This window comes from Streptomyces sp. NPDC053069 (assembly GCF_044546895.1).
Classification (GTDB): domain Bacteria; phylum Actinomycetota; class Actinomycetes; order Streptomycetales; family Streptomycetaceae; genus Streptomyces.
This window is the reverse complement of sequence record NZ_JBITZN010000010.1, coordinates 111,167-167,491: the sequence shown is the minus strand read 5'-3', so window position 1 is coordinate 167,491 and position 56,325 is coordinate 111,167. Positions and strand designations below refer to the sequence as shown.

Annotated in this window: 48 protein-coding genes, 7 tRNA genes and 2 pseudogenes (2 of these 57 only partly in view); 13 read left to right on the top strand and 44 right to left on the bottom strand. The window is 71.9% G+C overall.

The annotated features are described in order from the left end of the window. The 18 genes from ACIGXP_RS24030 to pgsA form a co-directional block, all read right to left on the bottom strand. Positions 1–53, bottom strand: partial view of a caspase family protein gene (locus tag ACIGXP_RS24030; RefSeq protein WP_363216434.1) — the start only. The gene continues 1,084 nt to the left of window position 1, outside the view; 53 of the gene's 1,137 nt are visible here — the first part of the coding sequence; the start codon lies at positions 51–53; its stop codon lies beyond the left edge, outside the window. Further along, complete coding sequence (locus ACIGXP_RS24025) at positions 37–477, bottom strand: hypothetical protein (protein WP_399771333.1); 441 nt, start codon at positions 475–477, stop codon at positions 37–39. Before ACIGXP_RS24025 ends, ACIGXP_RS24030 begins: the two co-directional genes overlap by 17 nt. Next, positions 470–1,819 carry a protein kinase gene (locus tag ACIGXP_RS24020; protein ID WP_399771330.1) on the bottom strand — a complete coding sequence of 450 codons (1,350 nt, stop codon included), beginning with the start codon at positions 1,817–1,819 and terminating at the stop codon, positions 470–472. The genes ACIGXP_RS24025 and ACIGXP_RS24020 overlap by 8 nt, the downstream gene beginning before the upstream one ends. Before the next feature lie 25 nt (positions 1,820–1,844). After that, positions 1,845–4,382 (bottom strand): bifunctional (p)ppGpp synthetase/guanosine-3',5'-bis(diphosphate) 3'-pyrophosphohydrolase, encoded by a 2,538-nt coding sequence (locus ACIGXP_RS24015; protein ID WP_363216437.1) that lies wholly within the window; start codon positions 4,380–4,382, stop codon positions 1,845–1,847. A 458-nt stretch (positions 4,383–4,840) separates the two neighbouring features. Next, positions 4,841–5,389 carry an adenine phosphoribosyltransferase gene (locus tag ACIGXP_RS24010; RefSeq protein WP_363216438.1) on the bottom strand — a complete coding sequence of 183 codons (549 nt, stop codon included), beginning with the start codon at positions 5,387–5,389 and terminating at the stop codon, positions 4,841–4,843. Then, entirely contained in the window at positions 5,386–6,489 is a 1,104-nt protein-coding gene (secF, locus tag ACIGXP_RS24005) for a protein translocase subunit SecF (RefSeq protein WP_363216439.1), read from the bottom strand. The genes ACIGXP_RS24010 and secF overlap by 4 nt, the downstream gene beginning before the upstream one ends. Before the next feature lie 3 nt (positions 6,490–6,492). Further along, the gene (gene secD, locus ACIGXP_RS24000; RefSeq protein ID WP_399771326.1) at positions 6,493–8,298 is read right to left on the bottom strand and encodes a protein translocase subunit SecD; all 1,806 of its coding nucleotides are present in this window, start codon (positions 8,296–8,298) and stop codon (positions 6,493–6,495) included. Between the two features lie 143 nt (positions 8,299–8,441). Then, positions 8,442–8,945, bottom strand: a complete 504-nt coding sequence (gene yajC / locus ACIGXP_RS23995; protein ID WP_399771323.1) for a preprotein translocase subunit YajC — start codon at positions 8,943–8,945, stop codon at positions 8,442–8,444. 188 nt (positions 8,946–9,133) lie between these two features. Then, entirely contained in the window at positions 9,134–10,204 is a 1,071-nt protein-coding gene (gene ruvB, locus ACIGXP_RS23990; RefSeq protein ID WP_399771320.1) for a Holliday junction branch migration DNA helicase RuvB, read from the bottom strand. A 26-nt stretch (positions 10,205–10,230) separates the two neighbouring features. Beyond that, positions 10,231–10,836, bottom strand: a complete 606-nt coding sequence (ruvA, locus tag ACIGXP_RS23985; protein ID WP_363216443.1) for a Holliday junction branch migration protein RuvA — start codon at positions 10,834–10,836, stop codon at positions 10,231–10,233. After that, complete coding sequence (gene ruvC / locus ACIGXP_RS23980) at positions 10,833–11,417, bottom strand: crossover junction endodeoxyribonuclease RuvC (protein ID WP_399771317.1); 585 nt, start codon at positions 11,415–11,417, stop codon at positions 10,833–10,835. The genes ruvA and ruvC overlap by 4 nt, the downstream gene beginning before the upstream one ends. Before the next feature lie 170 nt (positions 11,418–11,587). After that, positions 11,588–12,340: a YebC/PmpR family DNA-binding transcriptional regulator gene (locus ACIGXP_RS23975; protein ID WP_363216445.1), complete on the bottom strand. Its 753-nt coding sequence runs from the start codon at positions 12,338–12,340 to the stop codon at positions 11,588–11,590. Between the two features lie 76 nt (positions 12,341–12,416). Beyond that, the gene (pdxT, locus tag ACIGXP_RS23970; protein ID WP_363216446.1) at positions 12,417–13,022 is read right to left on the bottom strand and encodes a pyridoxal 5'-phosphate synthase glutaminase subunit PdxT; all 606 of its coding nucleotides are present in this window, start codon (positions 13,020–13,022) and stop codon (positions 12,417–12,419) included. 26 nt (positions 13,023–13,048) lie between these two features. Beyond that, complete coding sequence (gene pdxS, locus ACIGXP_RS23965; RefSeq protein ID WP_363216447.1) at positions 13,049–13,954, bottom strand: pyridoxal 5'-phosphate synthase lyase subunit PdxS; 906 nt, start codon at positions 13,952–13,954, stop codon at positions 13,049–13,051. 125 nt (positions 13,955–14,079) lie between these two features. Beyond that, positions 14,080–14,622: a hypothetical protein gene (locus ACIGXP_RS23960; RefSeq protein WP_363216448.1), complete on the bottom strand. Its 543-nt coding sequence runs from the start codon at positions 14,620–14,622 to the stop codon at positions 14,080–14,082. 306 nt (positions 14,623–14,928) lie between these two features. Further along, positions 14,929–16,092, bottom strand: a complete 1,164-nt coding sequence (locus ACIGXP_RS23955; protein ID WP_363216449.1) for a glycosyltransferase family 4 protein — start codon at positions 16,090–16,092, stop codon at positions 14,929–14,931. Further along, the gene (locus ACIGXP_RS23950; protein ID WP_363216450.1) at positions 16,089–16,997 is read right to left on the bottom strand and encodes a phosphatidylinositol mannoside acyltransferase; all 909 of its coding nucleotides are present in this window, start codon (positions 16,995–16,997) and stop codon (positions 16,089–16,091) included. Before ACIGXP_RS23950 ends, ACIGXP_RS23955 begins: the two co-directional genes overlap by 4 nt. Further along, positions 16,994–17,710 (bottom strand): phosphatidylinositol phosphate synthase, encoded by a 717-nt coding sequence (pgsA, locus tag ACIGXP_RS23945; protein WP_363216459.1) that lies wholly within the window; start codon positions 17,708–17,710, stop codon positions 16,994–16,996. Before pgsA ends, ACIGXP_RS23950 begins: the two co-directional genes overlap by 4 nt. Positions 17,711–17,950: 240 nt before the next feature. On the opposite strand from pgsA, the gene ACIGXP_RS23940 reads away from it, so the two are divergent. Further along, a complete protein-coding gene (locus tag ACIGXP_RS23940; protein WP_399771312.1) occupies positions 17,951–20,152 on the top strand; it encodes an elongation factor G-like protein EF-G2 in 2,202 nt (733 codons plus the stop codon). Between the two features lie 175 nt (positions 20,153–20,327). Beyond that, a complete protein-coding gene (locus ACIGXP_RS23935) occupies positions 20,328–21,974 on the top strand; it encodes a hypothetical protein (RefSeq protein ID WP_363216452.1) in 1,647 nt (548 codons plus the stop codon). A gap of 30 nt (positions 21,975–22,004) precedes the next feature. Here the strand turns inward: ACIGXP_RS23935 and ACIGXP_RS23930 are convergent, their stop codons facing one another. Then, positions 22,005–22,562 (bottom strand): HIT domain-containing protein, encoded by a 558-nt coding sequence (locus ACIGXP_RS23930; protein ID WP_363216453.1) that lies wholly within the window; start codon positions 22,560–22,562, stop codon positions 22,005–22,007. Between the two features lie 67 nt (positions 22,563–22,629). Here ACIGXP_RS23930 and ACIGXP_RS23925 point away from each other — a divergent pair, with 67 nt between their 5' ends. Next, the gene (locus ACIGXP_RS23925) at positions 22,630–23,298 is read left to right on the top strand and encodes a potassium channel family protein (RefSeq protein WP_399771309.1); all 669 of its coding nucleotides are present in this window, start codon (positions 22,630–22,632) and stop codon (positions 23,296–23,298) included. 28 nt (positions 23,299–23,326) lie between these two features. On the opposite strand, the gene thrS is transcribed toward ACIGXP_RS23925, so the two are convergent. The 3 genes from thrS to ACIGXP_RS23910 form a co-directional block, all read right to left on the bottom strand. Next, complete coding sequence (gene thrS / locus ACIGXP_RS23920; protein ID WP_399771306.1) at positions 23,327–25,303, bottom strand: threonine--tRNA ligase; 1,977 nt, start codon at positions 25,301–25,303, stop codon at positions 23,327–23,329. 99 nt (positions 25,304–25,402) lie between these two features. After that, positions 25,403–26,635 (bottom strand): hypothetical protein, encoded by a 1,233-nt coding sequence (locus ACIGXP_RS23915; RefSeq protein ID WP_363216456.1) that lies wholly within the window; start codon positions 26,633–26,635, stop codon positions 25,403–25,405. Next, the gene (locus tag ACIGXP_RS23910) at positions 26,632–27,198 is read right to left on the bottom strand and encodes a DUF4365 domain-containing protein (protein ID WP_399771302.1); all 567 of its coding nucleotides are present in this window, start codon (positions 27,196–27,198) and stop codon (positions 26,632–26,634) included. Before ACIGXP_RS23910 ends, ACIGXP_RS23915 begins: the two co-directional genes overlap by 4 nt. Before the next feature lie 168 nt (positions 27,199–27,366). On the opposite strand from ACIGXP_RS23910, the gene ACIGXP_RS23905 reads away from it, so the two are divergent. Continuing rightward, the gene (locus ACIGXP_RS23905; protein ID WP_360099333.1) at positions 27,367–28,092 is read left to right on the top strand and encodes a 3'-5' exonuclease; all 726 of its coding nucleotides are present in this window, start codon (positions 27,367–27,369) and stop codon (positions 28,090–28,092) included. Positions 28,093–28,270: 178 nt separating this feature from the next. Here the strand turns inward: ACIGXP_RS23905 and ACIGXP_RS23900 are convergent, their stop codons facing one another. The 7 genes and pseudogenes from ACIGXP_RS23900 to ACIGXP_RS23870 form a co-directional block, all read right to left on the bottom strand. Continuing rightward, positions 28,271–30,088, bottom strand: coding sequence for a DUF2207 domain-containing protein (locus ACIGXP_RS23900; protein WP_399771299.1), 1,818 nt, complete (start codon positions 30,086–30,088; stop codon positions 28,271–28,273). 71 nt (positions 30,089–30,159) lie between these two features. Beyond that, positions 30,160–30,231, bottom strand: a tRNA-Val gene (locus ACIGXP_RS23895). Between the two features lie 39 nt (positions 30,232–30,270). Beyond that, entirely contained in the window at positions 30,271–30,717 is a 447-nt protein-coding gene (locus ACIGXP_RS23890) for an SRPBCC family protein (protein WP_363220970.1), read from the bottom strand. Positions 30,718–31,004: 287 nt separating this feature from the next. Further along, positions 31,005–31,319, bottom strand: a pseudogene (locus ACIGXP_RS23885) (ABC transporter substrate-binding protein); the annotation flags it as partial. Next, entirely contained in the window at positions 31,295–32,314 is a 1,020-nt protein-coding gene (locus ACIGXP_RS23880; protein ID WP_399771295.1) for an alpha/beta hydrolase, read from the bottom strand. The pseudogene ACIGXP_RS23885 and the gene ACIGXP_RS23880, both read right to left, overlap by 25 nt. Positions 32,315–32,909: 595 nt before the next feature. Next, positions 32,910–32,981, bottom strand: a tRNA-Val gene (locus ACIGXP_RS23875). Between the two features lie 84 nt (positions 32,982–33,065). Continuing rightward, positions 33,066–33,542, bottom strand: coding sequence for a TIGR02611 family protein (locus ACIGXP_RS23870; RefSeq protein WP_399771291.1), 477 nt, complete (start codon positions 33,540–33,542; stop codon positions 33,066–33,068). 191 nt (positions 33,543–33,733) lie between these two features. Between ACIGXP_RS23870 and ACIGXP_RS23865 the strand changes: the two genes are divergently transcribed. Together ACIGXP_RS23865 and ACIGXP_RS23860 are read left to right on the top strand one after the other, a co-directional pair. Further along, positions 33,734–34,147: an SsgA family sporulation/cell division regulator gene (locus tag ACIGXP_RS23865; RefSeq protein WP_004002642.1), complete on the top strand. Its 414-nt coding sequence runs from the start codon at positions 33,734–33,736 to the stop codon at positions 34,145–34,147. A 275-nt stretch (positions 34,148–34,422) separates the two neighbouring features. Then, complete coding sequence (locus ACIGXP_RS23860) at positions 34,423–34,983, top strand: CGNR zinc finger domain-containing protein (RefSeq protein ID WP_351211679.1); 561 nt, start codon at positions 34,423–34,425, stop codon at positions 34,981–34,983. Positions 34,984–35,144: 161 nt separating this feature from the next. On the opposite strand, the gene ACIGXP_RS23855 is transcribed toward ACIGXP_RS23860, so the two are convergent. Both ACIGXP_RS23855 and ACIGXP_RS23850 read right to left on the bottom strand, forming a co-directional pair. After that, on the bottom strand, positions 35,145–35,294 hold the full coding sequence (locus tag ACIGXP_RS23855; RefSeq protein WP_023552049.1) for a hypothetical protein: 150 nt from the start codon (positions 35,292–35,294) through the stop codon (positions 35,145–35,147). Positions 35,295–35,493: 199 nt separating this feature from the next. Then, positions 35,494–35,937: a hypothetical protein gene (locus ACIGXP_RS23850; RefSeq protein ID WP_399771288.1), complete on the bottom strand. Its 444-nt coding sequence runs from the start codon at positions 35,935–35,937 to the stop codon at positions 35,494–35,496. Between the two features lie 249 nt (positions 35,938–36,186). Here ACIGXP_RS23850 and ACIGXP_RS23845 point away from each other — a divergent pair, with 249 nt between their 5' ends. Next, on the top strand, positions 36,187–36,711 hold the full coding sequence (locus ACIGXP_RS23845) for a DsbA family protein (protein ID WP_363220375.1): 525 nt from the start codon (positions 36,187–36,189) through the stop codon (positions 36,709–36,711). 63 nt (positions 36,712–36,774) lie between these two features. Here the strand turns inward: ACIGXP_RS23845 and ACIGXP_RS23840 are convergent, their stop codons facing one another. From ACIGXP_RS23840 to ACIGXP_RS23830, 3 genes are all read right to left on the bottom strand, one after another. Further along, positions 36,775–37,599 carry a GNAT family N-acetyltransferase gene (locus ACIGXP_RS23840; protein WP_399771285.1) on the bottom strand — a complete coding sequence of 275 codons (825 nt, stop codon included), beginning with the start codon at positions 37,597–37,599 and terminating at the stop codon, positions 36,775–36,777. Between the two features lie 75 nt (positions 37,600–37,674). Continuing rightward, positions 37,675–38,496, bottom strand: coding sequence for an aminotransferase class IV (locus tag ACIGXP_RS23835; RefSeq protein ID WP_399771283.1), 822 nt, complete (start codon positions 38,494–38,496; stop codon positions 37,675–37,677). Beyond that, positions 38,493–39,557 (bottom strand): chorismate-binding protein, encoded by a 1,065-nt coding sequence (locus tag ACIGXP_RS23830; protein ID WP_399771281.1) that lies wholly within the window; start codon positions 39,555–39,557, stop codon positions 38,493–38,495. Before ACIGXP_RS23830 ends, ACIGXP_RS23835 begins: the two co-directional genes overlap by 4 nt. Before the next feature lie 178 nt (positions 39,558–39,735). Between ACIGXP_RS23830 and ACIGXP_RS23825 the strand changes: the two genes are divergently transcribed. From ACIGXP_RS23825 to ACIGXP_RS23805, 5 genes are all read left to right on the top strand, one after another. Further along, positions 39,736–39,808: transfer RNA gene (locus ACIGXP_RS23825), tRNA-Gly, on the top strand. Positions 39,809–39,846: 38 nt separating this feature from the next. Continuing rightward, positions 39,847–39,920 (top strand) — tRNA-Cys (locus ACIGXP_RS23820). Between the two features lies 1 nt (position 39,921). After that, a tRNA-Val gene (locus tag ACIGXP_RS23815) sits at positions 39,922–39,993 on the top strand. Between the two features lie 47 nt (positions 39,994–40,040). Next, positions 40,041–40,112: transfer RNA gene (locus ACIGXP_RS23810), tRNA-Val, on the top strand. A 29-nt stretch (positions 40,113–40,141) separates the two neighbouring features. Next, positions 40,142–40,213: transfer RNA gene (locus ACIGXP_RS23805), tRNA-Val, on the top strand. 56 nt (positions 40,214–40,269) lie between these two features. Here the strand turns inward: ACIGXP_RS23805 and ACIGXP_RS23800 are convergent. Both ACIGXP_RS23800 and ACIGXP_RS23795 read right to left on the bottom strand, forming a co-directional pair. Beyond that, positions 40,270–40,575 carry a zf-TFIIB domain-containing protein gene (locus ACIGXP_RS23800; RefSeq protein WP_363220731.1) on the bottom strand — a complete coding sequence of 102 codons (306 nt, stop codon included), beginning with the start codon at positions 40,573–40,575 and terminating at the stop codon, positions 40,270–40,272. An 80-nt stretch (positions 40,576–40,655) separates the two neighbouring features. Further along, a pseudogene (locus ACIGXP_RS23795) lies at positions 40,656–41,150 on the bottom strand (phosphotransferase family protein); the annotation flags it as partial. A 2,105-nt stretch (positions 41,151–43,255) separates the two neighbouring features. Here ACIGXP_RS23795 and ACIGXP_RS23790 point away from each other — a divergent pair. Further along, positions 43,256–44,668, top strand: a complete 1,413-nt coding sequence (locus ACIGXP_RS23790) for a serine/threonine-protein kinase (RefSeq protein ID WP_399771278.1) — start codon at positions 43,256–43,258, stop codon at positions 44,666–44,668. A gap of 176 nt (positions 44,669–44,844) precedes the next feature. Here the strand turns inward: ACIGXP_RS23790 and ACIGXP_RS23785 are convergent, their stop codons facing one another. The 8 genes from ACIGXP_RS23785 to ACIGXP_RS23750 form a co-directional block, all read right to left on the bottom strand. Further along, positions 44,845–45,663, bottom strand: a complete 819-nt coding sequence (locus ACIGXP_RS23785) for a TrmH family RNA methyltransferase (RefSeq protein ID WP_399771275.1) — start codon at positions 45,661–45,663, stop codon at positions 44,845–44,847. Positions 45,664–45,750: 87 nt separating this feature from the next. Next, entirely contained in the window at positions 45,751–46,983 is a 1,233-nt protein-coding gene (gene cobA / locus ACIGXP_RS23780) for a uroporphyrinogen-III C-methyltransferase (RefSeq protein ID WP_363215930.1), read from the bottom strand. Positions 46,984–47,194: 211 nt separating this feature from the next. Beyond that, positions 47,195–51,685: a nicotinate-nucleotide--dimethylbenzimidazole phosphoribosyltransferase gene (gene cobT / locus ACIGXP_RS23775; RefSeq protein ID WP_399771271.1), complete on the bottom strand. Its 4,491-nt coding sequence runs from the start codon at positions 51,683–51,685 to the stop codon at positions 47,195–47,197. Between the two features lie 392 nt (positions 51,686–52,077). Further along, on the bottom strand, positions 52,078–53,307 hold the full coding sequence (gene cbiE, locus ACIGXP_RS23770) for a precorrin-6y C5,15-methyltransferase (decarboxylating) subunit CbiE (protein ID WP_399771269.1): 1,230 nt from the start codon (positions 53,305–53,307) through the stop codon (positions 52,078–52,080). A gap of 87 nt (positions 53,308–53,394) precedes the next feature. Then, a complete protein-coding gene (locus ACIGXP_RS23765; protein ID WP_363215933.1) occupies positions 53,395–54,012 on the bottom strand; it encodes a GNAT family N-acetyltransferase in 618 nt (205 codons plus the stop codon). Positions 54,013–54,157: 145 nt separating this feature from the next. Further along, on the bottom strand, positions 54,158–54,985 hold the full coding sequence (locus ACIGXP_RS23760; protein WP_363215934.1) for a MetQ/NlpA family ABC transporter substrate-binding protein: 828 nt from the start codon (positions 54,983–54,985) through the stop codon (positions 54,158–54,160). A gap of 76 nt (positions 54,986–55,061) precedes the next feature. Beyond that, a complete protein-coding gene (locus ACIGXP_RS23755) occupies positions 55,062–55,799 on the bottom strand; it encodes a methionine ABC transporter permease (RefSeq protein ID WP_399771265.1) in 738 nt (245 codons plus the stop codon). Further along, on the bottom strand, positions 55,796–56,325 hold the 3' portion of the coding sequence (locus ACIGXP_RS23750; protein ID WP_363215936.1) for an ATP-binding cassette domain-containing protein. 505 nt of this gene lie beyond the right edge of the window; only the last 530 of its 1,035 coding nucleotides appear in the window; its start codon lies off the right edge, out of view; it ends in the stop codon at positions 55,796–55,798. Before ACIGXP_RS23750 ends, ACIGXP_RS23755 begins: the two co-directional genes overlap by 4 nt.

The window sequence follows — 56,325 nt, the reverse complement described above, 5'->3', positions numbered from 1 at the left end:
GCGGTGCCGACCAGAACGGCCCGCGAGCGCGCCGGGTCAGGCAGTCGTGTCATCGCCTCCGGGCTCCTCGGTGCTGCGGTGCGGGAGGCCGCCGTCGGGCGAGATGCCGTCGAGCAGCTCGACGATGCGTCTGAGGGTCTCCTCGTCCCGCGCGGCCCGGGGGGCGAGGACGACCTCCACCTCGCCGCGGCGGAGAGTGACCGCGGGTGCGTGGCGCCGGGCCGCCTGCCACTGGAGGACGGAGACGACGAGCGACCCGGCGGACAGGCCGGTGCCGAGGGCCAGTTGGAGGATGTCGAAGCCGGCACCCATGCCGCCCGGGGCGGGCCGTGCGCTGCTGCCTGCTCGTCCGCGCACGGCGAGTGCCTCGTCCGAGCGCAGCCAGCGCAGCAGGGAGCGCAGGTCGTCCTCGGCGCCGGAGTGCCCGGCCCCCGGGGCCCCGGGCGGTGCCGGGATGGCCACGACGAAGTCAGTCATCGCTTCCGTCCGTTCGGTCTGCTCGTCTGCCGACACGTCTGTTCACCCGGGAGAGCATCTCCAGTGCCTCGTCCCCGGCGTCGAGCCTGGCCCGGCAGACGGCCTGCCAGTACTGGCTGGTGAGGGTGGTGGGGTGGTCGGGGCCCAGCTTGGACAGACAGATCTGGACGACGACCGCCAGCATCTGTGCCGCCTCCCGCACCTGTCCGCGCTGCACCAGGCCGACGGCCTCACGCTGACGTGAGAGCGCGCCCTGGGGAGTCATACTGCCGAGGACGATGCGCCTTGTGGTGTCGCTGAGGGTGGCGGGATGCATGGGGTCCGGGGCGGCCGAGAGCGAGACGGCCTCGGCCCACACGTACTCCGGCTCCTCGCCCAGGGGCGCCGGCAGGGGGCGTGCGGAGACCTCGGTGCTGCGGACGGCGTCCACGGCTTCGGCACGCAGACGCCCGGTCACGAGGCCGGCAAGGTCCTGGGTGCCGCCATACATCAGGGGGACGAGCGTGTCGCGTACGACGGCGGCGTCCGTCAGGCGCAGCAGGGGATCCTGCCGGCACAGTTCGCCGACGAGGTGGGCCAGAGGCAGCGGGATGCCGTCGTCGGCGGTGAGCCGCGGGATGCCCTCGCCCAGTGCACGCAACATGATGGCGCCGACGTCCGCGGTGGGCCCGAAGGGCAGCTCGCCGGTCAGCATGAGGTACAGGCAGGCTCCCAGGCCGTACCAGTCAGCCGCGGCCTCGCGCGGCCCGCCGCTCATGGCTTCGGGCGCCATGAACTGCGGGGTGCCCACCAGGGCGCCGGTACGGGTGATGGCCGTCTCGCCGGCCAGCCGGGCCAGCCCGAAGTCCTGCAGCACAACCCGCCCGTTGCCGGTGACGCCCACGTTGGACGGCTTGACGTCGCGATGGACCACACCCCTGTCGTGCACCGCCTGCAGGGCTTCCGTGATGCCCAGCGCCACCGTGCAGGCGGCGGCGACGGGCAGCGGGCCGGTGGCCACGACCAGGTCGGCCAGGCTCAGGCCGTCGAGGACCTGCATCACGAGGTACGGCACGCCCTCGTGGACTCCGCTGTCGTACAGGGTGACGACACCGGGATGATCGATGCGTGCCAGGGCGCGGACCTCGCGCTGGAAGCGTTCCCAGGCCACGTCCTCTGCGGCGAGGCCCTCGACGGCCGTCAGCATCTTCACGGCGACGCGGCGGCCCAGTTGGACGTCCTCCGCCTCGTGCACGACACCCATGCCGCCCCGCCCGAGCAGCTGTAACAGACGGTAGCGTCCGGCGACGAGCTGGGTCCGGGCGTCCTCGGCGTCGGGCCCGTCGTGGTCCTGCCCGCTCATCCCACTCCCCCCGTTCCGGACACTCCTACGACCGGCTGCGACCGGATGTCACGCGGTACACGTCGTACACGCCCTCCACGCCCCGTACGGCCTTCAGCACGTGGCCCAGGTGCTTGGGGTCGCCCATCTCGAACGTGAACCGGGAGGTGGCCACCCGGTCCCGGGAGGTCTGGACGGCCGCGGAGAGGATGTTGACGTGCTGGTCGGACAGTACGCGGGTGACGTCCGACAGCAGTCGCGAGCGGTCCAGCGCCTCGACCTGGATGGCGACCAGGAAGACCGAGGACTGGGTGGGCGCCCACTCGACGTCGAGGATGCGCTCCGGCTCACGGGACAGCGAGTCGACGTTCAGGCAGTCGCTGCGGTGAACCGATACGCCGCTGCCGCGGGTGACGAAGCCGATGATCGGGTCACCGGGTACGGGCGTGCAGCAGCGGGCCAGCTTGACCCATACGTCGTCCACGCCCTTGACCACGACGCCCGGGTCGGCGCTGGAGCGGCGCTTGCGGCCCCGGCTGCGCGTCGGCGGTACCGCCTCGTCGATCTCCTCGGTGGCGGCCTCCTCCCCGCCGAGGGCCTGGACCAGCTTCTGCACGATGTTCTGTGCGGAGACATGGCCCTCGCCGATCGCCGCGTACAGCGCGGAGATGTCCGAGTAGCGCATCTCGTGCGCGAGCGTGACGAGGGAGTCGCCGGTGAGGATGCGCTGGATCGGCAGGTTCTGCTTGCGCATGGCCCGGACGATCGCGTCCTTGCCCTGCTCGATCGCCTCGTCCCGGCGTTCCTTGGAGAACCAGGCCCGGATCTTGTTGCGGGCGCGCGGTGACTTGACGAAGCCGAGCCAGTCGCGGGACGGCCCGGCGCCGGGTGCCTTGGAGGTGAAGACCTCCACCAGGTCGCCGTTGTCCAGGGTGGATTCGAGCGGGACGAGCCTGCCGTTGACCCGCGCCCCTATGGTGCGGTGGCCGACCTCGGTGTGAACGGCGTACGCGAAGTCCACCGGGGTGGCACCTGCCGGGAGCGCGATGACGTCGCCCTTGGGGGTGAAGACGAAGACCTCGTTGCGGGACAGGTCGAAGCGCAGGGACTCCAGGAACTCGCCGGGGTCCTCGGTCTCCTTCTGCCAGTCCAGCAGCTGCCGCAGCCACGCCATGTCGTTGATGGCGTCCTTGTCCTTCGCCGACGTCTTCGGCGCGTCCGTACGGACCTTGGAAGCGCCGGCGACGGCCTCCTGCTTGTACTTCCAGTGCGCGGCGATGCCGTACTCGGCGCGGCGGTGCATGTCGAAGGTGCGGATCTGCAGCTCGACCGGCTTGCCGTTGGGCCCGATGACCGTCGTGTGCAGCGACTGGTACATGTTGAACTTGGGCATCGCGATGTAGTCCTTGAACCGGCCAGGGACCGGGTTCCATCGCGCGTGCACGGTGCCGAGGGCGGCATAGCAGTCGCGGACGGTGTCGACAAGGACGCGAATACCCACCAGGTCGTAGATCTCGGCGAAGTCGCGGCCCCGCACGATCATCTTCTGGTAGACGCTGTAGTAGTGCTTCGGGCGGCCGGTGACGGTCGCCTTGATCCGAGCGGCCCGCAGATCGGCCTGGACCTCGTCGGTCACTATGGCGAGGTACTCGTCCCGCTTGGGCGCCCGCTCGGCGACGAGCCGGACGATCTCGTCGTACATCTTGGGGTAGAGGATCGCGAACGCGAGGTCCTCCAGCTCCCACTTGATGGTGTTCATGCCCAGCCGGTGGGCGAGCGGCGCGTAGATCTCCAGCGTCTCCCGCGCCTTCTTCTCCTGCTTCTCGCGCTTGAGGTAACGCATGGTGCGCATGTTGTGCAGGCGGTCGGCGAGCTTGATGACCAGGACACGCGGGTCCTTGGCCATCGCCACGACCATCTTGCGCACCGTCTCGGCCTGCGCGGCCTCGCCGAACTTGACCTTGTCCAGCTTGGTGACGCCGTCGACGAGCAGGGCGACGGTGTCGCCGAAGTCGCGGCGCAGCTGGTCGAGGCCGTACTCGGTGTCCTCGACGGTGTCGTGCAGCAGCCCCGCCATGAGGGTGGCCGGGTCCATGCCGAGCTCGGCGAGGATCGTGGTGACGGCCAGCGGGTGTGTGATGTACGGGTCGCCGCTCTTGCGCTTCTGCCCGCGGTGCCACCGCTCTGCGACCTGGTAGGCGCGCTCGATCTGCCGCAGGGTCGAGTTCTCGGTCTTCGGATCGTTGCTGCGCACTATCCGCAGCAGCGGCTCCAGAACCGGGTTGTACGGGTTCGCACGCTGGACGCCGAGGCGGGCCAGGCGGGCGCGGACGCGGTTGGAGGAGCCGGTGCGGGTGGGCTGGGTGGCGGGCTGGCGCACCACCGGCGGCTGCACCGGGCGCTCGGGCGGGACCGGCTTGGGACGCGAGGCCTCGGCAGCCTTTTCGACGGGCGCGGACTGGGCGTGCTCGATCGGCCCGCGGGTGTCGTTCTTCGCGTTGGACGCGTGGGGCGCGGGCTTCGCCGCGGCGGCCGAGGCGGACTCGGGCTTTGCGGCGGTCAGGTGCTGGGCCTCGTCTGGCAAGAGGGCTCCTCGTGCGCGATCCGGGTCCCCCGGTCAGGCTCCGGAGACCCCATGGTAGCGATCCTGCGGCTGGTCATCGCCTTCAGGCGGACGTGAGGACCGTCCACCTGTGGAACACGGGAGGCTTCCGCCGGATTCCTCAAGGTGGAATCGGGGTGGTCGAGGGGCGTGCGCCGGGTGTCCTGCGAGTGGCTTCGGCCACGCCTTCGGCCGGATGTGATTCCCACCGGCACCACCCGTACGGTTTTCGTCGCCGGGCGCGGACGGCCCCGTCGGGCGCCTTCGCCGTCGGCGGGTGCGGGGGCCTCGGCGGACGGCCGGCGACGGGCTCGCGGCCGCCGGCGGCGAGCACCACCCACGGGCGTCACCGCACCAGTCGGCGCATGCCGCACAGGTGGTGCCGGTGGGAAACACAAAGCGGCCCCGGCGAGGCCGGGGCCGCTCGTGCAGCAACCTGCTCAGACCTGGAGCAGCGCCTCCAGCGGCGCCGAGCCGAGCGCCGGCTCCAGCCGGGCGCGACCGCCGAGGAAGCCGAGTTCCATCAGCACCGCCAGGCCCGAGACCTCGGCACCGGCCCGCTGGATGAGGTGGATCGCGGCCTCGGCCGTACCGCCCGTGGCCAGGACGTCGTCCACGATCAGCACTCGGTCACCGGCCGACAGGTCCTCCGCGTGCACCTCGATCTCGGCCGACCCGTACTCCAGGTCGTACGCCTGGCGCAGCGTCGCTCCGGGCAGCTTGCCCGCCTTGCGGACCGGGATGAAGCCGAGACCCGCGCGGACGGCGACCGGGGCGCCGAGGATGAAGCCCCGGGCCTCCAGTCCGACGATCTTGGTCGCGCCGGTGTTCGCCGCGATCTCGGCCAGCGTGTCGGTGAGCGCCGTGAACGCGGCCGGGTCCGCGAGCAGCGGGGTGATGTCCTTGAACATCACGCCCTGCTCGGGGTAGTCGGCGACGTCACGGATGCGGCTGAGCAGCAGCCCTGAGATGTCCGCGAGCTCGGTCATCGGCGCTTCCCGGAGGGTCGGCCGCGGCCCCGGTTGCGGGACGCGGGCTGGTTGCGCGGGCCCACGACGGCGGGGGCGGTGTCGGCGGAGTCGTCGTCGGCACGGTCGCCCGCGACGTTCTCCTCGGCGGCGGCCTGGGCGCGCTTGGCCAGGACCCGCTTGGTGAGGGCCTTCAGCGCCGGCTCCCGCTCCTTGAGGTCGGCGACGAGCGGCGTGGCGATGAAGATCGACGAGTAGGCACCGGCCGCGAGGCCGACGAACAGCGACAGCGAGATGTCGTTGAGCGTGCCTGCGCCGAGGAAGCCGCCACCGATGAACAGCAGACCCGCGACCGGCAGCAGGGCGACGACCGTGGTGTTGATCGAACGGACCAGCGTGCCGTTGATCGACTGGTTGGCGATGTCGCTGAAGGTGAAGCGCGTCTGCTTGGTGATGTCCTTCGTCTGCTCCTTGAGACTGTCGAAGACGACGACCGTGTCGTAGAGCGAGTAACCGAGGATCGTCAGCAGACCGATGACCGTACCGGGCGTGACCTCGAAGCCGACCAGGGCGTAGATACCGGTCGTGATGGTGATGTCGTGGATCAGCGCGACCAGGGCCGCGACGGCCATGCGCCACTCGAAGGCGATGGCCAGGTAGATCACGACGAGCACCATGAAGATGCCGAGGCCTTCCCAGGCCTTGTTGGCGATCTGCTCGCCCCAGCTCGGGCCGACCAGGTCGGCGGCGAGCTTCTCGGGGTTGAGGTTGAGGTCCTTGGCCAGTTCCTGCTTGATCTTGTCGGACTGGCCGGTGTCGATGCCGGCGATCTGGATGCGCAGGCTGCCGTTGCCGAGCTTCTGCACGATCGCCTCATGACCGGAGGCGTCCTTGGCGTAGGTCTCCGCCTGGGCGACCGACGTGCTCATCTTGGTCGGCGTGGTGAAGACCGCGCCGCCCTGGAACTCGATGCCCATGTTCAGGCCGCGCACCGCCAGGCCGAGGATGGCCGTGATGGTGATCAGGATCGAGATGCCGTACCAGATCTTGCGCTTGCCGACGAAGTCGTACGAGATCTCGCCGCGGTGCAGTCGAGCGCCGAGGTTGCCGAGTTTCGACATCGCTCAGGCCTCCTTCGGGTCGACAGGGCCGGCGGCAGGACCGGCGGGACGGCGGGTGCGGCGCAGCGGCGGCTTGGCACCCAGGCTCTTCGGGTCGAGGCCGGACCACTTGTGGCCGTTCGCGAAGAACGGGCGGCGGGCGAGCAGCGTCATCAGCGGCTTGGTGAAGAAGAAGACGACGACGACGTCGAGCAGGGTGGTCAGGCCGAGGGTGAACGCGAAGCCCTGGACCTTGCCGACGGTCACGATGAACAGGACGGCGGCGGCGAGGAACGACACGAAGTCCGAGACCAGGATGGTGCGCCGGGCGCGCGGCCAGGCCCGCTCGACGGCGGGGCGCAGCGAGCGGCCCTCGCGGATCTCGTCCCGGATGCGTTCGAAGTACACGATGAACGAGTCCGCGGTGATACCGATGGCGACGATGGCACCGCACACGGCCGGCAGGTTCAGCGCGAAGTGGATGGCCGGGCCGAGCAGCGACATGATCACGTAGGTGAGGATCGCGGAGACCAGCAGCGACGCCATGGCGACGATCGACAGGCCGCGGTAGTAGACGACCAGGTAGATCACGACCAGGGCGAGGCCGATCGCGCCGGCGAGCAGACCGGCGTGCAGCTGCTCACCGCCGAGCGCGGCGGTGACGGTGGTGACGGACTGCTCCTGGAAGGAGAGCGGCAGGGCGCCGTACGAGAGCATGTTGGCGAGACCCTGGGCGTCCTGCTGCGTGAAGCTGCCGGAGATCTCCGCCTGGCCGCCGGTGATGGCCTCCCGCACGAACGGGCTGGAGACGACCTCGCCGTCGAGGACGATGCCGAACTCGTTCTGCGGGTCCTGCTTCTTCGCCAGCTCGCCGGTGATGTCCGCGAACTTCTTGGAGCCGCTGGAGGTGAAGGTCATCTGGACCTGCCAGCCGGCGGCGCTCGTGGTGTTGAAGACGGCCTGCGCCTTCTTCACCTCGGTGCCGTCGACGGCGGCCGGGCCGAGCACGTACTTGTACCAGATCTTCTTGATCTGACCGCAGGCGATGGTGGGCTCGCCGGGCTTGGAGGCGCCGCCCACCTTGGCCCGCTGGGCCGGGTCCGTGCAGTCGAGGGCGGCGTACTGGGCCTGGAGCTTGGCGGCGGCCGAGTTGCCGCTCGCGGACCCGGACGGCGTGGCCGACGGCTTCGCGGACGGCTTGGAGCTGCCGCTGGAGGACGCGCTCGGCGAGGGAGTGGAGCCGGCCTTCAGCGCGTCGGTGACGGCGCGGCCCTGGGAGGTCGCCGACGCCGTCGGGGACGGGGAGCCCGTGGAGGACGAGGACGCCTTCTCCTTGGAGGAGGAAGAGGCGGAGGAGCTCGTGCTCGGGTTCGGCGAGGAGCTGCCGCTGGGGGAGGCGCTCGGCGAGGGGCTCTTCGCGGCGGGGAGGCTGGGCCCGCTGGCCAGGACAGGGCGGAAGTACAGCTTGGCGGTGGTGCCCACCTGCTGCTGGGCTTCCTTGGAGTTGGTGCCCTTGGGGATGTTGACGATGATGTTGTCGTTCCCCTGGGTCTGCACCTCCGCCTCGGAGACGCCGAGGCCGTTGACACGGCGGTTCATGATGTCGACCGCGGTGTCCATGTTGGCCTTGTTGATCGCGGATCCCTGGTCGGCCTTCGCCTTGAGCGTGATGCTCGTACCACCGGCGAGGTCGATGCCGAGACGCGGAGTGGTGTTCCCGGAGAGGAACATGCCTCCGGTGAGCGCCACGATGGCGATCAGGATGAGGGCCAGCGAGCGCCCTGGCTTGCTCTGGGCACTCGCGCTCCGGCCCCTCTTAGGTGCTGCCACCTTCTCGTACTCCCTCTCGGGCCGCCCCGCGCCCGGTCGGCGCGGTCGGCCATGACATGGTGTCGGGCTGTTCCGTGCGGGAAACAGACGCCCGGTGGTGCGCGGGGCGTGATGATGCCGCCCAGCGCACCACCGGGGCGTGACTACTTCGCGTCGGAGTCGCCGTCGGTCTTCTTCGGCTCGTCCTCCGCCTTGGCCTCGGCGGCCTCGGCCGTGTCGGTGTCGTCCTCGGCAGCGTCCTTCTTACCGAGGTCGACGGCCTTGTCGTCGGAGGCGGCGGCAGCGGGCGAGTCGGACTCGTCGGTCTCGGTGAGGGAGGAGGCGTCGTCCGGGACGATGTCGGCGTCGGACTTCAGGTCGTGCTCGATGCCGTGGACGATGCGGTTGTACTCGTCGTCGGTGAGGACGGCGCCGATCGCGTTCTTGGCGAAGAGGAGCTCGACGCCGGGGCCGGCGTCGAGGAGGACGGTCTCCTCGTTGACCTCCTTGACCGTCGCGTACATCCCCCCGATCGTGCGGACACCGGAGCCAGGCTGCATCTCATTACGCATCTGGGCGGCCTGCTGCTGCTTCTTCTTGGCCGAGCGCGTCATCAGGAACATGGCCGCGATGAGCACGATGAAGGGGAGAAGGGTAAAGGCATTCACGGGACGGAATTTCCTTCGCGCGACCGCGACGGAGAGCGGCCTGTTGACGGGGGTGTGGTCGGCGCCGCCCGCAAGGGCGGCATCGGCGGAGTCTAAGCGAGTCCGCGTGCATGGAACAACGCTCAGCATGGCACCTGGGTTCCTGCTGGTGCCAATGCCTTCGCCGTCCCGTATCCATCATCGCGCCGTCAGCTGCCGAACAGGTCCTGTTGTCCGTTTCCCCCGGTCGCCGAGCGGGGCGGGGTCAGGCCGAGGTGCGCCCAGGCGGCGGGCGTGGCGACCCGGCCGCGCGGGGTGCGGGCGAGCAGTCCCTCGCGGACGAGGAAGGGTTCGGCGACCTCCTCGACGGTCTCCCGCTCCTCCCCCACCGCGACGGCGAGCGTGGACAGGCCGACCGGGCCGCCGCCGAAGAGCTTCAGCAGGGCCTGCAGGACGGCGCGGTCGAGGCGGTCCAGGCCGCGCGTGTCGACCTCGTAGACGGCGAGGGCGGCCGCGGCGATCTCGCGGGTGATCAGGCCGTCCGCCTTGACCTGGGCGTAGTCGCGGACGCGGCGCAGCAGGCGGTTGGCGATACGGGGCGTGCCACGGGAGCGGCCGGCGATCTCGGTGGCGCCGTCCGGCTCGATCTCGACGTCCAGCAGGTTCGCCGAGCGGTGGACGACCCGCTCCAGTTCGTGCGGCTCGTAGAACTCCATGTGCGCGGTGAAGCCGAAGCGGTCGCGCAGCGGGGGTGGCAGCAGGCCCGCGCGGGTGGTCGCGCCGACCAGGGTGAAGGGGGGCAGCTCCAGGGGGATGGCGGTGGCGCCGGGTCCCTTGCCGACGATGACGTCGACGCGGAAGTCCTCCATCGCCATGTACAGCATCTCCTCGGCGGGCCGGGACATGCGGTGGATCTCGTCGAGGAAGAGGACCTCGCCCTCCTGCAGGGAGGAGAGGATCGCGGCGAGGTCGCCGGCGTGCTGGATGGCGGGGCCCGAGGTGATGCGGATGGGCGCGCCCATCTCGGCCGCGATGATCATCGAGAGGGTGGTCTTGCCGAGGCCGGGTGCGCCGGAGAGGAGCACATGGTCGGCGGTGGCGCCACGCGCGCGTGCGGCCCGCAGGACGAGGTCGAGCTGTTCGCGCACCTTCTCCTGGCCGATGAACTCGCCGAGGTCCTTGGGGCGCAGAGCGGCCTCGACGGCCTGGTCCTCCCGATCGGCGGACGCACCGACGAGCCGCTCGGGGGCGGGGGTGTCGGTGGTGTCGTCCCAGTTCATATGCGTGTGCCTCGATCGTCGTGGGGTCAGCGGGCGCGGTTCAGGGTCTGCAGGGCGGTCCTCAGCAGCTGCCCGATCTGCGGGTTGCCGCCCGCGGCCTCGGCCTGCGGGGTGACCGCGGCGACGGCCTCGTCGGCCTCTCGGGTGGCGTAGCCGAGGCCGATGAGGGCGGCGTGCAGCTGGTCACGCCAGCCCTGGGTGACCGGGGCGCCGACCACGGGGGCGCCGACGGGTTCGCCGAGCCGGTCCTTCAGCTCCAGCAGCAGTTTCTGCGCGCCCTTCTTGCCGATGCCGGGCACGGCGGTCAGGGCCTTCTCGTCGCCGGTGGCGACGGCGCGGCGCAGCGCGTCCGGGGTGTGCACGGCGAGCATGGCCTGGGCCAGGCGCGGGCCGACGCCGCTCGCGGTCTGGAGCAGCTCGAAGACCTGACGCTCGTCGTCGTCGGCGAAGCCGTACAGGGTGAGGGAGTCCTCGCGTACGACCAGGGAGGTGTGCAGCTTGGCCGGCTGGCCCAGGCGGAGCGTGGACAGCGTGTTCGGCGTGCACTGGACGGCCATGCCGACACCGCCGACCTCGACGACCGCGGCGTCGGGGGCGAGCGCGGCGACCGTGCCGCTGACGAAGGCGATCATGCCGTACGGCCTTTCGGTGCGTTGACGGTGTGGGCGTTGACGGTGTGGGCGTTGCCGGTGTGGGCGTTGCCGGTGTGGCGGGCGACCGCCTGCTGGAGCCGGTTGTGGGCGGGCGCGCGCCAGATGTGGCAGATGGCGAGCGCCAGGGCGTCGGCGGCGTCGGCCGGCTTGGGCGGTGCGGAGAGCCGCAGCAGCCGGGTGACCATGGCGCCGACCTGGGCCTTGTCGGCACGGCCGGTACCGGTGACGGCGGCCTTGACCTCGCTCGGGGTGTGCAGGGCGACGGGGATGCCGCGCCGGGCGGCGCACAGCATGGCCACGGCGCTGGCCTGGGCGGTGCCCATCACCGTACGCACGTTGTGCTGGCTGAAGACGCGCTCGACGGCGACGAACTCGGGCCGGTGCTCGTCCAGCCACTGCTCCAGGCCCTGCTCGACGGCGAGGAGGCGGTGACTGAGGTCGGCGTCCGCAGGTGTCCGTACGACACCGACGCCGAGCATGGTGAGCGGGCGGCCCGCGACCCCCTCGACGACACCGACACCACACCGGGTCAGCCCGGGGTCCACCCCCAGTACGCGCACCGCGCCCCTCCCTCCGCCGACTCGATCAGCCGACTCGACAAGCCGGCTCGATCAGCTGTTTGTGCAGGCTATCGGTTGCCACTGACAACGCCCCGCACCGGCGCCCGGCAAAGCGACGGGCCGACGGGTTGTCCCGTCGGCCCGTGAGACCTGCGAAGCCCGCGGCAGCGTCAGGCGCCGACCTTCTCCATGATCTCGTCGCTCACGTCGAAGTTCGCGAACACGTTCTGCACGTCGTCGCTGTCCTCGAGCGCGTCGATGAGCTTGAAGATCTTCTTGGCGCCCTCCTCGTCCAGCTCGACCTGGACGGACGGCACGAAGCTGGACTCGGCGGAGTCGTAGTCGATGCCGGCCTCCTGGAGGGCGGTGCGGACCGCGACCAGGTCGGTGGCCTCGCTGATGACCTCGAAGGTGTCGCCGAGGTCGTTGACCTCCTCGGCGCCCGCGTCGAGGACGGCCCCGAGGACGTCGTCCTCGCTCAGCTCACCCTTGGGGACGATCACGACGCCCTTGCGGCTGAACATGTACGACACCGAGCCCGGGTCGGCCATGTTGCCGCCGTTGCGGGTCATGGCGACGCGGACGTCGGAGGCGGCGCGGTTGCGGTTGTCGGTGAGGCACTCGATGAGCACCGCGACGCCGTTGGGGCCGTAGCCCTCGTACATGATCGTCTCGTAGTCGGCGCCGCCGGCCTCGAGACCGCCACCACGCTTGATCGCGGAGTCGATGTTCTTGTTCGGGACCGACTGCTTCTTGGCCTTCTGGACCGCGTCGTAGAGGGTCGGGTTGCCGTCGAGGTCGACGCCGCCCATCCGCGCCGCGACCTCGATGTTCTTGATCAGCTTCGCGAAGAGCTTGCCGCGCTTGGCGTCGATCACGGCCTTCTTGTGCTTCGTCGTGGCCCATTTAGAGTGGCCGGACATCTGCCTGTCTCCTTCGCGTAACCCATCCTGAACGAACTCCCCGAGGCCTGAACGGCTGGGGGGATCCCCAGAGATCCTACAAGGACTCGGCGGTCCCGTTGGCGCGCACCATGTCGACGAACAGCGAGTGAACACGGTGGTCGCCGGTCAGTTCCGGGTGGAACGACGTGGCGAGCGCGTTGCCCTGGCGGACGGCGACGATGTGGCCGTCGTGCTCGGCGAGCACCTCGGCCCCGGCACCCACGGACTCCACCCAGGGAGCGCGGATGAAGACGCCCTCCACAGGATCGCCCGGAATGCCCTTCACGTCGACCGCGGCCTCGAAGGACTCGTTCTGGCGGCCGAAGGCGTTGCGGCGCACGATCATGTCGATGCCGCCGATGGTCTCCTGGCCCGAGCGCGGGTCGAGGATCTTGTCGGCGAGCATGATCATGCCGGCGCAGGTGCCGTAGACGGGCATACCGTCACGCACGCGCGCGCGGAGGGGCTCCATCACGCCGAAGAGGATGGCCAGCTTGGAGATGGTGGTGGACTCGCCGCCGGGCAGCACGAGGCCGTCGACCTCGGCGAGTTCCTCGGGGCGCCGCACCGGCCTGGCCACGGCGTCGGCCGCGGCCAGGGCGATGAGGTGCTCCCGTACGTCGCCCTGGAGGGCCAGGACGCCTATGACAGGAGTGTTCATGGGGTGGTGTACCTGTGAGCCTGTGATTACCAGCCGCGGTTCGCGTACCGCTCGGCCTCGGGCAGGGTGTCGCAGTTGATGCCGACCATGGCCTCGCCGAGGTTGCGGGACGCGTCCGCGATGATCTTCGGGTCGTCGTAGAAGGTGGTGGCCTTCACGATGGCGGCGGCGCGCTTGGCCGGGTCGCCGGACTTGAAGATGCCGGAGCCGACGAAGACGCCCTCGGCGCCGAGCTGACGCATCAGGGCGGCGTCGGCCGGGGTGGCCACGCCACCGGCGGAGAAGAGGACCACCGGGAGCTTGCCCAGCTCGGCGACCTCCTTGACCAGCTCGTACGGGGCGCGCAGCTCCTTGGCGGCGGCGTACAGCTCGTGGTTGTCGAAGCCGCGCAGCTTGGCGATCTCGTTCTTGATCTGGCGCAGGTGACGGACGGCCTCGACGACGTTGCCGGTGCCGGCCTCGCCCTTGGAGCGGATCATCGCGGCGCCCTCGGCGATGCGGCGCAGGGCCTCGCCGAGGTTGGTGGCACCGCACACGAACGGGGTGGTGAAGGCCCACTTGTCGGAGTGGTTGACCTCGTCGGCCGGGGTGAGCACCTCGGACTCGTCGATGTAGTCGACGCCGAGGGACTGCAGGACCTGGGCCTCGACGAAGTGGCCGATGCGGGACTTGGCCATGACCGGGATCGAGACGGCGTCGATGATGCCCTCGATCATGTCCGGGTCGGACATACGGGCCACGCCGCCGTCCTTGCGGATGTCGGCCGGGACCCGCTCCAGGGCCATGACGGCGACGGCGCCCGCGTCCTCGGCGATCTTCGCCTGCTCCGGCGTGACGACGTCCATGATCACGCCGCCCTTGAGCTGCTCGGCCATGCCGCGCTTCACGCGGGCGGTGCCGGTCTCGGGAGCCTGGTTCTCGATGGTGGACACGGGTGACCTCACTGATGGGAAAGAGGGTTTGTGCACCGACGAGGAAACGCGAGTGGACCAGGCCACAGCAAGGGCCAATGGCAAGCCGGTGGATCCTTTTCGTCCGGGGAAGGTTCCCCGCGGGTTCAGGAGGCCCGCTCCACCAGGGCCGCGGGGGGCTCGTCGTCCATCTCGAACGCCAGCGGGAAGGGGGCGTGCCCGGCCAGCCGGAACCAGCGGACCTTGCGGTGCTCGCGGAGTCTGCGGGCGGCTCCTACGGCGTCGTTGTGGAAGCGACGGGCCATCGGGACCCGGCGGACGGCCTCGGCCAGCTCACGGGCCGCCTCCTCGCCGCCCGGGGCCTCACGTACGGCCTCCACCTGGCCGGGGTCCTCGAAGACCGCGCGCAGCGCCTGGCTCAGCTCGCTCTCGGCGACCTCCCGCTGCTCCTCCTCGGCCTGCCGGGCGGCGTGGGCGGCCTCGTACAGCACGATCGAGGCGGCCGGGTCCAGCACTCCCGAGGTGGCCAGTTCCTGTGTGACGGAGGCCCTGCGCAGCAGCTGTGCGTCGAGCGCGGCCCGCGCGGCGTCCATCCGCACGTGCAGCCGGTCCAGCCGCCCGGCCGTCCAGCTCAGGTACACGCCGATCGCGACGAGCGCGACGAGGATCCAGATGAGGGTTGCGGTCACGGCGGAAGGCTATCGGCTGCCAGTGGGCACCCCCTGCGCCGCCCGAAGCCACCCGCCGCCGGTCTCCGCCCCCGCGCCGCCTGAGGCCATCCGCCGCCGGTCGCCAGCCCCCAAGACGGCCGAGGGACATGGGCGTGCCCAGCAGCGCCGGACACCCGTCGATCCCGGGCCGGCCGAGCCGCACCCGGACACCGCTCAAGCCCACGCCGGCCGAACCGCACCCGAACACCACTCAAGCCCACGCCGGCCGAACCCCGCCCGAACACCACTCAAGCCCACACCAGCCGGACCGGACCGGGCCGTTCGTCAGTCCCGTGCCAGACCGAACCGCGCCCGCAGGCCCGTCGTCCGCTCGTCCGCGGCGACCGCCGCCGCGCCGGCCGTGACCGTCTCGTAGACGGACAGGATGTCCGCGCCGACCGTCGACCAGTCGAACCGCCGCACGTGCGTGCTCCCGCGCTCGCGCAGCTCCTCCCGGCGCGCCGGGTCCTCCAGCAGGCGTACGGCCGCCTCGGCGAGCGCGTCGGCGTCCTCGTTGGCGAAGACCTCGCCGGCCTCGCCCTGGTCGAGTACCTGGACGAAGGCGTCGAGGTCGGAGGCGAGCACGGGGGCGCCCGCCGACATGGCCTCGACCAGGATGATGCCGAAGCTCTCGCCGCCGGTGTTGGGCGCGACGTACAGATCGACGCTGCGCAGGAAGCGCGCCTTGTCCTCGTCGCTGATCATGCCGAGGAACTCGACCCGGGAGCGGAGCTCCCGGGGCAGGTCCTCGACGGCCGCCTCCTCGTCGCCGCGGCCCGCGACCAGCAGCCGGGTCTGCGGGCGGGCGGCGAGAATCTTCGGCAGGGCCTTCATCAGGACGGGCAGGCCCTTGCGGGGCTCGTCGATACGGCCGATGAACCCGATGGTGTCGCCCTGCCACTCCTGCTTGGGCTCGGCCTTGGCGAAGAAGTCGACGTCGACGCCGTTGGGGATGACCACCGCATCCCCGCCGAGGTGTTCGACCAGGGTCCGGCGGGCGTACTCGCTGACCGCGATCCGGGCGCTGATCTTCTCCAGGGCGGCCTGCAGGATGGCGTACGCGGCGATCATCGCGCGCGAGCGCGGGTTGGAGGTGTGGAAGGTGGCCACGATCGGCCCGGAGGCCGCCCAGCAGGTCAGCAGGCCGAGCGAGGGCGAGGTCGGTTCGTGGATGTGGACCACGTCGAAGGCGCCGTCGTGCAGCCAGCGCCGCACCCGGGCGGCCGAGAGGAAGCCGAAGTTCAGGCGGGCCACTGAGCCGTTGTAGGGCACCGGGACGGCACGGCCGGCCGAGACGACGTACGGCGGCAGCGGGGTGTCGTCGTCGGCCGGGGCGAGGACGGAGACGTCGTGGCCGAGGCGGATGAAGTACTCGGCGAGGTCGCGGATGTGGAATTGGACGCCACCGGGCACGTCCCAGGAGTACGGGCAGACGATCCCGATTCTCACGAGGGTCCCTTCGCGGGGTCGAGGTCGGCGAGCCACAGCCGCTGGAGCATGTGCCAGTCCTCCGGATGGTCGGCGATCCCGGTGGCGAAGGCGTCGGCCAGCGCCTGTGTCATGACGGACGTCTTCTCGGCCCGCGTACCTGACTGCGGTACCTCGACCGGGGAGTGCACACGGCCCTGCATGACGGGCGAGTCGTCGTACCAGAGGGTGACCGGGAGCAGCAGGGCGCCGGTCTGCTGGGCGAGCAGGGCGGGGCCCGCGGGCATCCGGGTCCGCTCACCGAAGAAGTCGACCTCTACGCCGGAGGCGGACAGGTCCCGGTCGGCGACCAGGCAGACCAGGCCGCCGTCGCGCAGCCTGCGGGCCAGGGTGCCGAAGGCCGAGCCGCCGCTGTGCGGCAGGACCTCCATGCCGAGGCCCTCGCGATAGGCGACGAAACGGTCGTAGAGCGTTTCGGGCTTGAGCCGCTCGGCGACCGTGGTGAAGGGCGTCTCCAGCTTGGTGGTGACCCAGGCGCCGGCGAGGTCGTAGTTGGCCATGTGCGGCAGGGCAAGGACCACGCCTTTGCCTGCGGCCAGCCCGTCGGTGAGGAAATGTATGTCCTTGGGGTCGAAGCCCGACTTCACGCGCTCGCGGCTCCAGGCCGGCAGCCGGAAGGACTCCATCCAGTAGCGCAGGTAGGAGCGCATGCCCGCGCGGGACAGCGCGCGCAGCCGCTCGGGGCCGGCGTCGGGCAGCACGCGCGCGTAGTTCGACTCCAGGCGCTGCACACCCTTGCCGCGCTGTTTCCAGGCCAGGTCGGCGATCGTCCGGCCGAGGCGGACCGCGGCCGGTTCGGGGAGCTTCTTGACGGTGCTCCAGCCGGCGCCGTAGAGCGCGTCGGTGAGCCGTTCGGCGGCGCTCACTGGGCGGCCTCGGCGTTCTGCTGGGCCGCCGCCTCCGCCTCGGCGGACTCGCGGCGGACCGTGACGACCCGCTGGATCAGCGTGACGAGGCTGCCGACGGCGACGATCCACAGGGCGATCGGCAGCAGCCACTGGATGCCCGGCACACCGAACTTGTGCAGGCCCGCGAAACCGGCCGCGACCAGCGAGATCACCAGCCGCTCGGCGCGTTCGACGAGGCCGTTGACGGCGACCGGCAGTCCGATGGACTCGCCGCGCGCCTTGGTGTAGGACACCACCTGGCCGCTGGCCAGGCAGAAGATCGAGACCGCGCACAGTGCGTTGTTGTGGCCGTGGCCCGCGTACCAGAGCGCGAAGCCGCCGAAGATGGCACCGTCGGCGACCCGGTCGAGGGTGGAGTCGAGGAACGCGCCCCAGCGGCTGGAGCGGCCCAGCTGACGGGCCATGTTGCCGTCGACCAGGTCGGAGAAGACGAACAGGGTGATCACGACCGTGCCCCAGAAGAACTCGCCCCGGGGGTAGAAGACCAGCGCACCCGCGACCACACCGGCCGTGCCGATGAGCGTGACCGTGTCGGGGCTCACGCCCCGGCGGATGAGAAACGCGGCGAACGGTGTGAGGACACGCGTGAAGAATGCACGCGCGTACTTGTTCAGCATGGCCTTCCCGACGGTCGGTGTCGCCGCGGCCCTGGTGGCCTCCGGCTGGCCCATCGTAGCCACGCGCACGCGTGCGTGACGGGCGGGCACCCGCAGCCCGTGGAGCGAACCGGCGTGCGCCGCCGCGCGCGGGCGCGCGGGACGCGATCGGCGTCCGCGGCTGTCGTTCGTATGGACGCAGCGTGACGGGAGTGGAAAGCTCGAATAACCGCGGGCGTCGCCGGAGCCGCCAGTGCACGCGGGTCCCGCGTGTCCGCGCCCACAGTGACCTCACCGTGCACGGGAGGCAGGATCATGGGCGACAAGACTCAGACACACCACCCCGGGGCCGCCGGCAGGGCTCTTGAGGCCGACCAGCCCGCGTCCGTACGGAACGTGGTGCTGGTCGGCCACTCCGGTTCGGGCAAGACGACTCTGGTGGAGGCCCTCGCGCTGACCGCGGGGGCGGTGAACCGGGCGGGCCGCAAGGAGGACGGCGGCACCGTCTCGGACTACGACGAGATCGAGCACCGGCAGCAGCGCTCCGTACAGCTCTCCCTGGTGCCCGTCGAATGGGACGGCATCAAGATCAACCTGCTCGACACCCCCGGCTACGCCGACTTCGTCGGGGAGCTCAGGGCCGGTCTGCGCGCCGCGGACGCGGCCCTGTTCGTCGTCTCCGCCTCGGACGGCGTGGACGGCTCCACCCGGATGGTCTGGGAGGAGTGCGCGGCCGTCGGCATGCCGCGGGCGATCGTGATCACGCACCTGGAGGCCGCGCGCGCGGACTTCGAGGAGATGACGCGGATCTGCGCGGAGGCCTTCGGCGGCGACGATCCCGACGCCGTGCTCCCGCTGTACCTGCCGCTGCGCGGCCCCGAGGGGCCCGACGGGCACGCGCCCGTGACCGGGCTGATCGGGCTGCTCTCGCAGAAGCTGTTCGACTACTCGACCGGGGAGCGCAAGGAGTCCGAACCCGGCGAGGACCAGCTGCCGGACATCGAGGAGGCCCGCAACCGGCTCATCGAGGGGATCATCGCCGAGAGCGAGGACGAGACCCTCATGGAGCGCTATCTCGGCGGCGAACAGGTCGACGTCACGACACTGGTCCAGGACCTGGAGCGGGCCGTCGCCCGTGGCTCGTTCTTCCCCGTCCTGGCCGCCGCCCCCGCCGCCGAGGGCGCCAGGCAGGGCCTCGGCACGGTCGAGCTGCTGGAGCTGGTCACCGGCGGCTTCCCGACCCCGTTCGAGCACCCGCTGCCCGACGTCACCACCATCGACGGCAAGCCGCGCGAGCTGAAGCCGTGCGACACCGCCGGCCCGCTGGTCGCCGAGGTCGTCAAGACCTCCTCCGACCCCTACGTCGGCCGTGTCTCGCTGGTGCGCGTCTTCTCCGGCACCCTGCGCCCCGACCAGACGGTGCACGTCTCGGGGCACGGGCTGGCCGACCGCGGCCACGAGGACCACGACGTCGACGAGAAGGTCGGCGCCCTGACCATGCCCTTCGGCAAGCAGCAGCGTCCGGTGACGCACGCCGTGGCCGGCGACCTGGTGTGTGTGGCCAAGCTGGGCCGGGCCGAGACCGGGGACACGCTCTCCGCGAAGGACGACCCGCTGCTGATGGAGCCGTGGCGGATGCCCGACCCGCTGCTGCCGATCGCCATCCAGGCGCACAGCAAGGCCGACGAGGACAAGCTCTCGCAGGGCCTGTCCCGGCTGGTGGCCGAGGATCCGACGATGCGGCTGGAGCAGAACCAGGACACCCACCAGGTGGTCCTGTGGTGCCTGGGCGAGGCCCACGCGGACGTCGCCCTGGAACGGCTGCGCAGCCGCTACGGCGTCCAGGTCGACGTCGTCCCGCACAAGGTCTCCCTGCGCGAGACGTTCGCGAACAAGGCCACCGGACGCGGGCGGCATGTGAAGCAGTCCGGCGGACACGGGCAGTACGCCATCTGCGAGATCGAGGTGGAGCCGCTGCCGGGCGGCTCGGGCATCGAGTTCGTGGACAAGGTGGTCGGCGGCGCCGTACCGCGCCAGTTCATCCCGTCCGTGGAGAAGGGCGTGCGGGCCCAGGCCGCCAAGGGCGTCGCCGCCGGCTATCCGCTCGTGGACGTACGGGTCACGCTGGTCGACGGCAAGGCGCACTCGGTGGACTCCTCCGACGCCGCGTTCCAGACCGCGGGCGCGCTGGCGCTGCGCGAGGCCGCGGCGGACGCGAAGATCCATCTGCTGGAGCCGGTGGCCGAGGTGTCCGTGCTGGTCGGCGACGATTACGTGGGCGCCGTGATGAGCGACCTGTCCAGCCGGCGCGGCCGGGTGCTCGGCACCGAGCAGGTGGGCTCGGGGCGGACCGTGATCCGGGCCGAGGTGCCGGAGTTCGAGATCGGCCGGTACGCCGTCGACCTGCGCTCGCTGTCGCACGGCACGGCCCGTTTCGACCGCTCGTACGCCCGGCACGAGCCGATGCCGCCGCAGATCGCCGAGCGGATCCGTGAACAGGCGGGTGACAACGGCTAGCTGACGGTACGTCATCGGGCGCACAACCCGGCGCACGGGCGGGCGGCTTCGGCCGTCCGCCCGCGCGCTGTCGGTGGCGGCGGATACGCTGATCACAACGAGGGCCTGTTCAACAGGTGTGCGGGGCGAGGAAGTCGGGAAGGCCGCAGTAGCAAGGCCGACGATGGGGGCGGGAATGTCGTTGGGAACGGAGTGGGACGGGCCCCAGGTGCCCGTCTCGGGCGACGAGGGCCAGGCGGCGACCTCCGCGTTGGCCTCCGCGGCCTACCGGGACAGCCCGATCGAGGAGATCAAGAAGGCCGACAACGAATGGCATCAGTCGACCGTCAAGGCCGGCAAGATCGCGCTGCTGAGGCCCAATCTCGGTGAGGCCTTCTCGCGGGCCGTGGTCGCCCGGATGCTCGCTCCCGGCCGCAAGCCGCTCATCCAGTCCTTCGGCTCCGAGCCCCAGTTCGTGGTGGAGCACTGCCTCGCGGCCAACAACATCCGCCGGGAGCGCGACAACCGCCTGACCGCAGTGACGGTCCTGTGCGGAGTGCTCTTCCTGCCGGGCCTGATCGCCTGGCTGCTCGTGTTCCAGCTGCGCACGTTCGTCGCCAAGCGTGACGACAGGCGGGCCGGGACGCTCGCCACCGTGCTGCTCACCGGCGTCGGCGTGCTGGCCGCGCTGTTCCTGGTCAAGATGCCGTTCAGCGGCTTCTGGGCGTGGTATGCCCGGGCGTGCGTCGTGCTGCCGGTGCTCGGCTGGTTCTGGGCCAAGCAGATCTGCGAGCGCACGGCCAGGGATCTGCGGGCCCGCTGGGGCGGCCTGCTCTCGGGCACCAGTGTGGGCGCCAAGGTCCCCGAGGCCGTGCCGCGCGGACCCAACCAGACGGCGGCCGAGGAGCTGCGCCAGTCGCTGGCCCGGCTCAGCGCCGAGCAGCAGTCGAACTCGGTCTTCTACGCCGGTCCCAAGGGCATACTCGGCATGGGCACCCGCTGGGGCGCCTGGCAGCTCGCCGAGGATCTGCTGCCCGCCGATCCGACCCGGGAGATCCATCCCTTCCGCAGCTGGGACGTCGTACGCGCGATCCACGACCAGCTCGCCCTGCTGGAGCGCGGCCCGCTGAACACCGGCGGCTTCCCCAAGCCGGCGATACGGCACTGGATCGTCACCCCGATCGGCGAGAAGGCCGCGGAGGTGGCCCGGCCCGAGGGCACCGACGTCGAGGCCTTCCAGGTGAAGCCGCACGCGATACAGGAGATCTGCAACAAGCAGCAGTTCGGCAGCGGCGACCGGCACTATCTAGGCGTGCAGTGGACGCTGTGGGACGGGCAGCTGGTCCTCACCATGCTGATCACGGTGACGGTGCTGCACGAGACGCTGCGCATCGAGGTCACCGGGCATGCGCTCGGACCGGTGAACCCGGTGTTCACCTCCAAGCCGGAGCCGCCGAGCAAGGAGGTCGCCAAGTCCCTCAAGCCGTGGGAGACCCGGAAGGTGATGCTGCCGCTGGTCACCACCGACGAGGTGGTACGACTCGCCGCGCGCGCCCCGCTGACCTGGTACCCGCCGCTGCTCAACTGGCTCGGCGGCTCGCTGGTCCTGCCGGAGCCCTTCGGCCTGCGGCACGCCTGGGCCGACCAGCCGTGGCGGCACCGCTTCATGGCCGACGACGCGCTGCGCGCGGCCACACCGGTGCTGCGGGTGGTGCACTCGGCGGCGATCAGGGTGCTGGAGGAGAACGGCGTGGACACGGAGAAGTTCGGCATGCGCTCGGGCGTCCTCAGCGGGTTGGTGCAGGACCCGACGCCGCGGAAGGCGGACCTGTACGACGCGTGAGCGGTGCCCTCCGCGGAGGGCACCTCGGACCTACGCGGGCCACGCCTCCGCCAGCATCTTCCTGGTGTCGGCCAAGAGCTGCGGCAGCACCTTCGTGTGGCCCACGACCGGCATGAAGTTCGTGTCGCCGCCCCAGCGGGGGACGACGTGCTGGTGGAGGTGGGCGGCGATACCTGCGCCGGCGACGGTGCCCTGGTTCATGCCGATGTTGAAGCCGTGCGCGCCGGACGCGGAGCGCAGGGCCGTCATCGCCTGCTTGGTCAGCTCGGCCAGTTCGGCGGTCTCCGGGCCGGTCAGCTCGGTGTAGTCGGCGACGTGCCGGTAGGGCACGGTCATCAGGTGGCCGCCGTTGTACGGGTAGAGGTTGAGCACGGCGTACACATGATCGCCGCGCCGGACGATCAGACCGTCCTCGTCGGACTTGGCCGGGATCGAGCAGAACGGGCAGCCGTCGTCGGCCCCCGGGCCGCTCGGCTTGTTCTCACCCTGGATGTAGGCCATCCGGTGGGGCGTCCACAGGCGCTGGAACGCGTCCTGCGTCCCCACTCCGATCTGCTGCTCCGGCTCAGTCGTCATGCTAGGCAGCATATGGCTTCGCCCGTTCGCGGCGTGTCGCCGGGGCAACGGGAGCGGGTGCACCGGCCAAGCTTGGCCGGTGGACGACGACAGCAGAACGCAGCGCTGGGAACGCTGGGAGGGGCGCGCCGCGGTGCCGCTCGGCATCGCGTCGTTCGTCTATCTCGCCGGCTACGCGGCGCATGTGCTGGCGCGGGACCTGCCCCCGGCCCTGGACGACGTCCTGCGCGTGATCATCGCTGCCGCCTGGGCGGTGTTCGTCGTCGACTACGCGATGCACTGGCGGCTGAGCGGCCGTGGGCCCGGCTTCGTGACCCGACACTGGCTGGACACGCTGGTCGTGCTGCTGCCGTTGCTGTGGCCGCTGCGTATCGTGCGGCTGTACGACGTGGTCCAGCGGCGGCGCGGTGCCGCACGCCTCGCGCTGCACGCGCGCGTGATGCTGTACGCCAGCCTGTCCGCGGTGCTGCTGGGCTTCTCCGGTGCCCTCGCGGTGTACCAGGCGGAGCGTGGCGCTCCGCACGCCACGATCCGGACGTTCGGTGACTCGGTCTGGTGGACCTGCGCGACCCTGACGACGGTCGGCTACGGCGACATGGCCCCGGTGACGGCCCTGGGCCGGGTCCTCGCGGTGGGGTTGATGGCCTGCGGTCTCGCTCTGCTCGGCGCGATCACCGGCTCGTTCTCCTCGCTGCTGTTGCAACGGTTCGCCCGGGGCACGGACGAGGAAGGGCCCCCGGGGAGCTGATCCCGGGGGCCCTTCGGGGTGGTGCGGGTCAGACCTGGACCCGGTCCTCCACGACCTTCGCGATCTTCGCGATGGCCTCGTCCAACGGGATGCCGTTCTCCTGGGAGCCGTCGCGGTAGCGGAAGGAGACCGAGCCGCCCGACATGTCCTCGTCGCCCGCGATGACCATGAAGGGCACCTTCTGCTTCTGGGCGTTGCGGATCTTCTTCTGCATGCGGTCCGAGGAGGAGTCCACCTCGACCCGCAGGCCCTTCTTCCGCGCCTCGGCGGCGAACTTCTCCAGGTACTCGACGTGCGCGTCTCCCACCGGGATACCGAGCGCCTGGACCGGCGCCAGCCACGCCGGGAAGGCTCCCGCGTAGTGCTCCAGGAGGACGGCGAAGAACCGCTCGATGGAGCCGAACAGCGCGCGGTGGATCATGACCGGACGCTGCTTGGAACCGTCGGGGCCGGTGTACTCCAGGTTGAACCGCTCGGGCAGGTTGAAGTCGAGCTGGATGGTCGACATCTGCCAGGTCCGGCCGATCGCGTCCTTGGCCTGGACGGAGATCTTCGGGCCGTAGAAGGCGGCGCCGCCCGGGTCGGGCACGAGGGGCAGACCCTGCTTCTCGGCGACCTGGCGGAGGGTCTCCGTGGCCTCTTCCCAGACCTCGTCGGAGCCGACGAACTTCTCGGGGTCCTTGGTCGACAGCTCCAGGTAGAAGTCGGTGAGGCCGTAGTCGCGCAGCAGCCCCAGGACGAACGTGAGCGTCTTGTCCAGCTCCTCGGACATCTGCTCACGGGTGCAGTAGATGTGCGCGTCGTCCTGCGTGAAGCCGCGGGCACGGGTCAGGCCGTGCACGACGCCCGACTTCTCGTACCGGTACACGGTCCCGAACTCGAAGAGACGCAGCGGCAGTTCGCGGTAGGACCGGCCGCGCGCGTCGAAGATCAGGTTGTGCATCGGGCAGTTCATGGGCTTGAGGTAGTAGTCCACGCCCTCGTCGAGCTGCATGGGCGGGTACATGCCCTCGGCGTACCAGTCCAGGTGCCCGGACGTCTCGAAGAGCTTCCCCTTCGTCGCGTGCGGGGTGTAGACGAACTCGTAGCCCTCTTCCTCGTGGCGGCGCCGCGAGTAGTCCTCCATGACCCGGCGGATGATGCCGCCCTTGGGGTGGAAGACGGCGAGGCCGGAGCCGATCTGCTCGGGGATCGAGAAGAGGTCCAGCTCGGTGCCGAGCTTGCGGTGATCGCGCTTCTCGGCCTCGGCGAGGAAGTCCAGGTGCGCCTTCAGCTCGTCCTTGGACGGCCAGGCGGTGCCGTAGATGCGCTGGAGCATCGGGTTCTTCTCGCTGCCGCGCCAGTAGGCGGCCGCGTTGCGCATCAGCTTGAACGCCGGGATGAGCCGGGTCGAGGGCAGGTGCGGACCGCGGCAGAGGTCCTTCCAGCACAGCTCGCCGGTCTTGGCGTCCAGGTTGTCGTAGATCGTCAGCTCGCCGGCGCCGACCTCGACGTCCGCGCCGTCGTCGTGCGACGCCGAGCCCTTGAGGCCGATCAGCTCCAGCTTGTACGGCTCGGCGGCCAGCTCCTCACGGGCGGCCTCGTCGGTGACCACACGGCGGGAGAAGCGCTGCCCGCGCTTCTGGATCTCCTGCATCTTCTTCTCGATGGCCTTGAGATCCTCGGGCGTGAACGGCTTCTCGACGTCGAAGTCGTAGTAGAAGCCGTCCTTGACGGGCGGGCCGATGCCCAGCTTCGCCTCGGGGAACAGCTCCTGCACGGCCTGCGCCATGACGTGCGCGGTGGAGTGGCGCAGGATGTTCAGGCCGTCCTCGGACGAGATCTGGACACCCTCGACCTCGTCCCCGTCGGACAGCTCGTACGCGAGGTCCTTCAGCTCGCCGGCCACGCGCGCGGCGATGATCGAGCGCTCGCCCGCGAAGAGGTCGGCGGCCGTAGTGCCCGTCGTCACCACGCGTTCTTCCCGCTCGGAATCGCGTTGGATGATCACACGGACGTCTGACACCGGTCTCTCCTGACTGAAGGTGGGGTGCGGCGCCATACCAGGAGCGCGCGCACTGGCGATCGTACCGACCCGACGGCACCGACCGCTAAACGGTCACCCTCAGTCCCCGTCCCCGTACGCTTCCCCGCAGGCTTCCTCGAAGAAGTCCAGATTTTCCTGGAGGGCCTTCATCAGCCGGTCCCGCTCGCCCTCGTCCACCTGCACGGGTACGACCCCGGACGCGCCGGTGAGCCGGCGGAAGCCGCCCCGGCGCTCCAGCCGGCCGTGCACCCGCACCGGAAGTCCGACGAGGTGGGCGTGGCCGGCGATGTGGTAGTCCTCCTCGTCGAGGGTGACGCGGATGTGCGGGACGTCGGCGCCGGAGAGGACGCGCAGCCGTACGGTGCCCTCGCCGCCCGGTCCGGAGCGGCGCATGCGGACGACGGCGCCGGTGATGCGGACCGGGACGGAGGGTTCCTCGCGCACATAGCGGGCGGCGGCCTCGCGCAGGACGGGCAGGTCCCCGGGCGAGAACTCGACGGGCTCGGCGGAGGGGGCGCAGCCCTCGGGAACGCCGGCGCCGGGTGCCCAGGCGACGGCGATCCGGGCGCCCTCGGTGCCCCTGACCAGCGCAGCGACCGCCTCGACCAGTTCGCGGCTGACTCCGGCCTCGACCGCGCCGTCGAAGGCGTCCATGCCGCCGGTGGCCCGCTGGTAGTCGATGGCCTCGCGGGCGGCGTACAGGGCCTGGTGGAGGCGGACGGCGAGCGGACGGCCGGCGGGCACGGGCACGAACGCGGTGAGGTGGCGCCCTTCGGTGGCGGGGCCGACGAGGACGTCCTGAAGGAGTGCTGCGGCGGAGCGGCGGTGGCGGGCGCCGTAGTAGCCGGCACGCGCGCGTGTGGCGAGCGCGGCGGCGAGCAGCATCTGCCGGACGCCGCCGCGCAGTTGCTCGTCGGCCGTCCAGGGCGAGGCGCCCACCGGTCCGCTCGGGGTGTCGCGCCACCAGCGGATCTCGTCGCTCGGTACGGCGAGGGAGATGAGCACCTCGCGCGCGGCGGGGGTGTCGCTGCGGGCGAGGGCGTCGAGGGCCTCGCCGAGCAGGTCGTCGCTGTCCGGGAAGGCCCGGCTCTCCGGCACGAGGAGACTGGTCCCGCCGCCGCCCGGGCCGGGCGGGGTCCAGCGGCCGTACCGGCCCGCCGCTCCCCCGCGCCGCTGCCAGCCGTGCCGGTGCAGCAGGGCGCCGAGCACGGCGGGGTCGACCTGGGCGGGGTCCGGGGGCCGGTGCCGGCCGAGATCCTCGGGATGCGGCCGGACCTGGCGCGGCAGCTCCTCGTACGGACGGCTCCTCATGGCCTGCCTCCCGTCCCGACCCGCGTCATGATCTCGCAGAGCGCCCGGTCGTCGAAGATGCGCGAGGTCGGTATCCGCACGGTGGTCCGGTGCCGGCCGGTGACAGGGTGGCCGGCGAGGTTGACCCAGTAGCAGCAGTGCCTGAGATCGAGCCGGTCGTGGCTGGCGCGCAGCCAGTCGTCCCGGGCGCGCGGGACGAGCATGACGACCAGGATCTTGTGCACCGAGACGGGTGTGCGGGCGAGCTTGCGCAGGTGGTCGTTGTCGAGCGTGAAGGAGAACGAGCGCCCCGGAGGGTTCGGCGCGACCTGGTAGGTGGCCTTGAGCTGCACCTTGATGGTGACCTCGTCGTCGACGGTGTGTCCGGGCGCGCTGTGGCTGACGTGCCAGTCGATGCCGTTGTCCGGGAAGGGCTGGGACAGCGAGCAGCCGGACGCGGCGGCGACCGCGTGCAGATAGCCGACCTGCAGTGTCTCCATGCAGGCGGTGGTGGCGAGCGTGCCGCGGAGGGGGCCCGTGCGATCGGGCAGCAGCCCGCCCCGCTCGGGCTGCACAGTGGCCATGACCAACAGCCTTCCAAGCCAAGAGTTTCCCCGCTGTGGGCCGCTGAACTGCAAAGACCCGTACTCCTGTTGTCTCCTTGCGGCGTACGGCGCAAACGGCCCGGGTATCACCAAACGGGCAGAAGACGGAACGTCACCTGCCCTGGGAGAACGAGGAGTTGGGTTGGGATGACGTACTGGTACGAGGGGCCGCTGGCCGCCTTCGACACGGAGACGACGGGCGTGGACGTCGAGACCGACCGGATCGTGTCGGCCGCCGTCGTCGTCCAGGACGCGCCGGGAACCCGGCCCCGGGTGTCCCGCTGGCTGGTGAATCCGGGGGTGCCGGTGCCCGAGGAGGCGACGGCGGTGCACGGGCTGACGGAGGAGCACCTGCAGCACAACGGCCGCTGGCCCGCGCCGGTGATGTACGAGATAGCCGAGCAGCTGGCGGAGCACGCGGCGATGGGCCGCCCGCTGGTGGTGATGAACGCGCCCTTCGATCTCACGTTGCTGGACCGGGAGTTGCGCCGGCACCGGGCGTCGTCGCTGGACCGCTGGTTCGAGTCGGTGCCGCTGAGGGTGCTGGACCCGCGGGTGCTGGACAAACACCTGGACCGCTACCGCAAGGGCCGCCGCACGCTGACGGACCTGTGCGAGCACTACGGCGTGACGCTGCAGGGCGCGCACGACGCGGGCGCGGACGCGCTGGCCGCCCTGGAGGTCGTACGGGCCCTCGGCCGCCGTTTCGCCACCCGTCTCGAACGCCTCTCCCCCGCCGAGCTGCACACGCTCCAGGCCAACTGGCACGCGGCGCAGGCGCGCGGTCTGCAGGCGTGGTTCGCGCGCAGTGGGTCGGAGGAGATCGTCCACACGGACTGGCCGTTGCGACCGGAGCTGCCGGCGGCGGCGTAGGGGCGTTCCCGGGCGGCGGCACACGGGGAGCCGCCGCCGTGCGCGCCCTGGGGTGATCGGAGAGCCGCCGCAGCATGTGGGGGGCGAGCGGCAGACGCTGCCGTACCGGCGGTGGAATCCCGGAACCGCCGCCGTGCGGAGGCGGCACCCCCGGACCGTCCCCGCACAGGCGCCGGCTTCACCAGGAGCCGCCTCCGCCGCCGCCCGCTCCGCCGCCGACGTCTCCGGAGGAGCCCCCCGCGCCGGAGCCGCCGCCGGAGCCGCCGCCGCTGGAGGACGGTGCTCTGGACGAGAGTGCGGCGGTCACGACCAGTCCGACGGCCAGCGCCGGCCCGAGCCGTACGGCGCGGGAGGAGGGCTGCCGGGTCGGCACGGCGGAGGTCTCCACGGCCCGCCGCCAGGTGTCACCGAGACCGAGGGCGACCGCCCAGGCCGTGTAGTGCCGCACCTGATCGTCGTCCAGCGGTTCCGCGTGCGGCACGGCGGACGGATCGGCGAGGTAGTGCCGGAACGCCTCGACCCGCTGCCGCTGGGCGCTGCCCTCGGGGGTGCGCCGGTGCAGCTCCCAGGCGCGCCGCGCCAGCGCGAGGCCGGCACCGTAGAGGACCCCGCCCGCGACGAGCACCGGCACCCCGACCGCCTGGCGGGCCCCGCTGAGGCCCGCGCCCACCACGGCGGTGAGGAAGCCGAGCACCGCTGCGGCGATGCCGATGTACCGTCCGGTGCGCGCGCGGCGTACGGAGGCCGCGTCCCACAGACCGGAGTCGGCCTGCCATTGCCGCAGGTGGCGGGCGAGCGCCTGCCAGCCCGTCTGGAAGGACGAGTCGTAATGGCCCAGCATGATCTCGTCACGCCCGGCGAAGATGTACCGCAGGACCTCCCTGCTGACCGGGTCGTCCGATCCCGCGCCCCTGCTGCGGCGCCGCAGGGTCGGCGCGTGCTCCGCACCCGCGAGGACGAGGTGACCGTCCGCGACGGCTTCGAGCAGCCAGGCGGTCTGGTGCCGGGGATCGACCCGCTCGTCGGCCAGGATCCCGCCCTGGGCCGGGCTCAGGCCCGGCGGGGGTGTGGCGCTCGGCGCGCCGAGGGCCGTGTCGGCGCCCTCGGGTGCGGGCCGGTCCCGGCCGAACAGGCGCAGCAGCCCGATCGCGGCCAGCGCGGCGGCGAGGGCGAGGCCGGCGGTGTACAGGGCGACCAGGAGCGGATGGGTCACGGTGGTGCCGACGGCCTTGCCGCCGGGCGGCGCGGGCAGCAGCGGCTGCGCTCCCCCCAGGGAGTGACCCCGGGTCGCGTAGAGGGTGAGTCCTTCCTTGCCCTGGAGCCGGACCGGCTTGACGGTGAGCACACCGGCGCCGGTCGGCTCCACGGCGCAGCCGCGCTCGGAGCCGTCCGTGCCCCGCACGCAGCGCGGGGCGGTGAGCAGGTGGGGGGCCACGACGTGGATCTCGACGTGCGACCGGTCGACCTGCCAGCCGGTGCCCACCGCGTCCCAGGCCATCCTGCCCTTCTTCACGACGCCCTGCAGGGTGTACTGGACGCGGTAGCGGTGCACGCCGGTGACGGCCTTGCCGGGGTCGCCGACCTTGATGCGGGTGGCGATCTCACGGCGACCGTTCGGTTCGGTGTAGTAGTCGCCCACCGTGAGTTCCCAGGGGACGCGGTGGCCGTCCATGGTGACGGCGATATGGGCCTGGTCCTCGTCGTAGGGCAGGTCCGGCAGGTCGCGGTAGATGCCGTGCCGTTCGTCGTGCGGGTATCCGAAGTCGTAGTCGATGACCTCCGTGATACGGGCGCTGCCGTCGGCGGAGATCCGCGCTCCGACCCACATCGTGGTGACCCGCTCGGTGTTGGCCGCCAGCCGGGCCAGCGCCACCACCCCGGCGAGCACCAGCACGAGCAGGAAGATCCTGATCAGACTGCGGACCCTGAGCCGGCGCGCGTCCGCACCAAGTCTCGGAACCTCCTTGCGCTGTTCGCCGCCCTGCACCTCGCCCACGACGCCCCCCTGGCATCCCGAAGCCGATGTCAAAAGAGCCGGCCCGCTGCTGCGGACCGGCTCTTTCCCGGTGGGCGATACTGGGTTCGAACCAGTGACCTCTTCGGTGTGAACGAAGCGCTCTCCCACTGAGCTAATCGCCCGGGAACGCACTGAACAATACAGGTCCCGGCGCCCTTCGTTCAAACCGCTTCCAGGTACCGCAGCAGTCCGCGCCGTCCGGCCCGCATCATCAGCCGGTGGTTGACGCGGAAGACGGGGCGGCCCGGTACCGCGAGCCGACGAAGCAGCGGTTTGCGCACCCGGACCTCCTGGTCGTAGCGGGCCAGGGTGCCCGGGCCCTCGGCGGTGACCGTCCAGCGGGCCCAGCCCTCGACGTCACCGGACAGGGACACCTCCAGCACACCGGCTCCGGGGTCGTGGCGGGTCCTGCGTGCGGTGAAGGTCATGTCGTACGGCAGGACGGACCGGATGGTGAGGACGCCGGTGGCGTCGTCCAGCCGGGTCACCGACCGGACTTGCGGCCACCAGCGGGGATAGTCCTCGGGTCGTTCCAGCACCGCGTACACGGCGGCGGGCGGCACCGGCAGGGACCACAGGCTGCGGAAGCGGTAGCGGGTCCAGTCCATGGACCGAGTGTGCCCGTACCGGTGCGGCGCATGAATCGCCGCGCATGAATCGCCGCGCATGAATCGCCGCGCATGAATCGCCGCGCATGAATCTGAGTACGCGTACTCATGTGCCGCGCCCTGGCACCGGCCACACTCGGGGGGGCGAGCGCCGCCGCCCGTGCGACGGCGCTCCCCCTTCTCCCCGGCTCGCCCGCTACGGGGGAACTTGGGGTCGTCCTGGGCGACGACCTCCGGGTCGGTGACGATGCCGGCCCTGACGCGGTTGCAGCCGTCGGTCCACCGCCCCAGGTCCATCCGGGGTACGGCTCGACGTCGGCCTTCCGGAACACCTTTTGTCGATGACGAGCGCCATGGTGTGGGAACCGACGGGAATTCCGAGCTGCTTTCCGTCGACCTCGCCGACCTTCGTCACGCCGTCCCGGAAGTGATTCAGGGTCAGATTACCGGGCCGCACTCGGGACTTGAGGTCGAGGAGAATTCCTTGCTTGTCGTACTTCCGGAGAAAGGTGACGGCATTTTGGAAAACGTCCGGGGGACTTCCGCCGGAAGGACACGTACGTCTGGAAGTCCGTCTTCACCTTGATCTTCGGATACTTCCGTGGTCGGGGAGGGTTGCGAGCCAGTCGATGAGGATCCGGTTCGTCTCCTGCGGACGTTCCTGCTGGACGAAGTGCCCGCAGCCGTCGAGGATGTGCGAGCCGAGCAGGCCGGGCAGGGTCTCGGGGTACGCCTCGACCGCGTCGGCCAGCCAGACGAGCGAGGCGTCCGCACCGCCACCGATGAACAGCGACGGCCGCGTGATCGGGGCGCCCTGCTGGTCGGACAGGTCCGCCCAGTCCCGGTCCATGTTCCGGTAACGGTTCAGCGCCCCGGTCATACCGGTCCTTTCGAACTCCCCGGCCAGGAAGTCGAGGTCCCCCTCGCCCAGCCAGGCCGGCAGCGGGCCGGTGGGGAAGCGTTCGCGCAGGGTCCCGCCTCGGCTCACGAAGTGCGGGTCGGGGGCGGCCGGGGCGGGCATGGTGTCCGCGGACAGGGCGGCGTAGAAGCCCGCCAGCCAGCCGCGCACATCGGGCTCGATCTCCGCCTCGGCCCGGCCCGGCTGCTGGAAGTACCCGACGTAGAACTCTTCCTCGTCACCGCCCATGCGCGCGAAGACGTCGCTGGGCCGTGGGCCGCCGGGCGGACTGTACGGCACGCCCAGCAGCGCCACGGCGCGGAACACGTCGGGCCTGGTCAAGGCGGAGGTGGCGGCGATCGTGGCGCCCCAGTCGTGGCCGACGACGACCGCGGACTCCTCCCCCAGCGCCTCCACCACGGCGACGTTGTCCGCGACCAGGTCGAGCATCCGGTACGCGTCCACGGCCGCCGGCCTGGAGGAACGGCCGTAGCCCCGGACGTCGACGGCCACGGCGCGGTAACCGGCGGCGGCCAGGGCCGGCAACTGGTGCCGCCAGGAGTACCAGGACTCCGGGAACCCGTGCACCAGCAACACGAGAGGGCCACGGCCCTGCTCGACCAGGTGGAGACGACCGGCCGGTGAGGGAATCAGGTGGTGGGTGGGCAACGCGCTGGTGGGCAGGGGTCCAGGGGCCATACGGCCGGTGGGCGGCGAACCAGCGGGCACGGGACCGGCAGGCAGAGGGCCGGTAGGCAGTGGGCGGGGCATGGCGGCTCCTGGGGTTGGATGGGTGGAGAGCGTGCGGATGGTGGGCGTGCGCATGCTGGGAGGCGGGCGGCTGAGGGGCGGAGGGTGGCGCGGCGCCGGGTCCCGGTGGGCCTGGGGTGGCCCGGGGGCTGACGCGGCCCAGGGGGACTGCTCGGAGGCTCGCTCGGCGGGAGGAGGCTCGGTAGGCGCCGCCTCTGTGAAAATGTTCTTGCGGCGGGTCCACTGCGCACGAGACTTGTTGCCGCTTCGGCAAAACGTGCCTGCGCGCGGCCCCTCTCCGGCGACGAGCCGCCTCGCTCAGGCCGTTCTCCGGCGTGAGCCGCCTCCTCGGAACCCCCCGCCGGTGCCACACATGCGAGCGGGAGGGAAGGGCTCCCAGGCCAGCGGGCAGCGTTGACGCGGGCGTCAGGGCACTCCACGCCCGCGCCGCGTCCCGCCTCGCCCGTCGCGCCCCCTCCATGCCGACGCCTGCGCATACGCCGACGGCCCACCTGCTGTTCTGCAGGTGGGCCGTCGGTCCGGGTGGGCGATACTGGGTTCGAACCAGTGACCTCTTCGGTGTGAACGAAGCGCTCTCCCACTGAGCTAATCGCCCGGGCGCAGGAAGAACATTACCCCATGTCAGGGGGTGCTTCCGACCAGGGGCCGGGGCGACGGACGGCCTGGCGGCGGAGCCGGATCACTGTTCCTTGATCTTCCACGGCATGACGAGGCCGAACTTCCACACGTAGATCCCCACCAGCGCGGCCACGATCACCAGCCCGATCACGGTCAGCGTGATGTTGCGCCGGCGCACCTCGGGGTCGAGGGCCCGCTGGGCGGCCTCGGTGACCTTGCGTTTGGTCCAGCGGAGCACGAGCTGCGCCCAGACGAACTCGGTCGCCCAGATCGCCAGGCCGCCGAAGATCACCACCCAGCCGGGTCCCGGCAGCGGCAGCATGACGATGCCGGCGGCGACGACCGCGAGGCCGACCACGAAGACGCCGACCTGCCAGCTCAGATGCAGCAGCCGGCGCGCCTTGACGAATTCCGGCGCACGGGAGCCGAGCCCGCCGCCGTCCCCGCGCGCGGCTTCCTGCCCGGCTTCCTTCCGGTCCGCCTTCGCCTTGTCCGCCGCCACGGCGACCTCGCCCGGTTCGTCACTCCCCGTATTCATACGGACAAACCCTACCCGAGTGAATCCAGTCACTGGAATGGACGTAGGTCTCGTACGAGTTCTCGGCCGGAAGAGTTACGTAAAGACACGCAAAACCCTCAGAGGGGTTTACAACGGCATCGTAGGTGGCATGTCGATTTCGCCGACGTGCGAATCCCCGAGCGCACACTGAGCGAAAGGCCCTGGCGCTTATGAACACCACGGTCAGCTGCGAGCTGCACCTGCGCCTCGTTGTGTCGAGCGAGTCCTCCCTGCCTGTCCCCGCAGGCCTGCGGTACGACACGGCCGACCCCTACGCCGTGCACGCCACCTTCCACACCGGAGCCGAGGAGACCGTCGAGTGGGTGTTCGCCCGCGACCTCCTCGCCGAGGGGCTCCACCGGCCCACCGGCACCGGCGACGTCCGTGTCTGGCCGTCGCGCAGCCATGGTCAGGGCGTCGTGTGCATCGCCCTGAGCTCCCCGGAAGGAGAGGCCCTGCTCGAGGCCCCGGCACGGGCCCTGGAGTCCTTCCTGAAGCGAACCGACGCCGCCGTGCCGCCCGGCACGGAACACCGGCACTTCGATCTGGATCAGGAGCTCTCGCACATCCTGGCGGAGAGCTAGGTCGCGGCCTCCGAAAGCAGCCCGGCGCCGTCCACTCGGGGAGACGGCTCGGGCCAAGACAACCGCATACGGCACAGGCCGGCGCCGTCACCGTGAGCGCTCACGGGGCGGCGTCGGCTTGTGCGCGTCCGCGCGCTGCGGGAACCGTCGGCGGCACGGCGGCGTTCTACCGGCAAGCGAGTCGGGCTGCGGACGGTGCGGCGGGCGGGGTTGTCGCTACCATCGGCCAGCATCGGCGGGCGTCCGCCCGACCCCCCCAGGCCAGGGAGCGAAACGTGCTGATCACCCACGACACCCGGTGCGCCCTCGACACCGTGGTCGATCTGGTGAACACCGCGCCGGAGGACGACGCGGCGGCCGACGGACTGCCCGATGTCCCGGCACTCGCGGATTTCGTACGAAACCACGAGATCAGCGATGTGGGCGTGCTGTCGGAGTTCGATCTCTCCGCGGTGCGCAGGATCCGGGGTCGCTTTGCGGCGATCTTCGCCGCGCCGGACGCCCGCTCCGCCGCCGGGCTGATCAACGAGCTGGTCGCCGCCGCGGGCACCACCCCGCGCCTGACCGACCATGACGGCTACGACTGGCATGTGCACTACTTCGCGCCCGGCGCGTCCGTGGCCGACCATCTCGCCGCCGACTGCGGAATGGCACTCGCCTTCTTCGTGGTGGCCGGGGAGCAGGAACGGCTGCGGCGCTGCGAGGCACCGGACTGCCGGCGCGCCTTCGTCGACCTCTCCCGCAACCGATCCCGCCGCTACTGCGACAGCCGCACCTGCGGGAACCGGCTGCACGTGGCCGCGTATCGGGCCCGCCGGAAGGAAGCGACGGGCTGACCATCGCCCGGCGGCGAGCCGTAGGGCCGCCTGGCTGTGTGCCGGGCGGGTCCGCGTCCCCGGGGAGTCGCACGGCCGTCGGCCGAATCGCGCGGCGACTCGACGCCGAGGTCGGGGCGACATCGGTCCCGGCGGGTGGCGCCGGGACCGACGTGTACGGCTCACAGCAACAGCAGGTCGTGCAGCGCAGCCATGAGGAGCAGACACCCGATCACCGCAAGGAAGATCATCAGCGGTGGCTGGGATAGGGCGAAGAGGCACCCGCGCGGCTCGTCCTTCGGCGGCGCGGCCTCGCTCTCTGTGTCCAGCATCTCGCGGCCGATGATGGCGCAGAAGAGACCCCGAACGCGATCAACACGCTCGCGATATGCGGGAGTTACCGCATTCCGCACCGTCTCGTCCGACTTGATTCGGCTTGTGAACGGTTCCGGACCCCCGCGCGACACTCTGTGTCGTTTCAGCCCGAAGGCGCCTGCGGGGCCGTGACACCCCCGCGGCGGCGTCCTGCCGTCATATGCCGTGCTTCTTGAGGATGGCCTCGATGTCGCTGAAGTCGTCGGCGGAGCCGGTGGCGCGCGGGGCGGTGGCGGATCCGGTCGCGGGCCGGGTGCCCGCGCCCAGGGAGGGTGCGGACGCCCCCGGGGCCACGGCCTCGGCCTGGTCACCGCGGGCCGCTCTGCGCTGGGCGCGGGTGCCGCCGCGCCGGCGTTCGACCGCCCGGGTGCCCGCGACCAGGAGCCAGGCCGCGCCCAGCACGCCGAAGCCGGCCCAGGCGGTGGGGCTGAAGGCGGTGTCGGCGAGCCAGCCCACCACTCCGGTCATCACCAGGCCGACCGGCACCAGCGAGTAGGCCGCGATGCGGGCCGCTGTGAGGAAACGCCTGCGGTAGGCCGTGACCACCGCTATGCCCAGGCCCGCCGCGGACACGGCGGAGCAGACTGTCTCGGCAATCATCCGGTCCTCCTGGCGGCTCGGTCGGGTGGAAGGCGCGCAGTGCGCGGACGCGGCACGGCGCACCGCCTCCGTCCCCTCCATCCTGCACCGCCTCGTCCTGGCGATGCCACGCTCCCGCGGCACATCAGGGACATCTCCGGGTCACCTCCTACTGGAGTGCCGGTCCGGTGCCGTGCCGCCGTGGCCCGGGCACGGCAGCCGTACCGTCCCGATTGGGTCACCCGCGTCCGGCCTGGAAGACTGGTCGGCATGAGCGACTCCTCCCCCGCACGCACCGACGCCCTCGTTCTCGACGTCTGGTGCGAACTGCAGTGCCCCGACTGCCGTACCGCCCTGGACGACGTCCGCGCCCTGCGCGCCCGCTACGGCGACCGGCTGGAGCTGCGGCTGCGGCACTTCCCGCTGGAGAAGCACAAGCACGCCTTCGCCGCCGCGCAGGCCGCCGAGGAAGCACTGGAGCAGGGCAAGGGCTGGCCGTACGTGGAGGCCGTGCTGCAGCGGGTCGAGGAGCTGGACCGTCAGGGAGAACCCTTCCTGGTCGAGGTGGCCCGTGAACTCGGGCTCGACGCCGAGGAGTTCGACACCGCGTTGATCGACGGCCGGCACATCCTGATCGTGGACGCCGACCAGGCCGAGGGCAAGGCGATCGGTGTGACCGGCACCCCGACGTATGTCATCGGCGGCGAACGCCTCGACGGCGGCAAGAGCCAGCAGGGACTGCGCGAGCGCATCGAGAGGATCGCCGACCGGCTGCTGGGCGAGCAGGAGGCCTGAGCCGTACAGCCGGATTTCCCGGACCGCCTGCAGCAGGGGCACCCCATGCAGCAGGGGCACCGCCTACAGCAGGGGCTTGGCGAGGGTGTGGAACGTCGTCTCGTAGCCGAGTGACTCGTACAGCCGCTCGGCCGGGACGTTGCCCGCGTGCACATTGAGGCCGAGGACCGGTCGGCCGGCCTCGATGGCCTGGCGCTCCGCCAGCAGCATGAGTGTGCGGCCGTGCCCCTGGCCGCGGTGGGCCTCGTCCGCCCTCACGTCGAACACGTACGCCCTGTCGTGCCGCAGGGCCAGCCAGAGCGTGCCGACACGGGCGCCTTCGTGCTCCAGGACGCTGAAGAGCATGCCGTCGGTCGTGAGCCCGTGCGGCAGCAATCCCTCATGGTCCCTGCGGGCCTTGGCACGGGCCGTGGCTTCGGGGACGCCGCGCTCGATCCACTGGCGCGCGTACTGCTCGCTCTCGTACGCGTACCACGCGTCGTACTCGGACTCCGTCATGCGCCGCGCGCTGCTGCCCGGTGGCAGCTCGGGCGGCCTGGTGGCGAGGCGCTTTTCCATGCGGCGGTTGCGCAGGGTGTAGCCGAGGGCGCCGAACAACCGCAGGGCCGTCTCGGCCGAGGCGGGGACGGACGTCTCGATCTGCGTGCAGCCCCAGCCGCGCGCCACCTCCTCCGCGGCGAGCGCAGCCACGGTGCCCCGCCCGCGCCGCCGGTCGGGTTCGGCGATCCGCAGGTCGATGACGCGCGCCACCGCATCACCGAAGGACGGCGAGGTGCCGAGGTGTATGTCGCCGACGGGACGGCTGTTCACGCACACCTGGTAGCGGCGGGAACGGGTGCCGTCGGCGTTGTGCTGGAGCGGCTCGACCGGCCGCAGGGTCGTGGTCATCACAGGTGTTCTACCCGTGACCGACCACCAAGTCAGCCCGTTTTCGGCCCCGCCCGGGGCCCGGCTCGGGCCCGCTCAGGGGTCCAGGTCCTGTCCGGACCGCTCGTCGAAGATCCGCATGGCCTTGGCGGTCACCGGGCCGGGGGTGCCGGGCAGCTCGCGGTCGTCGATCCGGTGCACGGCCTGGACGTCCCGCAGGGTCGAGGTGAGGAAGACCTCGTCCGCGCGCTCCAGCACGTCCAGCGGCAGATCGGTCTCCTTGGCGCCGGTCCATTCGACGGCCAGCGCGCGGGTGATGCCGGGGAGGCAGCCGGAGGCGACCGGAGGGGTGTGGATCTGGCCGTCCAGGACGACGAAGACGTTCGACCCGGTGCCCTCGCAGAGCTGTCCGACCGTGTTCCCGAACAGGGCCTCCGACGCGCCGCGTTCATGGGCGCGGGCGAGGGCGACGACGTTCTCGGCGTACGAGGTGGTCTTCAGGCCGGTCAGCGCTCCGCGCTCGTTACGGGTCCACGGGACGGTGATCACGGCGGTGGTGTCCGGGCGGCGGGTGGTCTCGCCGAGGGCGACCACGAGGGTCGGGCCGTGCTCGCCGCGGTCGGAGCCGAGCGGGCCGTGACCGCCGGTGTAGGTGATCCGCAGCCGGCCGAGCGGCATCGGATTCGCCTCCAGGACGGCCGCGCAGGCCTCCCGGACCTCGTCGTGGTCGGGCTCGGGCAGGCCGAGGCCCCGGGCCGAGCGGCTCAGCCGGTCCAGGTGCCGGGTGAGGGCGAAGGGCCTGCCGTGGACCGCCTTCACCGTCTCGAAGATGCCGTCGCCGACGGTCAGCCCGTGGTCGAAGACGGAGACACGGGCGGACTCCAGGTCACGCAGTCCGCCGTCCAGCCAGATCCTCATGAGTACACCCCTCCACTTGCCGCGTACGTTCCCGACGCTACCGCGAGCAGCCGGGACGCCTTGAGCTCGGTCTCGTGCCATTCCCCCTCGGGGTCGGACCCCCAGGTGATGCCGGCGCCGGTGCCGAAGCGCAGCACCGCCGCAGCGCCGTCGGGCCGGTCGATCCAGAAGGTGCGGATGCCCACGGCGAGCTCGCCCGTGCCCCGGTCTGCGTCGACCCAGCCGATGCCGCCGCAGTACGGGCCGCGCGGGGCGGTCTCCAGGGCCTCGATGATCCGCAGGGCGCTCGACTTGGGCGCACCGGTCACCGAGCCGGGCGGGAAGGCGGCCGTGAGGAGGTGCGGCCACCCTGCCCCGTCCCGCAGCTCGCCGCGGACCGTGGAGACCAGGTGGACCAGGCCCGGGTGTTTCTCCACGGCACACAGGTCCGGGACGGTCACGCTCCCGGTCGCGCAGACACGCCCGATGTCGTTGCGGACCAGGTCCACGATCATCACGTTCTCGGCGTAGTCCTTCTCCAGGAGGTCCGCCTCCGTGCGGCCGGTGCCCTTGATGGGTCCCGACTCCACGACACGCCCGTCCCGGCGCAGGAACAGCTCGGGCGAGGCGGTGGCGATCTCCACGCCGTGCTGCGGCAGCCGGATGGTCCCGGCGTACGGTGCCGGGTTGCCGCGGGCCAGCAGGGCGGTCAGGGCGTCCACGTCGGCGTCCGGGGGGACCGGCGCGCTGAGCACCCGGCAGAGGTTGGCCTGGTAGACCTCGCCGGCCGCGATGTGCTCGCGTATCCGGCGGACGGCCGTCGTGTACGCGGCCCGGTCCAGGGAGGAGGTCCAGTCACCCACCGCGGGGCCCCGCCAGCCGCCCGGCGCCGGCGCGGGTACCGGCTCCTCGCGTACGTCCGCGAAGCGGGCGCAGGTCAGCCGGCCCTCGAAGTCCGCGCAGACGGCCCAGAACCCCGCGGAGTCCAGGGCGGCGGGATCACTGGTGACGTCGAGGAGGCCGGTGGCGACGCGGTCGCCGAAGCGGGCCAGAGCAGGGAGCCGGGAAGGGTGGTGGAGCACGTGGTCGAGTCTAGGGCGGGTGTCCGAGAGGTGGCTCCGGGACGACCCCGAGGGGGCCCTGACCACGTCGTCCGCCGGGGGCACCGCAGCACGCTGCGCAAACGCGTTTTTGTACTGGCCCGGGAATCCGCTAGAGTTCAACACGTCGCCGGGACGCGAAAGCGGACCGAAACGACAAGCGGACGTAGCTCAGTTGGTAGAGCGCAACCTTGCCAAGGTTGAGGTCGCGAGTTCGAGCCTCGTCGTCCGCTCGAAGGAAGAAGGGGTCATCCCGATCCCCTACACTCCTGGTGGAGTGGCCGAGAGGCGAGGCAACGGCCTGCAAAGCCGTCTACACGGGTTCAAATCCCGTCTCCACCTCCAAGGACGATTAGCTCAGCGGGAGAGCGCTTCCCTGACACGGAAGAGGTCACTGGTTCAATCCCAGTATCGTCCACTGGATCTTCTCGCAAGATCCACGGGTCTTCTCGAAGATCCCCACCCGCGCGATTAGCTCAGCGGGAGAGCGCTTCCCTGACACGGAAGAGGTCACTGGTTCAATCCCAGTATCGCGCACTGACTGTGACCCTCGGGTCACGGCCTGCGGACGATTAGCTCAGCGGGAGAGCGCTTCCCTGACACGGAAGAGGTCACTGGTTCAATCCCAGTATCGTCCACACAGCAAGAAGCCCCCGGCCGTTTCGTACGGCCGGGGGCTTCTTCGTGTCCCGGATCAGCTGGAGAAGAGCATGTGGGCCCAGCTCTTGTGACCGTGGTGACCATGGTGGCCGTGATGCCCGTGGCCGCCGTGGTGACCGCCGTGCGGGGCGCCCCAGGCGGGGGCGGGCGGGGCCGGGTAGGCCTGCGGGGCGGCGGGCGGGGCCGGCGGGACGGGCTTGGACCACTGGGACTCCAGCTGGGTCAGCGCCTCCAGCTCGCCGTAGTCCAGGAAGATGCCCCGGCAGCCGCTGCACTGCTCGATCTGGACGCCGCTGCGGTTGTAGGTGTTCATCGGGGCGTGGCACTTCGGACAGTGCATGGTCGGCTCAACTCCTCGCCGGTCGGTCCTGCTTCGTGTTTCCCCAGGACAGACTCCGTCCAGCCCTGGTCGGTTGCAGCCTAGTCCGTGTCTCTGTTCGTGTGCGTGGAGGCCAACGGGTGCGGAATCGGGGCCATTCGGGCACATGCGTCGACGACGGCCTGTTCCACCTCGTCCAGCGGACGGCCGGCCGTGAGCGCCTTGGCGAGGGCGAGGGCGGCCGTCTGCACGGTCAGCGCCCGGGCCGGGACGTCCAGGGCGGGCCAGGGGTCGCCGGCCGGGGGTACGGCGGGACCGCCTGCGCGCTGGTACGCGCCGAGGAAACGGGTCCATGTGTCGGGTGGGAGGAGCCCGCAGGCGTACCAGGCGGCCGGGCGCGCGAGGTCCCAGGCGGGGACGCCGGTCCCCAGGTCGTCGACGTCGATCAGCCGCCAGGGACCGTCCGGCGCCGGGTGGCGGACGAGCTGGCCGAGGTGCAGGTCCCCGTGGCAGAGGGCGGGTGTCCCCGGCATGGGCGCCTCGCCGCGGGCCCAGGCGGGGAGAGCGGCCCATGCGGCGAGGACGGGGCGGGCTGCCAGGTGCAGCTCGGCATGGGGTTCGCCGGGGGGCTCGGAAGGGGGTTCGGCGTGAGGGCCGGAAGGCGGTTCGGCGTGCGGCCCGGCTTGGGCTTCGGCCTGCGGCCCGGCACGAAGTCCGGCCCGGGAGCCCGAAGGGGGTTCAGCCTGCGGCCCGGCACGAAGTCCCGCCCGGGAGCCCGAAGGGGGTTCAGCCTGCCGCCCGGCATGGGCTCCGGCCTGCGGCTCGGGACGAGGTTCCGCCCAGGGCTCGACATGGGCTTCGGCCGGGGAGACGGAAGAGGGTGCGGCCTGCGGCCCGGCAGGGGCTTCGGCCGGGGGGACGGAAGAGGGTTCGGGGTACGGCTCGGAATGCGGTTCGGCCCGGGGTGTGGCGCGCAGGGCCGTGTGGAGCCGGGCGATGGCGCGGGCTGCTTTGGCGGGGCCGCGCATCGGGGGCAGGCCGTCGGGCGGGGCGGTCCGGTGCAGGCGAGCGAGGAGGGTGGCGGTGGCCTCCCAGGGGGCCGCGTCCGGGTCGTCGGGGTCCACGGGGGCGCCGTACGGCCAGAAGGTGACCAAACGCTCCTGCAGAGGGGTGGGGGCCGGGGTGAGCGGGGGCAGGAGGACGTCCGGGAGGCGGGCGGCAACGGCCAGGCGGAGGGTCAGCGCGGCCGGGTCGGTACCGGGGGCGTGGGCCTTCGCGACGGTGTCGGCGTGCCGTACGACGGTGGCGTCGGGGCGGTCGGCCAGAGGGGCGGTCGGTTCGCCGCAGGTGCAGGGGGCTCCGCCGGCGGGCGGGTGGGCGGCGGCTCTGGCCTGTGCGGTGAGAGCGGGGAGGAGGGTCAACGGGGGCCTCGGTGGTCGGGGTATCCGGTCGAGCGTACGCGGATGGGGGTGCGGTGTTTCACGGGTACGCGGTGCTGGGCCGGGAATTGCTGCCAGGGGCGAGCTTTCCTTGGCGCCCGGTGTCGGCGGGGGTCGCGTCGCTCGCCCGCGCCGGCGGGGTGGTGCACCTTCCCCACGCTCGACTTCGCTCGCGGGGGCGACACCCCCCATCGCCCACCCGTGCCGACCCCGGGGGTACCGCTCAGACCCCTGAGACACTGGGGGCACGACCGCCCGCGGCCAGGGCAGACATGTGGCCCACTGCCGGATGGACACCGGCCTCGCGGCATAATCGCCCGCAGCTGAGACAGGCACGCAGCCACTGCCCGGCAGGAGAAAGCAATGCCGGCGCAGCTCCCCAGCTGCGCCGGCATTCTGCCGTCCGCCGCACCCCCGTCCCCACGGGGTTTCCTGGATGGATGTCCCCGCCCGGACCGCTCTTCCGGGCCTGAGGTCGCCGCTCAGCGCCCCAGCATCGCACCCACGGACGACGCCTGTGTGGCCACCGTCTCCCAGCCGTCGAAGACGAGCAGGAGCAGGGCCGCCAGGGGAAGGGCCATGAGCGTCGCCACCAAGGGGTGACGGCGGCCTGTCCGGCGTGGTGCGAACGCCGGGCGTCGCGGTGCCGTGTGGGCCATGGTCCCTCTCCTGACCGTGTCTCTTGTGGTCGGCAGCGGCGGGTGTCTGACCTCGGGGGACGAGTGCTGCACCCGCCGCTTGACCTCAAATCTAGGCGTGGGGCGGGTGCCGGGCGTCATGCCCTCGTACCGATTGCCGGGCCTCCCGGAGGATGAGCCATGACCTGGGATCTACTCCCCTGGGTGGAGATGCCTCTCCGGGTCTAGGGGTCTTCCCGGAGGGGGCGCCCGGTGTGTCCGGTCATGTCGGAAGCGTCCAGCGGGCCGAAAGGAGTGACTTCGATCACTCCGACGGGGCGGTGGCGGTGGGGTGTGTCCAGGTCGTGTTCCGTGCCCTGGGCGGGCCTCGTGTCAGTACCGGATGTGCGCCGGGTGAGGACATGAACCGGTACCACCTGCTCCCACTCACCCTCAACGCCCTTGTGTTCAAGATCGGTTGACGGAACGGATGACTCAATGCACCCGCGTCCGCCGAGTTCCTGACCGCACATCACCACGTACCGGCGTACGGCACAATCCGTCGGCCCCGGAGGGCGCGGCCTCTGCGCGCAGGCGGCCGTGGAAACGTAAGCTGTGCCACGTCACAGGGACCGGGCAGCGGGGATGAACATGGCGATGATGCGCCTGAGGCGCGAGGACCCGCGCGTCGTCGGCTCGTTCAGGCTTCACCGACGGCTCGGCGCGGGCGGGATGGGTGTGGTCTACCTCGGCTCCGACAAGAAGGGGCAGCGGGTCGCCCTGAAGGTGATCCGACCCGATCTCGCGGAGGACCAGGAATTCCGGTCGCGGTTCGCCCGTGAGGTCTCGGCGGCCCGGCGGATCAGGGGCGGCTGCACGGCCCGGTTGGTCGCCGCGGACCTGGAGGCGGAGCGGCCCTGGTTCGCCACGCAGTACGTCCCCGGCCCCTCCCTGCACGACAAGGTCGCCGACGAGGGCCCGCTCGGCGCCGCCGACACCGCGGCGATCGGCGCGGCGCTGTCCGAGGGGCTGGTCGCCGTGCACGAGGCCGGTGTCGTCCACCGGGACCTCAAGCCCTCCAACATCCTGCTGTCCCCGAAGGGGCCGCGGATCATCGACTTCGGCATCGCCTGGGCCACCGGCGCCTCCACGCTCACGCACGTCGGTACGGCGGTCGGCTCCCCCGGCTTCCTCGCGCCCGAGCAGGTGCGCGGGGCGGCCGTCACCCCGGCGACGGACGTCTTCTCCCTGGGTGCGACCCTCGCCTACGCCTCCACCGGCGACTCGCCCTTCGGGCAGGGCAGTTCCGAGGTGATGCTGTACCGGGTGGTGCACGAGGAACCGCACCTGCACGGCGTACCGGACGCGCTCGCCCCGCTGGTCCGGGCCTGCCTGGCGAAGGACCCCGAGGAGCGGCCCAGCACGCTGCAGCTGTCACTGCGGCTCAAGGAGATCGCCGCGCGTGAGGCACAGGGCCTGGCCGACGTACGACCGCCCGCGCCGCGCGCCGCGGAGACGGACCGGACCACCGGACGGCTCGTCGACACGTACCCCGAGCAGCAGCGCACCCAGCGGCGTACGTCCCCCGGCACTCCGGTGCCGCGCGGCGGCACCCCCTCCCGGGGCGGTGCACCGGCGCGTGACGGTGCGGCCTCGCGGGGTGGCAGCGGCACGCGCGGCGGCGGTACAGGGGCCTCCGCGCGGCCGGGTGCGGCCCGCTCGACCCCGCCGCCGCGCGGCGGCGGCCGACGCTCGGGCGGCGGGACCCGTCCCGCTCCGCGCAACGGGTCCGGGCGGCCTGCGCAGCGTACGGCGGGGGGCGGACGGCGGCCGGCCAATCCGCGGCTGCTGCGCCAGCGGCTGTTCGTGTTCGTGGTGGTGACGCTGCTCGTCGCGCTCGGCATCGCGGTGGCGCAGGGCTGCCAGGGACCGGCACGCGGGCTCGGCGACGACGGCCGTCAGCAGCGGCACGCACAGCCCGACTACCGGCCTGCGGACGCCGACCCGCCGATGTCCGACCGGCACGAGCCGACCCTGAGCCGGGACTTCGGCAACTGACGAGACCTCAGAAGCGCCTCGCGAACGGGCGGGGGCTTGGGGCCTGGGCCTCGCAGGTGGCGGTGACCGGCGCTACAGGGTCCAGGGCACACCCGGAGAGGCACGCGGTGCTGCGGAGAGCGAGCAGCGTACCGGGGCGCAGCCCGGGCCCCGGAGGGGAAGCCGGGGCGGGGAGGTCAGGGGCGGGGGCGGCCGGTGGCCACGGCGTAGAAGGCGACCGCCGCGGCCGCGCCCACGTTGAGCGAGTCGACGCCGTGGGACATCGGGATGCGGACCCATTCGTCGGCGGCGACCAGAGCCTGCGTGGACAGTCCGTCACCCTCGGCGCCGAGCATCAGGGCCACCCGGTCCATCGTGTGCGGAGCGGCCTCGTCGAGGGAGCGCGCCTTGTCGTCGGGGGTGAGCGCGAGGAGGGTGAAGCCGGCCTCACGGACCGACTCCAGGCCCTTCGGCCACGTCTCCAGACGGGCGTACGGCACCGAGAACACCGCACCCATGGACACCTTGACGCTGCGCCGGTACAGCGGGTCGGCGCAGTCGGGCGACAGCAGGACCGCGTCCATGCCGAGCGCGGCCGCCGAGCGGAAGATCGCGCCGATGTTGGTGTGGTCGTTGACCGACTCCATGACCACGACCCGGCGGGCCGACCGGAGCAGCTCGGCGGCCGTGGGCAGCGGTTTGCGCTGCATGGAGGCGAGCGCGCCGCGGTGCACGTGGTACCCGGTGACCTGCTCGGCCAGTTCGGGACTCACGGCGTAGACCGGGGCGGGGAGTTCGTCGATGACGTCGCGCATCACGTCGATCCACTTGGCCGAGAGCAGCATGGAGCGCATCTCGTAGCCCGCTTCCTTGGCCCTGCGGATGACCTTCTCGCCCTCGGCGATGAACAGACCCTCGGCGGGCTCGCGCTTGCGGCGCAGCTCGACATCGGTCAGGCCTGTGTAGTCGCGCAGGCGCGGGTCCTCGGGATCCTCAACGGTGATGAGATCGGCCACAGAGTGATACTGCCTTGTCCTGGATGTGGTGCCAACGGCTCGGAACGGGTTGTGTTACCCCGGGTTACGCGTGATCAAGGGTGGTGATCAAGCGGCGGGCTGCGGGCCGACCCGCACGACCTCGCCGATGACGACGACCGCCGGCGGCTTCACGTCCTCGGCGCGTACCGTCTCGGCGACCGTGGCGAGCGTGGCGTCGACACGTCGCTGCGCGGCCGTCGTACCCTCCTGGACCAGCGCGACGGGGGTCTGCGGGGACTTGCCGTGCGCGACGAGCGTCTCGGCGATCTTCCCGATCTTGTCGACGCCCATGAGGATCACGAGCGTGCCGGTCAGCTTGGCGAGGGACGGCCAGTCGACCAGGGAGCGCTCGTCATCGGGGGCCACGTGCCCGCTGACCACGGTGAACTCGTGGGCGACCCCGCGGTGCGTGACCGGGATGCCGGCCGCGCCCGGGACCGAGATGGAACTGGAGATGCCGGGCACCACCGTGCAGGGGATGCCCGCCTCGGCGAGTGCCTGCAGCTCCTCCATGCCCCGGCCGAAGACGTACGGGTCTCCGCCCTTGAGCCGGACGACCGCCTTGCCCTGCTTGGCGTGCTCGATGAGCGCGTTGTTGATGGCCTCCTGGGCCATGAATCGGCCGTACGGGATCTTCGCCGCGTCGATCACCTCGACATGCGGCGGGAGTTCGGCCAGCAGGTCGCGCGGGCCGAGCCGGTCGGCGATGACGACGTCCGCCTCGGCGAGCAGCCGACGGCCGCGGACCGTGATCAGATCGGGGTCGCCGGGGCCGCCGCCGACCAGGGCGACGCCGGGGGTGCGGCTGCGGTGGTGGGGCGCCACCAGGGTGCCGTCGCGCAGGCCCTCGACGACCGCGTCGCGGATGGCGGCGGTGTGACGGGGGTCGCGGCCACGCACGTCCGTGGTGAGGACGGCGACGGTGACGCCCTCGCTGTGGCCGGTCGCGGGGGTCCAGGCGGTCGCCTGGTCGGCGTCGTCGGAGCGGACGCACCACACCCGGTGGCGCTCCGCTTCGGCGGACGCCCGCGCGTTGGCCTCGGGGTCGCTGGTGGCGATGAGGGCGTACCAGGCTTCGGCGAGGTCGCCTTCGGCGTACGGCCGCCGCTCCCACGTGATCTCGCCCGCGTCCGCCATGGCCTCGACGGAGGGGGTCGCCTCGGGGGACACGACGACGATGTCCGCGCCCGCCGCGATCAGTGCCGGAAGCCGGCGCTGGGCCACCTGGCCGCCGCCGAGGACGACCACGCGGCGGCCGGAGAGGCGGAGGCCTACGGGGTAGGCGGGGTGTTCAGCCATGGGACGGCTCCTCCGGGGACTGTGCGGTGGCGCTGACGTGCGGATTTTACGGTGGTGGCGGTGAAAGCGGGTCAGGTGTCCGGTGGCTGGGCATCGTCGCCGGGTGCGGCCGGGTGGGTGGTTGTGACCACCCGTTCCGCCGTGGCGAACGACTGCCCACAACCACCCGCGGCGTTGGCAGAGGCACCCGGAACCGTCGTCCCGGAGAGCCCTACTTCTCCGTGACCCCCGCCGAATCGAACGTGGCCACCTCGTGCATCGCCCGTGCCGTGCTCTGCACCAGGGGAAGCGCCAGCAGCGCGCCCGTGCCCTCGCCCAGGCGGAGGTCGAGGTCGACCAGGGGGCGCAGGCCCAGCTTGTTGAGGGCGGCCACGTGGCCGGGCTCGGCGCTGCGGTGGCCGGCGATGCACGCCGCCAGGACCTCGGGGGCGATCGCGCGGGCGACCAGGGCCGCGGCACCGGCGCTGACGCCGTCCAGGATCACCGGCGTACGCAGCGAGGCGCCGCCGAGGAGCAGGCCGACCATGGCCGCGTGCTCGAAGCCGCCGATCGCGGCGAGGACACCGATGGGGTCGGCCGGGTCCGGCTGGTGGAGGTCCAGGGCGCGCCGGACGACCTCGGTCTTGCGGGCCAGGGTCTCGTCGTTGATGCCGGTGCCGCGGCCGGTGACCTCCGCCGGGTCGGCGCCCGTGAAGACGGAGATCAGCGCGGCGGACGCCGTGGTGTTGGCGATGCCCATCTCTCCGGTGAGCAGCGCCTTGTTGCCGGCCGCCACCAGGTCGCGGGCGGTCTCGATGCCCACCTCGATGGCCTGCTTGGCCTCCTCGCGGGTCATCGCGGGGCCGGTCGTCATGTCGGACGTGCCACCGCGGATCTTGCGCGGCAGCAGGCCGGGGGTGGCCGGGAGGTCGGCGGCGACGCCGACGTCCACGACGCACACCTCGGCGCCGACCTGGCCCGCGAAGGCGTTGCAGACCGCTCCGCCGCCGAGGAAGTTGGCCACCATCTGGGCGGTGACCTCCTGCGGCCAGGGGGTGACGCCCTGGGCGTGCACGCCGTGGTCGCCGGCGAAGATGGCGACGGCTGCGGGCTCCGGGATCGGCGGCGGGCACTGCCGGGACAGCCCGGACAGCTGTGCGGAGATGATCTCCAGCATGCCGAGCGCGCCGGCCGGCTTGGTCATGCGCTTCTGGCGCTCCCATGCCTCACCGAGCGCCTTGGCGTCGAGCGGGCGGATCTGTGCGACGGTCTCGGCAAGCAGGTCGTGGGGTTCCTCTCCGGGCAGGGCGCGGCGGCCGTACGTCTCCTCGTGCACCACCCAGGACAGGGGGCGTCGCTTGGACCAGCCGGCCTGCATCAGCTCGGGCTCGTCCGGGAACTCGTCGACGTACCCGACACACAGGTAGGCGACGACCTCCAGGTGCTCGGGCAGGCCGAGCGCCCGGACCATCTCCCGCTCGTCGAAGAAGCTGACCCAGCCGACGCCGAGGCCTTCGGCGCGGGCGGCGAGCCAGAGGTTCTCCACCGCGAGCGCCGAGGAGTAGGGCGCCATCTGCGGCTGGGTGTGACGGCCGAGGGTGTGCCGGCCGCCGCGGGTGGGGTCGGCGGTGACGACGATGTTGACCGGGGTGTCGAGGATGGCCTCGATCTTCAGTTCCTTGAACTGCTTGGCCCGGCCCTTCGGCAGCGACTTGGCGTACGCCTCGCGCTGCCGCATCGCCAGTTCGTGCATCGTCCGCCGGGTCTCGGCGGAGCGGATGACGACGAAGTCCCAGGGCTGCGAGTGGCCCACGGAGGGCGCCGTGTGGGCGGCCTCCAGGACGCGCAGCAGCACCTCGTGCGGGATGGGGTCGCTGCGGAAGCCGTTGCGGATGTCACGGCGCTCGCGCATGACCTTCAGGACGGCCTCACGCTCTGCGTCGGCGTAGCCGGGCGCGGCGGGACCGGTGGACCGTGGTGCTTCGCCCATCTCGGCCGTGCTCTCTTCTTCCTGGTCGTCGGGCGCGGTCGGCAGGTCTTCCGCGCTCTGTACGACATCGGGGGTCTGCTCCGGGTGCGAAGCCGCCGGTACGGTGGCCGGCTCGCCCTCGCGCGGGGCCGGCACCGTGGCCACCGGCTCCTGGGCGCCCTCCCTGGGCAGGACCAGGGGCTGCGGCGGGGTGGGCGCCAGGTGCGGGGTGGTGGGCACCTGGCCCTCGACCGGCACGAACTGCCCGAGCGGTTCCTGCGGAACGTCGGACGACAGTGGCCCGGCCTGGTCGGTCCGGTCGGCGGCGGCCTGCCCGGGCGTCGTCGCGTGCGCGGCGGAACCGTCGGCGGGGTCGGCCGGCGTGGGCTCGGCCTCGGCAGTGGCCGGGGCGGCCTCGGCGGACTGTGTCTGCGGGCCGGCGGGGGCGCCGGGTCCGGTGACGGGGGCCGCCGCGGCGGCGACCTGGTGGACGGCGTCCTGGGCGGCCGGCTGCGGCTGGGCAGGCGGCGTGACGGTGGCCGGGCCCTGCGGGGCTCCGGGCAGGGCCTCGGCCGAGGGCGCCGCGGTCGCTGCCGGGCCGGCCAGCTGCGGGCCCTGAGCCGGGTGGGGCTGCGGTTCGGATACGGCGACACCGTCGGCGGCGGCCGGGACCGGTACGGCGTTCTGGGCCTGGGCGGCAGCGTTCTGGGCCTGGGCGGCAGCGGGCGTCTGGGGTTCCGCCGCCTCCGGCGCGGAGGCCGGGGTACCGGACTCGGGCGCGGCTACCGGCTCGGGGGCCGGTACGGCTCCGGCGGCGGGCGCGGGGTGGGCAGCGGCGGGCTGGGCCTCGACCACGCCCGGCTGCGGCTCCACGGCGACGGGGTTGTTCGGATCGGCCTGCGCGGGAGCGGCGGCCTCGGCCTGGGCCTGGGCCGCGACCGTCTCCGGCGCGACCTGCACCGCGTCCGGCGTCTCCGGTGCGGGGGCGGTGCTCACGCCCTCGACGACACCACCGGCCGCCGTACCGGCCTGCCCGGCGTCAGCAGCGACCTGCGCCTGCGGCACATTCCCGCCCTCGCCGAGCTGAGCGATTTCGGACGGCTGAGCAGCCTCGGAAGGCTGAGCGGCTCCGGACGGCTGAGCCGCCTCCGCCGACTGTGGGGCCTGGCCCTGCTGCTCGGCCCCGGCCGACGGCGCGTCCTCGCCCGGCTGAACGACCTCGCCCTGCACTACGACCTGACCCGGCTGAGCATCCCCGCCCGGCTGAACGACCTCGCCCTGCTCCACGACCTGACCCGGCTGAGCATCCCCGCCCGGCTGAACGACCTCGGACGGCTGCACGTCCTCACCCGGCTGAACGGCCTCGGACGGCTGCGCGGCCTCGCCCGGCTGCACGGCCTCGCCCTGCTCCACGACCTGGCCCGGCTGAGCATCCCCGCCCGGCTGAACGACCTCGGACGGCTGCACGGCCTGGCCCTGCTGCTCGGCCTGGCCCGGCTGCACGGCCCCGGCCGACTGCACGTCCGCGCCCGGCTGAACGGCCTCGCCCTGCTCCACGACCTGGCCCGGCTGACCACTCCCGTACGACGCCTCGGCCTCGCCCGTCTGGGCACCCTCCGCCGGCTGAGCGGCTCCGGACGGCTGGGCGGCGGCGGGTGCCTCGGTGGCGGAGTCGGCCTGTACGTCCGCCGGTGCCTGACCCGGCACCGCCTGGGACTCCGGCTGCCCGCTGGAGGCGACACCCTGCTCGCCCGGATGCGCCGGCGCCTCCTGGGCGGGGGCGGCGTCCGGCCCGGCCGCAGGCCCGCCGTCACCGGCGGCACCGCTGTCGGCGGGAACAGCACCGGCCGCGGCGGCCGTACCGTCGACGCGCTGTACGCCGGGCGTGTCCTGGCCGCTGCCCTCGGCAGGGGCCTGCGAGGCCTGGTGGACACCCTCCGGCCCCTGCTCCGCGGCGAACGGCTCGACGCCCTCGGGAGACGCCCCGGCAGGCGCCCCCGCCGGAGCGGTGTACACGCCGTCGTGGCTGTGCACCATCTGCGCGGCGCCAGGTGCCTGCCCGGCCGCCTGGTTCGCGAGGCGGGCGACGGTGGCCTGGGCGGCGTCGGACGGTTCGGCCCGGGCGGCGGCGTCCGCGGGGACGGCGGCCGGGTCAACCGTTTCGGCAGCCGCTGCCCGCGTGCCGACCTGAGCCACGGCGGGGGCGGCAGGCGCCGCGCCCCACGGGGCGGCGCTCTGCGGGGCCATGTCCTGCAGCGGCTGGGCGTCGAGGTACTCGGGTCCGGCCGGCGGCGGACCGGGCTGCCGTACCGGTGCTCCGGCCGGGCCGCGGTCGGCGAGGGAGCGGACCGGGCTGGCGGAGGCATCGGGAATCGGCGGGCCGAGGTGCAGCGGACGGCGCGGCGCCTGCGGCGCGCCCTGCGGATCCTGCGGGGCCGAGAGGATGGGCGACGGCGGCACGGACACCGGGGCCGGGTTCGGCAGGCGGACGCCGCTGAGGTCGACGGAGCCGCTGTCCCGGCCGGCCGTCTCGTGCGGACCCGGCTCGTGGACGGCCTCCAGGACCGGTTCCGGAGCGGGTGGCGGCACCTCGTTGCCCCACGCGCCCTGGGCACCCGGCAGCAGCAGGTCTTCGTCCTCGGCGGGTGCCTCGGAGAGGTAGGTGTACGCACCGTGCGCGGCAACGCCCGGCTGCTCCACCATGCCTGCGCTCTCCGGCTGCCCCTCGGCCGGGACCTGGCCGGTGTCGGTCATGCGTACCCCTCGCCCATCGGTTAGTGCTCCTACGACCAGCTCACCCGGAACGGCGCACCGACCGCCCGTAGTGAAGAACGAGCGTCCGTGCCCAGCGGCACGAACGACCCGCCGGAAAAGGCGACAAAGCCATTCAGTGGCATTGTCCCGGCCGTTCCGCCGTCGCGACAGCATGATCCGCGACAGTCCGCTGTGGACTGCGCCACGTTGCGCGTCCTCCGGTTCCGCAGTACCACACCGACCCCAAAACGGGCGCGCTTTCCGGACATTGGCGAACGAACTTCCGGGCCGCCCGGTGTGGCACAACGATCGGCCAGCCTACCGCGCGCGGTACGACAACACGATCACGGGGCGCGATCGGGAAGGCCCGCCCGTCGCCCGACCACCAGCCCTCAACGAGGCGCTTCGCGCCGCGGCAATTCTCCTGTGAGCAGGAACGCGACGCTCCGCTCGGTCTCGGTCCAGGCGCGGGTGTCGAGTTCGACGGACTGCAGCAGGGCGCACCCGACGCGGTATCCGTGCTCGGTCAGGTCGCGGCCGACCAGTTCGGCCGCGTCACGGGTCGCCGCGTGGGTGACGATGCGTTGCGGGCGCCGGTCGGCGACCGCGGAGACGACGGCCGCTCCCCCGCCGCCCACCCGGACGACGTCCGGCTCGGGCAGGTTCTCCAGCACATGCGGCGCGGTGCCCTGGACCACGTGGAGCTGTACGCCGAACCACCGCGCGGCCGCCTCGGTCCGGGCGCAGGCCCGCGGATCCCGGTCGACGGCGATGACGGCAGCCCCGGCGCGCGCGGCTTCGGCGGCGAACGCGCCGGAGCCGCAGCCGATGTCCCAGACGAGGTCGCCGACGCGGGGGCCGAGGCGGGCCAGTTGGGCGGCGCGCAGCAGTTCCGTCTCGCCCTCGCCGAGGCGGCTGCCGGGTCCGTCGCCGTAGGTCTCGTCGGGCTGCACCCAGCCGCGCGGTCCGGTGCCGGGGTCGCGCCCGGCGATCCAGCCGCCGCCCTCGCCCGCGCCGACCGGGCCGCCGATGACGATGACGACGTTGGGGTCGCGCCAGGTGTGGTCGGGGGCCTTGTCGGAGGTGACGACGGTGACCTGCTCGCGTTCGGTGCCCAGTTCCTCGCAGATGACGAAGGTCCGGTGCACGCCCTCCAGCAGCAGCCCGAGTTCGGCGGGTCCGGCACCCGGTGCGGTGAGGACAGCGACCTTGGTGTGGGCGCGGCAGACGTTCACGGCCCGGCGCAGGGTGCGCGGGTGGGCGACGACCACCTGGGCGTCGTCCCAGGGCATGCCGGCGCGGGCGAAGGCGGCGGCCACGGAGGAGACGGCGGGGACGACCTCGACCTCCAGGCCGAACTCCGGTGCGCGCAGGGTGCGGACTACGCCGAAGAAGCCGGGGTCGCCGTCGGCGAACACCACCGCTGTGCCGCGGTGGGCGGCGATCCGGCGCGCGGCGAGCGCGACGCTGCCCAGACGGACGCGTTCGGCGGCGGGCGGGACCTCGGGCAGTGCCAGATGGTGGGCCGCGCCCGCCACGAGCGTGGCGGCGCCCAGGGCGGCGCGTGCCGCGTCGGTCAGCGGCGAGCCGTCCCAGCCGATCACCGTGACCCGGTCGGCCATCGTCGTCTCTCCAGGTCTTCGCAGGTCGTCAGGGGGATGGGGCCCATGTGGGGACTCCGTGAGGGTACCTGGTGAGGCGCGGAGGGCTCAGTTCCAGTCCGAGTAGGACGTGAAACCGCTCGTGTCGGCCAGGTCCTCGGGCAGCAGGCTCCAGACAATGACGTCGGTGCGGACATCCGCCCACGTGCCGTCGCCGGTCCTGCTGCGCGCTATCCAGGCGCCGCGCAGGACGCCCTCGCTGATGCAGCCGATCTTCTGGGCGACCTGCTGGGAGGCGGTGTTGTCGGCGGCGGTGCGCAGCTCCAGGCGTTCGAATTTCTGGTCGTGGAACAGCCACTGCGCGGTCGCAAGAGCGGCCTCGGAGGCATAGCCCTCGCCGCGGGCCCACGGCGCGATGACGTAGGCGATCTCCGCCGAACGCACCCGCCAGTCGGTGTTCTGCAGATGGACGATGCCGACGAGGCGCTGGGTGAGGAACTCGTCGACGGCGAACACGATGCCGCGGCCCTCGGTGCGTTCGGCCGGGGCGAGTTCGGTGACCCAGTGCCGGGCGTCGGCCTGGGTGTAGGGCTGGGGGACGGAGGTCCAGGCGGTGACCAGTTCGTCGTTCATCATCTCGGCGAAGGCCTCGATGTCGGAGTCCTCGAGGGGGCGCAGCACCAACCGCTCCGTGCTGATGGAGACGTTGGGAAAGGTGCCAGTCATGCGCCGCTCCGTAACTTGGTAAATCTTCAGGGCCTGCGAACTGCCCAGCATGCAGCATGAAACCACTGAACCGCACGACGGGGTCCACACCCGGTGAGGGAGTGGACCCCGTGCGTGGCGAAACGCCGTATACGTGCCGTCGGCGTCAGAAGGACGGGATGACCGAGCCCTGGTACTTGTCCTCGATGAACTTCTTGACCTCGGGCGAGACGAGCAGCTTGGCGAGCTTCTTCACCCGCGGGTCCTTCTCGTTGCCCTTCTTCACGGCGAGGAAGTTGGCGTACGGGTTGTTCTTGGCGGACTCCAGGACGACCGCGTTCTCAGCGGGCTTCAGGCCGGCGGAGATGGCGTAGTTGCCGTTCACGACCGCGGCGTCCACGTCCTCCAGGGAGCGCGGGGTCTGGGCCGCCTCGACCTCCTTGAACTTGAGGTTCTTGGGGTTCTTGGCGATGTCCTGCGCGGTGGCCTCGTTGCCGGCGCCGGGCTTGAGGGTGATGAGCCCGTTGGCGGCGAGCAGCTTGAGGGCACGGGCCTCGTTGACGGCGTCGTTCGGGATGGCGATGGTCGCACCGCTCTTCAGCGCGTCGGCCTTCTTGACCTTGTGGGAGTACAGGCCGAGTGGCTCCAGGTGCACCGTGGCGACGGGCACGATGTGGGTGCCGTGCTTGCTGTTGAAGTCGTCCAGGTACGGCTGGTTCTGGAAGTAGTTGGCGTCCACCGAGCCGTCCTCGGTCGCCGTGTTCGGCGTGATGTAGTCGGAGAACTCCTTGACCTCCAGGTCGAGGCCCGCCTTCTTCGCCAGGTTCTTCTTGACGAAGTTCAGGATCTCGGCGTGCGGGGTCGGGCTGGCGGCGACGACCAGCGGGCCGCTGTAGTCGGAGGAGGAGTCCTTGCCGGAGCCGCAGGCGGTCAGCCCGAAGGTGAGGGCTCCGGCGGCGAGGACGGCGGTGGTGAACTTGGCGGTGTTACGCACGAAAAGTGCCTTTCCTTAAGGGTGGTGCGACCCCGTGTATGGGTGAACGGGGAGTCTCGGGGGTGCCGTAACAGGCTCAGGCGACCTTGCTGACGTCGGCCGCGGCCGGCTCCTGGGCCTTGAGCAGGCGGAGCTTGGGCGCCGGGCCGGAGCGGCCGCCGCGGCTGTGCAGGGAGCGGGCGGCGAAGTCGCCGGCGAACTGGATGAGGGAGATGACGACGGCGAGGATCGCGACGGTGATCCACATCAGCTGGGTCTCGAAGCGCTGGTAGCCGTAGCGGACGGCGAGGTCGCCGAGACCGCCGCCGCCGACCGTGCCGGCCATGGCGGAGTAGCCGATGAGGGCGATGATCGTGGTGGTGGTGGAGGCGATCAGCGAGGGCAGCGCCTCGGGGACGAGCACCTTGCGGACGATCGTCCAGGTGTTGCCGCCCATCGACTGCACGGCCTCGACGAGACCGTTGTCCACTTCGCGGACGGCCGTCTCGACCAGGCGGGCGAAGAACGGGATGCCGCCGATGGCGAGCGGCACGATCGCGGCGGTCGTACCGATCGTCGTCCCGGTGACCCAGCGGGTGAAGGTCATCAGGGCGACCATCAGGATGATGAACGGCATGGACCGGCCGATGTTCACGATCTGGCCGATCACCTTGTTGGCGAGGACGTTCTGCAGCAGGCCGCCCCGGTCCGTGAGGACGAGGAGGAGGCCGAGCGGGAGGCCCACGGCGACGGCGATCAGGGTGGACCAGAGAACCATCCGGAAGGTCTCGGTACACGCCTGCGACAGCAGCGGCTGCATCTCGGACCAGGTCACTTGGCCCCCTCCTTCACCAGCAGGGCCTCCTGGCCCACCACGTCGATCTGCAGGCCCTGTTCGCGCAGGAACCCGATCGGCACCACGTTGTCCTCGTAGCGGCCGGGCAGTTCGATGCGCATCCGGCCGATCTGGAGGCCGCCGACGGTGTCGATGGCGGCGCCGAGGATCGAGATGTCGATGTTGTAGGTGCGCGCGAGCTGGGAGATGACCGGCTGGGTGGCGGCCTCACCGTGGAAGGTGACGTCGATGACGGTCCGGTCGGCGCCGGTGCGCTCCCCGCTCACCGGGAACAGCGCGGCGGCCAGCTCGGAGCCGGGGGTGGCCAGCAGCTCGCTGACCGTGCCGGACTCCACGATCCGGCCCCTCTCCATCAGGGCGGCGGAGTCGCAGACCGCCTTCACGACGTCCATCTCATGGGTGATGAGCAGGACGGTCAGGCCCAGCTGCCGGTTCAGGTCGCGCAGCAGCTGGAGGATGGAGCGGGTGGTCTCGGGGTCGAGGGCGCTGGTGGCCTCGTCGGAGA

What these genes read in the sequence shown, in the direction of transcription:
- ACIGXP_RS24025 (WP_399771333.1), bottom strand. Translation starts at nt 477, where the DNA reads ATGACTGACTTCGTCGTGGCCATCCCGGCACCGCCCGGGGCCCCGGGG.
- ACIGXP_RS24020 (WP_399771330.1), bottom strand. Translation starts at nt 1,819, where the DNA reads ATGAGCGGGCAGGACCACGACGGGCCCGACGCCGAGGACGCCCGGACC.
- ACIGXP_RS24010 (WP_363216438.1), bottom strand. Translation starts at nt 5,389, where the DNA reads ATGACCGAGCTCGCGGACATCTCAGGGCTGCTGCTCAGCCGCATCCGT.
- secF (WP_363216439.1), bottom strand. Translation starts at nt 6,489, where the DNA reads ATGTCGAAACTCGGCAACCTCGGCGCTCGACTGCACCGCGGCGAGATC.
- ruvB (WP_399771320.1), bottom strand. Translation starts at nt 10,204, where the DNA reads ATGAACTGGGACGACACCACCGACACCCCCGCCCCCGAGCGGCTCGTC.
- ruvA (WP_363216443.1), bottom strand. Translation starts at nt 10,836, where the DNA reads ATGATCGCCTTCGTCAGCGGCACGGTCGCCGCGCTCGCCCCCGACGCC.
- ACIGXP_RS23975 (WP_363216445.1), bottom strand. Translation starts at nt 12,340, where the DNA reads ATGTCCGGCCACTCTAAATGGGCCACGACGAAGCACAAGAAGGCCGTG.
- pdxT (WP_363216446.1), bottom strand. Translation starts at nt 13,022, where the DNA reads ATGAACACTCCTGTCATAGGCGTCCTGGCCCTCCAGGGCGACGTACGG.
- pgsA (WP_363216459.1), bottom strand. Translation starts at nt 17,710, where the DNA reads ATGGGCCAGCCGGAGGCCACCAGGGCCGCGGCGACACCGACCGTCGGG.
- ACIGXP_RS23940 (WP_399771312.1), top strand. Translation starts at nt 17,951, where the DNA reads ATGGGCGACAAGACTCAGACACACCACCCCGGGGCCGCCGGCAGGGCT.
- ACIGXP_RS23935 (WP_363216452.1), top strand. Translation starts at nt 20,328, where the DNA reads ATGTCGTTGGGAACGGAGTGGGACGGGCCCCAGGTGCCCGTCTCGGGC.
- ACIGXP_RS23930 (WP_363216453.1), bottom strand. Translation starts at nt 22,562, where the DNA reads ATGCTGCCTAGCATGACGACTGAGCCGGAGCAGCAGATCGGAGTGGGG.
- ACIGXP_RS23915 (WP_363216456.1), bottom strand. Translation starts at nt 26,635, where the DNA reads ATGAGGAGCCGTCCGTACGAGGAGCTGCCGCGCCAGGTCCGGCCGCAT.
- ACIGXP_RS23910 (WP_399771302.1), bottom strand. Translation starts at nt 27,198, where the DNA reads ATGGCCACTGTGCAGCCCGAGCGGGGCGGGCTGCTGCCCGATCGCACG.
- ACIGXP_RS23905 (WP_360099333.1), top strand. Translation starts at nt 27,367, where the DNA reads ATGACGTACTGGTACGAGGGGCCGCTGGCCGCCTTCGACACGGAGACG.
- ACIGXP_RS23890 (WP_363220970.1), bottom strand. Translation starts at nt 30,717, where the DNA reads ATGGACTGGACCCGCTACCGCTTCCGCAGCCTGTGGTCCCTGCCGGTG.
- ACIGXP_RS23880 (WP_399771295.1), bottom strand. Translation starts at nt 32,314, where the DNA reads ATGGCCCCTGGACCCCTGCCCACCAGCGCGTTGCCCACCCACCACCTG.
- ACIGXP_RS23870 (WP_399771291.1), bottom strand. Translation starts at nt 33,542, where the DNA reads ATGAATACGGGGAGTGACGAACCGGGCGAGGTCGCCGTGGCGGCGGAC.
- ACIGXP_RS23865 (WP_004002642.1), top strand. Translation starts at nt 33,734, where the DNA reads ATGAACACCACGGTCAGCTGCGAGCTGCACCTGCGCCTCGTTGTGTCG.
- ACIGXP_RS23855 (WP_023552049.1), bottom strand. Translation starts at nt 35,294, where the DNA reads ATGCTGGACACAGAGAGCGAGGCCGCGCCGCCGAAGGACGAGCCGCGC.
- ACIGXP_RS23850 (WP_399771288.1), bottom strand. Translation starts at nt 35,937, where the DNA reads ATGATTGCCGAGACAGTCTGCTCCGCCGTGTCCGCGGCGGGCCTGGGC.
- ACIGXP_RS23845 (WP_363220375.1), top strand. Translation starts at nt 36,187, where the DNA reads ATGAGCGACTCCTCCCCCGCACGCACCGACGCCCTCGTTCTCGACGTC.
- ACIGXP_RS23840 (WP_399771285.1), bottom strand. Translation starts at nt 37,599, where the DNA reads ATGACCACGACCCTGCGGCCGGTCGAGCCGCTCCAGCACAACGCCGAC.
- ACIGXP_RS23835 (WP_399771283.1), bottom strand. Translation starts at nt 38,496, where the DNA reads ATGAGGATCTGGCTGGACGGCGGACTGCGTGACCTGGAGTCCGCCCGT.
- ACIGXP_RS23800 (WP_363220731.1), bottom strand. Translation starts at nt 40,575, where the DNA reads ATGCACTGTCCGAAGTGCCACGCCCCGATGAACACCTACAACCGCAGC.
- ACIGXP_RS23790 (WP_399771278.1), top strand. Translation starts at nt 43,256, where the DNA reads ATGAACATGGCGATGATGCGCCTGAGGCGCGAGGACCCGCGCGTCGTC.
- cobA (WP_363215930.1), bottom strand. Translation starts at nt 46,983, where the DNA reads ATGGCTGAACACCCCGCCTACCCCGTAGGCCTCCGCCTCTCCGGCCGC.
- cobT (WP_399771271.1), bottom strand. Translation starts at nt 51,685, where the DNA reads ATGACCGACACCGGCCAGGTCCCGGCCGAGGGGCAGCCGGAGAGCGCA.
- cbiE (WP_399771269.1), bottom strand. Translation starts at nt 53,307, where the DNA reads ATGGCCGACCGGGTCACGGTGATCGGCTGGGACGGCTCGCCGCTGACC.
- ACIGXP_RS23765 (WP_363215933.1), bottom strand. Translation starts at nt 54,012, where the DNA reads ATGACTGGCACCTTTCCCAACGTCTCCATCAGCACGGAGCGGTTGGTG.